Genomic DNA, 56,787 nt, shown 5'->3' with positions numbered 1-56,787 from the left:
GTCATAGGTGTAGATCCGGCCCACGCCGGCGTCGAGGTCGTACCCGGCGAACAGCGGCACCACGGCCATCCCCTGCATGGCCATCCCGAGGTTGGCCCGCACGATCGCGCCGAGCCGACGCGTCTTGCCCGGCAGCGACAACGGGACCGACTGCAGCTTCTCGTAGTGCTCCAGCTCCACCTGCAGCAGCCGGATCAGCTCCAGGCCCAGCCCCACGGTCCCGGCCATCGCCACCGCCGAGTGCTCGTCGGCCGGATAGACCTTCTCCAGGTCCTTTTGAGCGATCAGGTTCCCCGCGGTGGCCCGACGGTCGCCCGCCATCATCACACCGTCCCGGTAGCGCAGCGCGAGGATGGTGGTGCCGTGCGGCAGGTCGGGGGCGTCCTTGATCCGGTTGATCGGCAGCAGCTCGGGGGCCGACCTGGTGATCAGGTCGACGAATGAGGTGGTGTCGACGGCGAAGAACTCCGCGGGAAGACCCCGACCGCCGTCACCCGGACCGTGCATGCCGTCTCCTCCTCGTCGTCACGCCGTCGTCCCGATCTTCGCACGGCCGGTGGGCGGTCGCATCCGCACGCCCCGTCATCGGCGCATGGCGAACGCCGCTCCCAGGTACACCGGCGCGGCCAGGCAGAAGATCAGCCACGGCCCGGCCCACGGGGAGGTCGCCGCGTACCCGGCGAAGGCGGCGATCCCCACCAGCTCCGCTCCCAGCCCGGCCAGCGAGGTCACCGTGGCGCGGGTCCGGTCCGGCACCTGCTCTTGCAGGCGCGCCTGCGTCGTGGCGATCGCCCACCGGAACGCCGCGTACGCCGCCGCGATCGGGGCGAACCCCGCCGGGCTCCGCGCCGCCGCCCCGGTCGCCGCCACCTCGGCGGTGACGCGGACCGCCTCGGCCCGGCCCGCCAGCCGGGGGTAGCGGCCGGCGGCGCCCAGCCGGACCGTCTCCTCATGGACCAGGGCCTCCAGGGCGCCGGAGCGCATCGCCGTGCCCGCGCCCCACAGCACGAACCCGGCCGCGAACGCCGGGTACGACGGCGCGAACGTCCACATCGCGAACCCGCACGCCGCCACCGGCGGTGAGCAGACCACCAGGCGCCGGCGGGAGAACCGGTCGGCCCACAGCCCCGAGGGCACCTCGAGGAGGACCGTGGTGAGCGACCACAGGACGAACAGCGAGGAGATCTGGGCATCGCTCAGCCCGGCCCGCGCGAACAGCACGGCGTAGAGCGGATACAGCAGGATGAAGTCCTCGCACCACGCGTAGGCGTACAGCCGCGCGGCGAGTCGGGACTCCGGCGAGGGTCATTGTCGGCGTCGCATGTCCGTACTGTAACCCGCCGCGGCGGAGTGGGGCGATGGACATCGTCCATCAATTTCGTGCTTGGTTAACTTAATTTTTCGTTCTTGCCCTCCTGTGTGGTTATTCATCACGATTTGGCGTGATCCAGGGACGGCCAACCCGGGTCCGTCCCTCCCCGCGCAGGAGGCACAGTGAGGATGAGATCCGTCCGCTTCTCCGCTCTGATCGGCGCCGTCGGCATGGCGACCACCGCGCTGCTGGCCGCCCCGGCCGAGGCCGCGGCGGCGCCGTCCGACCCCGCCGCGCTGGCCGAGACCCTGGCCGACCGGCTGGGCTCCCGGTCCGCCGGCTCCTACCTGGACCGCGACGGCAAGCTGGTCGTCACGGTCGCCGACGACGGCGCCGCCCAGGTCGTCCGCCGGGCCGGCGCGGTGCCCCGCAAGGTCGCCCGCAGCGGCGCCGACCTGGAGAAGATCACCGCCGCGTTCGAGCGCTCCCTCGACGTGCCCGGGACCGCCTGGGCCGTGCACCCAGACAGCAACCAGGTCGTGCTGTCGGTCGACGAGTCGGTCACCGGGGCCAAGCTGGCCAAGGTCCGCGCCATGGCCGCCCGCTACGGCGACGCCGTCCGCCTCGAGTACGTGCCCGGGACGTTCCGCACCACCATCGCCGGCGGCCAGGCCATCTACGCCGGCGGCGGCCGATGCTCCCTGGGCTTCAACGTGCGCAGCGGCAGCACCTACTACTTCCTGACCGCCGGCCACTGCACCGCCGTCGGCTCGACCTGGTACGCCAACTCCAGCCTGACCACCGTGCTCGGCACCCGGGCCGGCAGCAGCTTCCCGGGCAACGACTACGGCATCGTCCGGTACACCAACGACGGCATCGCCAAGCCCGGCACCGTGTACCTGTACGGCGGCGGCGAGCGCGACATCACCGGCGCGGCCAACCCGGTCGTCGGCCAGAGCGTCCAGCGCAGCGGCAGCACCACCGGCCTGCGCAGCGGCCAGGTGACCGCGCTCAACCAGACCGTCCGTTACGCCGAGGGCACCGTGTCCGGCCTGATCCGCACCACCGTGTGCGCCGAGCCCGGCGACAGCGGCGGTCCGCTGTTCTCCGGCAACACCGCGCTCGGCCTGACCTCCGGCGGCAGCGGCAACTGCACCGTGGGCGGGACGACCTTCTTCCAGCCCGTGGTCGAGGCCCTGAACGCCTACGGCGTGAGCATCTACTGACGCTCTGCCGACACGTCCGCCGACGTCCGTCGGCGTCGACGACGCACCCGGCCGGCCGCGTCCCCGCCCGCGGCCGGCCGGTCCGCGTTGCGGCCGGTGACGGCCGGCCCCGCCGCGCCCGCGCCTCCGGCCGGCGACCCCGCGGCGACCCGGAGGCGGTGTGCGCCTCCGGAGGGATCCGATGGAAGACTGGAAGCGGCCCGCCGACGCTGGCCGACCTCGAGACCCCGTGGGAGGACAGGTGTGACAGCGACGCAGCCGAACCCCAGGCCGTCGTCCGAGGGCGGGCGCGTGCACGACCTGCGGCAGAGCGGCCCGACGGTGCTGCGGATGCTGCTCGGCGGCCGGCTGCGCCGGCTGCGCGAGGCCCGGGGCATCTCCCGGGAACAGGCCGGATACGCCATCCGCGCCTCCGGCTCCAAGATCAGCAGGATGGAGCTGGGACGGGTGGGCTTCAAGGAGCGCGACGTCGCCGACCTGCTCACCCTCTACGGCGTCGGCGACGAGGACGAGCGCGACGCCATGCTGGCCCTGGCCCGGGAGGCCAATCGGCCGGGCTGGTGGCAGGGCTTCACCGACATCCTGCCGTCCTGGTTCGAGGTCTACCTCGGGCTGGAGGAGGCCGCCGCCACGCTGCGCATCCACGAGACCCGGTTCGTGCCCGAACTGCTGCAGACCGAGGAGTACGCCAGGGCCGCCCAGACGCTCAGCCGCCCCGAGGCCTCGGCGGAGGAGATCGAGCGCCGGGTCAGCGTGCAGATGCGCCGCCAGCAGATCCTGGACCGGCCGGACGCCCCCCAGCTGTGGGCGGTGGTGGACGAGGCGGCGCTGCGCCGCCGGCCCGCCGGACCCGACGTGCAGCGCGCCCAGCTCGCCGCGCTGACCGAGGCGATCGGCCGGCGGAACGTCACCGTGCAGATCATCCCGGTGCGCCGCGGCGCGCTGGCCGCCGTCACCGGGTCGTTCACGCTGCTGCGGTTCGCCGAGCCCACCCTGCCCGACGTGGTCTACGTCGAGCAGCTGACCGGCGCGCTGTACGTGGACAAGCCCGCCGAGCTGGCGATCTACAAGCAGCGGCTGGACCGGTTGTGCGTGCAGGCGCTGCCGCCGGAGGCCACCGCGGACGTCCTCCGAGGCCTGCTGGCCGAGCTGGGCTGAGGCCTGAGGGCTCCGGCGCGGCCCGGGAGGAGGGAAGCGGGCCGTGGCGGCGGCCCCGCGGGGCCGCCGCCACGGGGGACGCCGGGTCAGGAGTCGGCCGAGGCGACCGGCAGATAGATCCGCCCGCCGGACCTGGTGAACTCCTCGGCCTTGGCCTTCATCCCCTCGGCCAGGGCCTCCTCCTCCGACAGCCCGCGCTCGGCGGCGAACTTCCGCACGTCCTGCGTGATCTTCATCGAGCAGAAGTGCGGCCCGCACATGGAGCAGAAGTGCGCCGTCTTGGCGGGGGCCGCCGGCAGCGTCTCATCGTGGAACGCCCGCGCGGTGTCGGGGTCCAGCGAGAGGTTGAACTGGTCCTCCCAGCGGAACTCGAACCGGGCGTCCGACAGCGCGTCGTCCCAGGCCTGCGCCCCGGGGTGGCCCTTGGCCAGGTCGGCGGCGTGGGCGGCGATCTTGTAGGCGATCACGCCGGCCTTGACGTCGTCCTTGTTCGGCAGCCCCAGATGCTCCTTGGGGGTGACGTAGCACAGCATCGCCGTGCCGTACCAGCCGATCATGGCCGCGCCGATGGCCGAGGTGATGTGGTCGTAGCCGGGCGCGATGTCGGTGGTCAGCGGGCCGAGGGTGTAGAACGGGGCGTCGTCGCACCACTGGCGCTGCAGCTCCACGTTCTCCTTGATCTTGTGCATCGGGACGTGGCCGGGCCCCTCGTTCATCACCTGGTTGTCGTACTCGGCCGCGATCCTGGTCAGCTCGCCCTGGGTGCGCAGCTCGGCGAGCTGGGCCTCGTCGTTGGCGTCATGGATCGATCCGGGCCGCAGCCCGTCGCCCAGCGACCAGGTGATGTCGTAGGCGGCGAAGATCTCGCACAGCTCCCGGAAGTGGGTGTAGAGGAAGTTCTCCTTGTGGTGCGCCAGGCACCAGGCCGCCATGATCGACCCGCCCCGGGAGACGATGCCGGTCTTGCGCCGGGTGGTCAGCGGAATGTACCGCAGCAGCACCGCGGCGTGCACCGTCATGTAGTCCACGCCCTGCTCGGCCTGCTCGATGACGGTGTCGCGGAAGACCTCCCAGGACAGGTCCGCCGGATTGCCGCCGACCTTCTCCAGCGCCTGATAGATCGGGACCGTTCCAACCGGCACGGGGGAGTTGCGCAGGATCCACTCCCGGGTGGTGTGGATGTCCCGCCCGGTGGACAGGTCCATGACCGTGTCCGCCCCCCAGCGGATCGCCCAGGTCATCTTCTCCACCTCCTCCTCGATGGAGGAGGCCACCGCCGAGTTGCCGATGTTGGCGTTCACCTTCACCAGGAAGTTCCGGCCGATGATCATCGGCTCCAGCTCCGGGTGGTTGACGTTGGCCGGCAGCACCGCCCGGCCCGCCGCCAGCTCCGAGCGCACGAACTCCGGGTCCACGCCCTCGCGCAACGCCACGAACTCCATCTCCGGAGTGATCTCGCCGCGCCGCGCGTACGCCCGTTGCGTCACCGCCCCGCCGGTGGAGCGCCGGGGCCGCCGAGGCGGGAACGCCCCCTGGTCCCGCAGCGGGTCGGTGGAGCGGCGGCCGTCGTCCTCGGGGCGCACCGGACGGCCGTCGTACTCGGCCGTGTCACCGCGCTCGGCGATCCACGTCGCCCGCAGCGGCGGCAGTCCGCGCCGCACGTCCACCTCGTGGTCGGGGTCGGTGTACGGGCCGGAGGTGTCGTACAGCACCACGGAGTCGCCGGTGCTGAGCAGCACCTCCTTCATCGGGACCCGCATGTCGGGGCGGGTGGGGCTGGTGAGGTACGTCTTGCGGGCAGCGGACACTGCGGATTCGGTCATGGCGGATCGACTACTCCCTACGCCGGCATTACCCGGTCAGGTTCCAGCGGTCTGCGGCCGTGTCAGCCGCACTCTCAGCCCGGTTCGCCAGGCTCCCGCGTCTTGCCGCCCCAGACGTTAACCCGCCTCCACCCCGTTGCGGCAAGCCCCGGTCATCAGGTAAAGGAGCGCCGCCGCGGTGGACCCGGCGACGATCTCGCCACGGGCGATCAGCTCGGGCACCGACTCCAGCGGCACCCAGGAGATCCGCTCGGCCTCCACGTCGGTCGGCTCTCCGGCGGGCTCGGCGCCCTCGGCGCGAAAAATGTGATGAATTCCATCCGTGAGTCCCGGAGAGGGGTGAATGTCGAGCAGATGATGGAGCGGTCCCGGCCGCCAGCCGGTCTCCTCCTCCAGCTCCCGGGCGGCGGTCGCGGCCGGGTCCTCACCCGGCTCCACCCGCCCTCCGGGGATCTCCCACCCCCAGCTGTCGGTGATGAATCGATGCCGCCAGATCAGCAGCGCACGGCCTCTCCCGTCCACGGCCACCACGCCGGCGGACGGCCGCACGCGCACCAGGTGATGGTCGAATCGGCGGCCGTCGGGAAGCTCGACGTCGGCCAGTCGAAGATCCAGCCACGGACTGGCGTAAATAGACCGTTCCCCGTGCAGCGTCCAGCGCATGGGGAGGGACGCTACCGGAGACCGGCCCGCTCCGGCGGGTAGGGTCGGGATCATCGGGACTGGAGGTGAGCTGGTGGAGGCGCCGGTCGAGCACGCCGCAGGGGCCGTGGACCGCGTGTGGACGGTGCCCAACGCGCTGAGCCTGGCCAGGCTGCTGGGCGTGCCGCTGTTCCTGTGGCTGGTGCTGGCCGGGCACGACTGGTGGGCACTGGGACTGCTGGCCGCCGCCGGCCTGTCGGACTGGCTGGACGGCAAACTGGCGCGGACGCTGGGGCAGATCAGCCGGCTGGGCGTGCTGCTGGACCCGGCCGCCGACCGCCTCTACATCCTGGCCACCCTGACCGGCCTGACCGTGCGGGAGATCATCCCGCTGTGGCTGACCCTGCTGCTGGTCGGTCGCGAAGCGGCCATCACCCCGATCGTCCCGGTGCTGCGCAGGCTCGGTTACAACGGCACGCTGCCGGTGCACATGGTGGGCAAGGCGGGCACCTTGTGCCTGCTGTACGCCTTCCCGCTGCTCCTGCTGGGCGACCACTCCGGCGCGGTGGCGACCGGAGCGAGGATCATCGGCTGGTCCTTCGCCATCTGGGGAACGGCGCTGTACTGGTGGGCGGCCGTCCTTTATTGGGTCCAGGTGCGGCAGCTGGTGCAGGCGGACCGCGCCGGCGCCCCGGGTCCCCCGCGCGGCGGCGGGTCGGGGCCGGACCCCGGACCTCAGGTCGGCTGAGCGAAGGGATCGCGACTCCATGAAGGCCGTAGTGATGGCGGGCGGAGAGGGAACCCGGCTGCGCCCGATGACCGCCAACCAACCCAAACCGCTGCTCCCGGTCATCAACCGGCCGATCATGGAACACGTGCTGCGGCTGCTCAAGCGGCACGGCCTCACCGAGACGGTGGTCACCGTGCAGTTCCTGGCCGCGCTGATCCGCAACTACTTCGGCGACGGCGAGGAGCTCGGCATGTCGCTGAGCTACGCCACCGAGGAGGTCCCCCTCGGCACCGCTGGCAGCGTCAAGAACGCCCAGGAGGCGCTGCGCGACGACCGGTTCCTGGTCATCTCCGGGGACGCGCTCACCGACATCGACCTGACCGACATGGTGCGCTTCCACGAGCGGAGCGGGGCGTTGGTCACCGTCGGCCTCAAGCGGGTGCCCAACCCGCTGGAGTTCGGGATCGTCATCGTCGACGAAGAGGGCCGCATCCAGCGGTTCCTGGAGAAGCCGACCTGGGGCCAGGTGTTCTCCGACACCGTCAACACCGGCATCTACGTCATGGAGCCCGAGGTCCTCGACCACGTCGCCGAGGGCATGCCGGTGGACTGGTCCGGCGACGTGTTCCCCAAGCTGCTCGCCGAGGGCGCCCCGCTGTACGGGTACGTCGCCGACTGCTACTGGGAGGACGTCGGCACCCACGACAGCTACCTCAAGGCCCAGGCCGACCTGCTGTCGGGCAAGGTCGACGTGGAGATCGACGGCTTCGAGGTCTCGCCTGGCGTGTGGATCGCCGAGGGCGCCGAGGTCGACCCCGAGGCGATCCTCAAAGGCCCCCTCTACATCGGGGACTACGCCAAGGTCGAGGCCGGGGTGGAGCTGCGCGAGTTCACCGTGCTCGGCAGCAACGTGGTGGTCAAGGAGGGCGCGTTCCTGCACCGCGCGGTGGTGCACGACAACGTGTTCGTCGGCCCGTCGGCCACGCTGCGCGGCTGCGTGATCGGCAAGAACACCGACGTGATGGCCGGCGCCCGGGTCGAGGAGGGCGCGGTCGTCGGCGACGAGTGCGTCATCGAGGCCGAGGCGTACGTCTCCAACGACGTCAAGGTCTACCCGTTCAAGACCATCGAGGCCGGCGCGGTGGTCAACACCAGCGTGATCTGGGAGTCGCGCGGCCAGCGCACCCTGTTCGGGCCGCGCGGGGTGTCCGGCCTGGTCAACGTGGAGATCACCCCCGAGCTGGCGGTCCGGCTGGCCAGCGCCTACGCCACCACCCTGCGCAAGGGCGCCACCGTCGTCACCGGCCGCGACGCCTCCCGCGCCGCCCGCACCCTCAAGCGCGCGATCATCAGCGCGCTCACCGCCAGCGCCATCAACGTCGCCGACCTGGAGGCGTGCACCCTGCCGGTGACCCGTTTCGAGACCGCCCGGGAGGACGCCGCCGGCGGCATCTACATCCGCACCACTCCCGGCGATCCGCAGGGCGTGGACATCCTCTTCCTGGACGCCGACGGCGCCGATCTGTCGCTGGCGGCGCAGCGCAAGCTGGAGCGGGTGTTCGGCCGCCAGGAGTTCCGCCGCGCCTTCCCCGGCGAGATCGCCCAGCTCAGCTACCCGGCCCGCACCCTGGAGACCTACACCCGCGACCTGCTCGACCGGGTCGACCGGCGCGGCGTCCGGGAGGCCGGGCTGAAGATCGTGCTGGACTGCGCCGGCGGCACCGCCTCGCTGGTGCTGCCCGGCCTGCTCGGCCTGATCGGGGTGGACGTGCTCACCATGAACAACCGGCTGGACGAGGCCAACCCCACCGAGACCCTCGCCGAGCGGATGCGGGACCTGCAGCGGTTGGGCGACCTGGTGTCCAGTTCACGGGCCGCGTTCGGCGTCCGGTTCGACCCGGTCGGCGAGCGGCTGTCGATGGTGAACGAGAACGGCGAGCTGATCGGCGACGACCGGGCGCTGCTGGTGTTCCTGGACCTGGTCGCCGCCGAGCGGCGCGGCGGCCGGGTGGCGCTGCCGGTCACCACCACCCGGGTCGCCGAGCGGGTCTGCCGCTTCCACGGCGTCCAGGTGGAGTGGATCTCCACCTCCCAGGACGCGCTGACCAAGGCGGCCGCCGCCCCGGATGTGATCTTCGCCGGGGACGGCCGGGGCGGGTTCGTGTTCCCCGAGTTCAGCAACACCGTCGACGGGATCGCCGGGTTCGTCCGGCTGGTCGGCCTGGTCGCCCGGACCCGGATGACCCTCTCCCAGATCGACGCGCGCATCCCCCAGGCGCACCTGCTGCGCCGCTCGGTGCCCACCCCGTGGGCGGCCAAGGGCGGGGTGATGCGCAGCGTCGTGGAGGCCGCCGGCCGCCGCACCATCGACACCACCGACGGGGTGCGGGTGGTGGAGGACGACGGCGGCTGGGTGCTGGTGCTGCCCGACCCGGCCGAGCCGGTCACCCACCTGTGGGCCGAGGCCGGCGACGACGACGCCGCCCAGGCCCTCCTGGAGGAGTGGGCCGCCGTGATCGAACGCGCCGGCTCCTGACCCTCTGCCGGGACCCGCCGGGGAACGGGGCTCGCAGGGAACCGGCGGCTCGCGGCCGGGCAACAACGGGTGTCCCGACCGAGAGCCGAAAGGCCATGACATGACCGAGACGAGCCGGACCTCGGAGGAGGCGGACGCCGACCTCATCGCCCGGTCCCGGCGTGAGCCCGAGGCGTTCGCCGAGCTCTTCCGGCGGCACGCCCCCGACATCACGCGCTACGTCACGCGCCGGCTCGGCGCGGACGCGGCCGAGGACGTGGTGGCCGAGACGTTCCTGACGGCGTTCCGGCAGCGCGCCCGCTACGACGTGGCACGCCCGGACGCGCGCCCGTGGCTGTACGGCATCGCCACCAACCTGATCGGCCGCCACGTCCGCACCGAGGTGCGACGGCTGCGCGCCCTGGAGCGCACCGGCGTCGACCCGGTGACCGCGCCGTTCACCGAGCGCAGCGACGAGCGGGTCAGTGCGGCGGCCGTGCGCCGCGCCCTGGCCGCCGCGCTGGCCGCCCTGCCCGCCGGGCACCGGGACGCGCTGCTGCTGGTCGCCTGGGGCGGCCTCAGCTACGAGGAGACCGCACAGGCCCTGGGGGTGCGCATCGGAACGGTGCGGTCCCGCATCAGCCGTGCCCGCAGCAGGATGCGCAGGGAACTCGGCGGCGCCGACCCCACCTCCCTCAGGCCGACCGTCAACGAGGAGCCCATCGGTGGATGAGATGACCCTTCTGGAGAACCTGCGTTCGGAGGTCCCGCCGCCGGAGTCGGCGGACCTCCGGCGGGTCGAGGAACGGCTGACGGCCGCCATCACCGGTTCCGCGGCCGCCGAACGCCCGCGCCGCCGGTCGTCGGTGCCGTTCCGCAGACCCGTCGTCCCGCTGGCCGCCGCCGGCACGGCCCTCGTGCTCCTCGGTGGCGCCCTCGCCGTCCGGGGAGAGGAGCCCGGCCCGAAGGGGCACGTCGTCCACGTGATGCCCAACCGCTCGGTGGAGGTGCTCGACCGTGCGGCCGAGGGCGTCTGGCGGCAGCGGGAGCTGCGCCCCGCCCCGGGCCAGTACCTGGTCTTCGAGACCGAGTCCATGGCCAGCGCCGAGGGCGCGGTGGGGGAGGACGGCGCCTACGGCCGGTACCTGCACCGGGGGCGCCGGAAGGTGTGGATGCCGGTGCAGGGCCGGTCGCTGGACGCCGTCGTCGTCGACACGGTGCTGCCGGCCAGGCGGTTCCCGGGCTACCCGCTGCCCGCCACGGCGCCCCGCACGACGCGCACCGGCCGGCCCGAGAGGCTGGTGGACTTCGATCAGCGCCCCGAGCACCTGCGCACCGACTACGCCTACCTGAGTCGGCTGCCGACCGACCCGCAGGGCATGTACCGGCACCTCTACACCGGCCTGGGCGAGGGCGAGGAGGCCCACCGGCAGGCGTGGTCGCGGGTGTGCGACCTGCTGTGCCAGGCCTACATGCCGGCCGCCCAGCGGGCCGCGCTGTTCCGGGCCGCCGGGGCCATCCCCGGCGTCACGGTGGTCCGGAACGCCGAGGACGGCATAGGCCGCAAGGGCGTCGCGGCCGCCCGCGTCGACCGCCTCACGGGCGAGCGCCGCGAGTACGTCTTCGACCCCGAGACCTACGACTTCCTCGGCGAGCGGAGCGTGGTGGTGGACGCCGCCGCGGCGGGGGCGCCGGTCGGCACCGTGGTGTCGTACTCGGTGGTGCTGAAGGCGGACGTCTCCGACAGCGCGCCGACCCCGCGGCCGCGGAGCTGACCCCGGTCCCGCGGCCGACGCGGGCGGCCGCGGGACCGGAGCGCCCTCCGCCGCGTTCCCCCTCGTCCCGGGCCGGCGGGCGATCGGCCCTCCTCGTCCTCCCTCGTCCTCGGCGGTCCCTCGCCCCGGTCTCCGCCGGCGCCTTCCGGACGGGACCGTGCGGCCCGGCGCCGTCGGCCTCCGCGGCCCGAGGCGCGACGATCACGGGATCCGGCCCGGGGCGGACCGCCCGTCCGGCGCGCCCGGCGCATGCCGTGCGGGCCGATGAGGGCGCCGGCCCGGCGCCGGGATCCCTTCGCCGCGGCCTCCCCCGGCGGGAAGTCCTCTCCCCGGGCCGTCCATGCCGTCGAGGAATGACGGTGCCCCAGCCGGGTAGCGCGGGGAACACCGGCCGTTCACCGATCACGGGGGGCACATGATGCGGACAACCGGTGAGACATCCGGCGAGGGAGCCCTCAGGCGGGCCTCGGTCGGCGACGCCGTCCGGCTGGGCGGCGCGCTGCTGGCGCCGTGGGACGGCGTCCGCGCGGCGCTGTGGGGGGACTGGCGCGCGGTGCGGCTGCGCCACCGCTATGGGCCGGGGCCGCTGCGGATCGCGCTGCCCGGCCGCCGTCCGGTGCTGGTGCTGACGCCGGATGACGCGCACCGCGTCCTGACCGCATCCGCCGAGTTCGCCCCGACGGACCTCACCGGCGAGGGCGGGATCCCCCGGCATCTGCTGCCCCACCGGGTGCCGGCGCCGCCGGGGGAGGACGCGGCGCGGCGCCGCGGTCTCGACGAGGAGGTGCTGGACGCCCATCAGCAGGTGCACCGGGCCGCCGGGCCGATGATGCTGCGGATCCAGCAGGAGGCGGCGCGGCTGCTGGAGACGGTCGCCGCCGACGGCGAGCTGACCTGGGGAGCCTACGCCGCCGCGTACCGGCGGCTGGCGCGCCGGCTGGTGCTCGGCGACGCGGCCCGCGACGACCGGATGCTCACCGACGCGTTCGGCGCGCTGCTGGCCGCGTCCGCGCCGGGCGCCCGGATCCGCGGCCGCGGGGCCGGCGCCGCGGCGGAGGAGGTCTTCCGAGGCCGGCTGCGGGCGCACATCGAGCGGGCCGAGCCCGAGAGCCTGGCCGGGCGGTTGACGCGCGAGTCGGCGGAGGGGGACGGGCATCGGCTGAGCCAGGTCGCCCGCTGGCTGTCGGGGTTCGGCGCGGCCGGGGTGACGGCGTACCGGACGCTGGTGCTGCTGGCCGCCCGTCCCGACCGGCTCGCCCGCGTCCGCGACGAGCTGTCGGGCCTGCACGCCGCCCATCCGCCGAGCCCGGTGTCGGTGCCGTATCTGCGGGCCTGTGCGCTGGAGGCGGCGCGGCTGTGGCCGGTCGTTCCGACGGTCTGGCGGCGGAGCGTCGCGGAGACCCGGTGGGGGGAGGCGACCCTGCCCGCCGGGTCGACCCTCTTGGTGGTGCTGCCGCTGTTCGGCCGGGACGGGGCGACGCTGCCGTACGCCGACCGGTTCGAGCCCGACGTCTGGCTGGACGGCCGGGCGGTGGAAGACGGCGTGGTCGCCCCGTTCGGGGCGGGCTCCGGACGGTGCCCGGGGGAGAGCCTGGCGCTGATGACGGTCACCTTGCTGCTGGCCGGTCTGCTGCGCGGGCACGAGCCGAGGCTGTCGCGGCGGCCGCGCGGCCTGGATCCCGGTCATCCGCTGCCCCGGATCCTCGATCACGGTGCGGTCCGGGTGGCCCTGGACCCGTTGCCGGCGCCGGTGGTCGGGCGCTGACCGGCCCCGTCGTCTGATCTACGATGTAAAGACGCCGGGTCCGATTTCGGCCAGGTTGTGCTCGCCGTAGGGGGAGCGTCCCGCGCGGCGGCATGGACCTGCGATCATTGACGAAGTAGCGTGGGGAGTCCCGGGTCCTTGTCTCGGTTGACCCTCCGGGCTCACCCGGCATAAGTTGCGGCAACCGTCATCGTGACGGGCGGAGTCGGGAAGAGCAGCGCGGGTCGTCGCGCTCGCGGAACGCGGGCGCGCCGGGGCACGCCGAAGGTAGGAGGCCGAGCCGATCAATGCCGAGCGTCTACTGCACGCAGTGCGGTCACGCCAATCCGGATGATGCCCGCTTCTGCTCCCAGTGCGGCACTCCGCTCACCCGGGGCGGACCGTCGCCCATGCCTCCGCGGGAGTCGCCTGGCGAGTCCACATCCACCATCTCGATCGCCGGGATCGAGGCCTACGAACCCGACGCCCAGCCGGCTGAGGACGCCGGCGTCGACCAGATCGCGGTCGAGCAGCTGCCGCCCGGCACCGCCCTGCTGGTGGTCAAGCGGGGTCCCAACGCCGGGAGCCGGTTCCTGCTGGACAAGGACCGCACCTCAGCCGGCCGCCACCCCGAGAGCGACATCTTCCTGGACGATGTCACCGTCTCGCGGCGGCACGCCGAGTTCGCCCGGCACGGCGGCACCTTCTCGGTCCGCGACGTGGGCAGCCTGAACGGCACCTACGTCAACCGCCGTCGCATCGATCAGGCCGGGCTGTCGGGCGGCGATGAGGTGCAGATCGGCAAGTTCCGGCTGGTGTTCCTCACCAACCCGCAGCACCAGGGCTGAGGGCGTCCGCGGCGAGGTGTGACAGGGGCATGAGCGAGCCGCGAACAGAGCCAGCGGCACGGCGGGCGGGGCCCACCGGCCCGCCGTGGACACGCTCCGGAGGAGGCCGGTGAGCGCACAGCCCGTCCGGCGAACGATGACGATCGGGGACGCCCTGGCGCTGCTGCGCCCCGAGTTCCCGGACGTCACCATCTCCAAGATCCGTTTCTTGGAGGCCGAGGGGCTGATCGAGCCGCAGCGCACCCCCTCCGGCTACCGCAAGTTCACCCCGGCCGACGTGGACCGGCTGCGCCTCATCCTGTCCGCGCAGCGCGACCACTACCTGCCGTTGCGGGTGATCAAGGAGTACCTGCGGGCCAGGGACCGGGGTGAGGCGGTCGATCCGCCGTGGGAGGCGGCACGCGCTCCGCGCCGGCTGGTCGCCGCCGACGGATCCGCCCCCGCATCGGGCGGGGAGGCCCCCGACGTCCGGCTGACCCGCCGTCAGCTGCTGGACGGGGCGGGCGCCGAGGAGGAGCTGCTGTCGGAGCTGGAGGACGCCGGGCTGGTCCGGCGGACCGGCCGGTACTACGGGGCCGAGGCGCTGACGGTGCTCCGCGCCGCCGTCGCGCTGGGACGGCACGGCGTGCAGGTCCGGCACCTGCGGGCGGTCAAGGCCGCCGCCGATCGGCAGGTGGGGCTGATCGAGCAGGTGGTGGCCCCGCTGTTGCGGCGGCGTGATCCGCGCGGGCACGAGGAGGCCGAGCACGCCGCCCGCGCCATCGCCGACCTGTTCATGCGCCTGCACGCGGCGCTGATCTCCGCCGGGCTGCGGGAGACCCTGGAGGGGTGAGCGGACGATCGGCCGATCCGGTGACGGATCACCGCGCCTGAGAGGGGATCGTCGCCGACCAGAGGGTGTACGTTGGCATAAGGGTCTATCGCGAGCCGATCGAAACAGCCGAGAAGCAGCCAGGGAGCCGCTGTGAAGCAGATGGAGGTCGTCGGCGTCCGGGTCGAAATGCCCTCCAATCAGCCGATCGTCCTGTTGAAGGAGACGGCCGGGGATCGGTATCTGCCCATCTGGATCGGCGCCGTGGAGGCCACCGCGATCGCCTTCGCCCAGCAGGGGGTGCTGCCGGCGCGGCCGCTGACCCACGATCTGTTCCGGGACGTTCTGGAGGCGTTCAGCGTCCAGCTGCGCACCGTCAACATCACCGCGTTGCGGGAGGGCATCTTCTTCGCCGATCTGGTGTTCTCCAACGGAGTCGAGGTCAGCGCCCGCCCATCGGACTCGATCGCCCTGGCGCTGCGCACGGGGGCGACCATCTTCGCCAGCGAGGACGTGCTGGAGGAGGCGGGGGTGGCGATCCCCGACGAGCAGGAGGATGAGGTGAAGAAGTTCCGCGAGTTCCTCAACACCATCTCGCCGGAGGACTTCGGCCGGGCCGGTTGACGGGCGGGCCGGTGCTCGGTCGACGACGCGTTGCACCCACCCCGCGGACCGGTTCGCCGATCGCCGTTGATTACGCTGAGGAACGGGGTAAGGGAAGCAGTGAGGGCGGTGGCGCGCAGTTTGCCCACGTGAAGCCGGTTCATCCGGGCATGCGACGCGCCGACGCCGAACGTTGACCACACCCTGACCGGCACCTACCGTGCTGGTGGAACACCCGTGGTGTAATTCGTCAAACCCCCTTGACGAAGCGGCACGGGCTGATAGAAGCCGGAGGTCCGCGTGGCGGTGAGCAGCGGCGAGGGCAAGGCTCACTCTGAGCACCCTGACAGGCAGGTCGCCTCACAGCGTGCCGGAGAGCAGGGACTGCTGTTCGACACCCAGGTGTCGCCCCCGCCTGAGAACGTCGGTTACCGCGGCCCCACGGCGTGCGCGGCGGCCGGGATCACCTACCGCCAGCTGGACTACTGGGCCCGCACCCGGCTGGTGGAGCCCAGCGTGCGAGCCGCGCACGGATCGGGCAGCCAGCGGCTGTACAGCTTTCGCGACATCCTGGTGCTCAAGGTCGTCAAGCGGCTGCTGGACACGGGGGTGTCCCTGCAGCAGATCCGCACCGCCGTGGCGCATCTGCGCGACCGCGGGGTCAAGGACCTGGCCCAGATCACCCTGATGAGCGACGGCGTGAGCGTCTACGAGTGCACCTCCGCCGACGAGGTGGTGGATCTGCTGGCCGGAGGGCAGGGCGTGTTCGGCATAGCCCTGGGCCGGGTCTGGCAGGAGGTCGAGGGCAGCCTGGCCGAGCTGCCCGCCGAGCGCGCGGTACGCGATGACGCCCCCCATCCTCATGACGAGCTGGCACGGCGACGGATCCGGCGCAGCGGCTGAGACGCCGCACGGGTGAAGGCCCCACGAGCGCCCGCGAGAGCGGGCGGCGCCCGTGACCGCACTCGGAGGAACCGTCGCCCCACCCGGGAACGATCATATGGTTCCGTCGGTTCCCCGACCGTTCCCGGAACTCAGATGATCTCCTTGCGCTGCAGGTAGGTGAACGCCGCCCAGCCCGGCAGCACCGGCAGCCAGAAGGTCAGCAGCCGGAACAGCAGCACCGCGGACGTGGCGGTCTCGGCGGGCAGTCCGGAGATCGTCAGTCCCACCGACAGGGCGCCCTCCACCGCCCCCAGCCCGCCGGGGGTGGGCGCCGCCGAGCCCAGCGCGTTGCCGGTCAGGAAGACCACCATGACCGCGGTCCACTCCAGCTCCCCGCCGAAGGCGCGGACGGAGGCGTCCAGGCACACCACGAACCCCACGGTCAGCAGCAGCGTCCCGCCGAGCCCGGTGGCCAGCTTGCGCGGCGACTGCACCACGTCCGCCAGGCGCGGCACCACCCCCGAGAACATCGACCGCAGCCGACGGACGACCATCCGCCGCACCACCGGGATCGCCGTGGCGACCCCGGCGACGATCGCCGCCGCCAGCAGCACGATGACGATCACGGGGGAGGGCGCCAGGTTCTCGGTGGCGTGCCCGGTGGAGCCGGTGATGAACCCGAACAGCACCAGCAGCAGCACATGCGCCGCCAGCCCCATCAGCTGCGAGGCGCTCACGCTGGCCACCGCCGGCCCCGGCCGCACGCCCGCCCGTTGCAGGTAGCGGGTGTTGAGCGCCACCCCGGTGACCGCGGCCGGCGCCACCAGCTTCACGAACGAGGCGGCCAGCTGCACCAGCAGGGTGCGTCCCAGCGGCAGCCGCTCGGGCACGAACCCCATCAGCATCCAGGCCGCCGCCAGATAGGTCGCCGCCGCCCCGGCCGCGGCGACCGCCACCCACCACCATTGGGCGCGCGCCACCAGGCCGCCGATGTCGACGTTGCTCAGCTGCGGGAAGACGATGTAGGCGGCGATGGTCAGCGCGACGATGCTGACGATGGTGCGGGGGCGGAAGCGCTCCAGGTTGGCCGGGGCGACCTCGATCTCCGGCTCCAGGCGCACGATCTGCTCGCGGATCCGGGTCAGCAGCTCCCGGTCCTGCCGCAGCGCCGCCCGGGTGTCCCGGTTGAGCGCCACCGGCTGCAGCAGCGGCACCGCCCCGGCCAGGGCGCGGGCGCCCAGCACGGCGGCGGCGGTGCGGACCGACCGCTCGGCCCCCACCCGCAGCGCCAGCGTGGTCAGCAGCTGCGCCAGGTCCAGCCGCAGCAGCAGATCGTTGGCGGCGGTCTCTCCGGCGCGCAGGTCGACGATCCAGGCCGCGCCGGCGTCGTCGCGCAGGATCGCCCCCTGCTCCAGCCGCCGATGCGCCAGCCGCGCCTCCTGCATCAGCCGGAACTGCCGCCAGATGTCGGTGAGGAACTCGTCGGTCAGCTCCGCGTCGTCCAGGACGTTCAGGGTCCGGCCGGGGACGTGCTCATAGGCCAGCAGCGCCGCCTCGGTGCCCACCTCGCAGGTGCCCAGCAGCCGCGGCGTGCGCGCTCCGGCGGCGTGCAGCGCGTACGCCATCAGCGACTCCTGCTCCAGCGACCGCCGCAGCGACCGGACCGCGCGGCGGGTGGAGCGGTCGCGCAGCCGCACCAGCCGCCACACCCGGTACAGCATCCCGGCGGTCTGCTGGTCGCGGTCCAGGACGGTGACCTCCAGCCGCCACTCGGCGTCGGGGTAGGCCGTCTCGCCGAGACGTCGGTCGTCCTCCACCGAGACGCCGTATCGGCGGACGTCGTCGCGGTCGGGCAGCCGCCGGGCGCGCACCGGCCGCAGCCCCAGTCGGCCCAGCGCGGCCAGCACCGCGTCACCGGGCGGCCGCGGATTGGGGGCGCCGACCGCGTACAGGGTGCCGTAGCCGATCGCGCGGCCCAGGAAGTAGGTGGCGGCCAGCGCCGCCACCGAGGCGTACTGGGCGGTCAGCCCGGTCAGCGCGGCCAGCCCGATCATCGCCCAGATCGCGGCCTGCCAGCGCGGCCGGCCGGTCGTGCCCACCGCGGTGACGAACGCGATCACCGGGGTGATGTCGGTGTGCAGCGGCGCGGTCTGCGAACCGCCCCAGATCAGCGAGTCCAGCACCCCGCCGGGCGCCGCCGGGGTCTCCCAGCCGTCCAGCAGCACGGTCAGCGCGAACGCGATCACCGCGGCCAGCAGGCCCACCGTCACCCGGAGCCCTTCGCGGCGCAGCAGCCGTTCGACGGCGAACGCCACCGGCACCGCCAGCACCCCGAAGCTGGACACCAGGGTGGCCAGCCCGAGCAGCAGGTGGGGGGCCCGCTCGGTGCCCTCCCGGATGTCGGTCTGCAGTCCCTGGGCGGTGCCCTGCGCGATGTTGACCAGAAGCACCACCCCGGCCAGCCCGGCCACCGAGCCGATGAACCGGATCGCGTCCCCGGGCCGGCGGATCCGCCGCGGCAGCGACGGCTCCTCCACCGTCGCCGAGACGGGCGTGGCCGGTTCCGGCCATCGTCTCCGGGCCCCCTGGTCTCCGGGGTCGCCGGGAGCGGCGCCGGTACGCCGCCGGTCCACCGCGTCGTCGTGAGTCGGCGTCACGTGACACCGCCGTCCGGACACTTCATCATGATCGGCGTCCCGGGGCCCAGGGCCGGGCGTGATGCGTCAAGGCCCTTCACCGGCTCCGTCTGCACCATCTCCCAGCCCCATCCCGCGGCCGGTGCGGCCTCAGGTCCCCGTCGTGTTGTCGGGGGCCATCGTAGCGGTCGGCAAAGAGTGTGCATCTCCGCACCGACCTGCGTTTTCCGTCTCGAGGCGGGACCGTTGTGATCGCTTGCCCGCGCGTTGAGTACAGTGGCGGGGACAGCCGTCACATCCCGTGCGGGAGAGATCCCGCGCCGCAGGGCGCGGGGCGCCGAAGGGGCAACCCTCCCCGGAACCTCTCAGGCAAAAGGACCGTGCGGGAGAGGCTTCTCTGGAAAGCAGGCGTGTTCCCGGTGCGAACGGGNCGGGAGAGGCTTCTCTGGAAAGCAGGCGTGTTCCCGGTGCGAACGGGGAACGGCGTCTCACCGAAGGTGCAAGCCCGCCGCCCGGCGGGTGAAGCTCTCAGGTGCAGATGACAGAGGGGGAGACGGCCGGCGGGTCCGCCCCGCGGGCCGGAAGAACCTGCGACAGCCGTGCCGCAGCCCAGGAGGCTCCCCAGCCATGACGACTCACACCACGTTCGCCGACCGGCACATCGGACCCTCGCCGGACGAGCACGCCCGGATGCTGGAGCGGATCGGCTACGGCGACATCGACGCACTGATCGCCGACGCCGTGCCCGCCGCGATCCGCACCGACCGGCCGCTGGACCTGCCCGCCGCGTTGGACGAGAGCGCCGCGCTGGCCCGGCTGCGCGAGATCGCCTCCCGCAACACGGTGCTCACCTCGATGATCGGCCTGGGGTACTACGGCACGATCACCCCCGGCGTGATCCTGCGCAACGTGCTGGAGAACCCCGGTTGGTACACCGCCTACACCCCCTACCAGCCGGAGATCTCCCAGGGGCGGCTGGAGGCCCTGCTGAACTTCCAGACCGTGGTGGCGGACCTGACCGGGCTGCCGGTCGCGAACGCCTCGATGCTGGACGAGGGCACCGCCGCCGCCGAGGCGATGGCGCTGGCGCACCGGGTGGCCAAGGCCGAGGAGCCGGGCGTGTTCCTCATCGACGCCGACGCGCTGCCGCAGACCATCGCGGTGGTGCGGACCCGCGCGGCGGCCCTCGGCATCACGGTCGAGGTCGCCGACCTGTCCGACGGCGTGCCCGAACGCGACGGCTGCTTCGGCGTGCTGCTGCAGTACCCGGGGACGAGCGGCGCGGTCCGCGACCTGGCCCCGGTGATCGCCCAGGCCAGGGAACGCGGCGCCCAGGTGGTGGTCGCCGCCGACCTGCTGGCGCTGACGCTGCTGCGCCCGCCGGGCGAGCTGGGCGCCGACATCGCGGTGGGCTCCGCGCAGCGGTTCGGCGTCCCCTACGGCTTCGGCGGCCCGCACGCCGGCTACATGGCCGTCCGGGAGGGGCTGCAGCGGCAGCTGCCGGGCCGGCTGGTCGGGGTGTCGGTGGACGCCGACGGGCGCCGGGCCTACCGGCTGGCGCTGCAGACCCGCGAACAGCACATCCGCCGGGAGAGGGCCACCAGCAACATCTGCACCGCGCAGGTGCTGCTGGCGGTGATGGCCGGGATGTACGCCGTCTACCACGGTCCGGAAGGGCTGCGGGCGATCGCCGAGCGGGTCCACGGGCGCGCCCGCGCGCTGGCCGAGGGGCTGCGGTCCGGCGGCGTGGAGGTGGTCCACGAGGTGTTCTTCGACACCGTGCTGGCCCGGGTGCCCGGCCGCGCCGCCGAGGTCGTCGAGGCGGCCCTGGAGCGGGGGATCAACCTGCGCCGGGTGGACGCCGACCACGTCGGGGTCTCCTGCGACGAGACCACCACCGCCGAGCACGTGGCCCGGGTGCTGGAGGCGTTCGGGGTCGAGGGGGCCGCCCCGTCCGCGCCCGCCGGGGACCTGCTGGAGGGGCTGCGCCGCGACGACGCCTACCTGACCCACCCGGTGTTCCACTCCCACCGGTCCGAGACCGCGATGCTGCGCTACCTGCGCCGGCTGCAGGACAAGGACCTGGCGCTGGACCGCACGATGATCCCGCTGGGCTCGTGCACGATGAAGCTCAACGCCACCACCGAGATGGAGCCGATCACCTGGCCGGAGTTCGCGAACATCCACCCGTTCGCACCGCTCGACCAGGCCCGCGGCTACCTGGAGCTGATCGAGGAGCTGGAGCGCTGGCTGGCCGAGATCACCGGCTACGCCAAGGTCTCGGTGCAGCCCAACGCCGGCTCCCAGGGCGAGCTGGCCGGGCTGCTGGCGATCCGCGGCTACCACGCCTCCCGCGGCGAGGGCCATCGCGACGTCTGCCTGATCCCCTCCTCGGCGCACGGCACCAACGCCGCCAGCGCCGCGATGGCCGGGATGCGGGTCGTGGTGGTCAAGTGCGACGCCGACGGCAACATCGACCTGGCGGACCTGCACGCCAAGATCGACCGGCACGGTCCGAACCTCGCCGCGATCATGGTCACCTACCCCTCCACCCACGGGGTGTTCGAGGAGACCCTCACCGAGGTGTGCAGGGCCGTGCACGACGCCGGCGGGCAGGTGTACGTGGACGGCGCCAACCTCAACGCCCTGGTCGGCCTGTCCCGGCTCGGCGAGATCGGCTCCGACGTGTCGCACCTGAACCTGCACAAGACGTTCTGCATCCCGCACGGCGGCGGAGGGCCCGGCGTCGGCCCGGTCGGCGTGGCCGAGCACCTGGTGCCGTTCCTGCCCAACCATCCGCTGCGCCCGGAGGCCGGGCCGCAGGAGACCGGCGTCGGCCCGATCTCGGCGGCCCCCTGGGGGTCGGCGGGGATCCTGCCGATCTCGTGGACCTACATCGCGATGATGGGCCCCGACGGGCTCCGCAGGGCCACCGAGGGCGCCGTCCTGGCCGCCAACTACGTGGCCCGCAGACTGGCCCCGCACTATCCGATCCTGTACACCGGGCGGAACGGGCTGGTCGCGCACGAGTGCATCGCCGACCTCCGCAAGATCACCAAGGAGACCGGGATCACCGCCGAGGACGTGGCCAAGCGGCTGATCGACTACGGCTTCCACGCACCCACCCTGTCGTTCCCGGTGGCCGGCACGCTGATGATCGAGCCCACCGAGAGCGAGGACCTGGCCGAGCTGGACCGGTTCTGCGACGCGATGATCCAGATCCGCCGGGAGATCGCCCGGGTCGCCGACGGCACCTACGACCGCGTCGACAACCCGCTCAAGAACGCCCCGCACACCGCCGAGCACCTGGCCGCCGACACCTGGAAGCACCCCTACGGCCGGGAGGAGGCCGCCTACCCGCTGCCGTCGTTGCGTCGGGACAAGTACTGGCCGCCGGTCCGGCGGATCGACCAGGCCTACGGCGACCGCAACCTGGTGTGCGCGTGCCCGCCTCCGGAGGCCTTCGAGGACTGAGATCATTGTCCGGTGGACCGCCGGGGTCCGTCCCGGCGTTCCACCGGGCCTTCCCGGGCCCGCCGGATAGGGTTTCAGGGAATCGTCGGCCCCTTCTGGAAGGCACCATGAGCACGACGCCGGACGAGGCGACCGCGGATCCGTCGGTGCTGTGCGAGCGGGCCCGCCGGCTCGCCGAGGGCGGTGAGCCGGAGGCCGCCGCCCGATTGTTCGATCAGGTCCTGCGGATGGGGGAGGGGCCGCACCGGGCGCGGGCCGCGCTCGGGCTGGCGGTGGTGCTCGACGACCTCGGCGATGCGGCGGGGGCCCGGGAGGCCGACCGGATCGCCATCGGCACCGGGGACCCCGAGTACGGGCCGCGCGCCGCCTACCATCTGGCGCTGCTGCACGAGCGGGCGGGGGAGCGCGAGGAGGCCGTGCGGGCCTGGCGGACGGTGGTGGACTTCGGCAATCCCGGCTACCTGCCGCCCGCGCTGCTGGCGCTGGCGCAACTCGCCGACGAGGAGGGCGACTTCGAGGGCGCCCGGGCCTGGTGGGAGCGGGTGATCGAGACCGGCGATCCGCAGTACGCCCCGGTCGCCGCGCACGATCTGGCGCAACGGCTGCTGGAACGCGGCGAGCCGGCCCGGGCGCAGCGGGCGCTGACCGCGGCGCTGCGGACGATCGACCGGGAGACCTCTCCCTACGCCTACGCCCGGCTGGCCACCGCGATCGGCATCGCCTACCTGGACCAGGCGATCGGGGCGTTCCGCGCCGTGCTGGAGGACGAGGAGGCCGCCGCCGATCCGGAGGTGGGGCCGCTGGCGACCGAACTGCTGGCGCGGACGCTGCCGTTGCGCGGCCGCACCGAGGAGGCCGGCGAGGTGTGGGCGCAGGGCCTGGCCCGGCCCGCCGTCGCCGGGCAGGTCCGGGCGCGGCTGCGCCGGGGGTTCGGGGAGAGCGACGAGGACGCCGAGATCCCCTGGTGGGAGCCCGTGGTGGAGTCGGCGGTGGCCGACGGGAGCCTGCCCGCCCTGACCGGCGAGGTGTTCGGCGCGCTCGACCACATCTACGCGCTGGTCGCGCTGCGCCGCCTGCAGGGGCCGGCCGGAGACCCCGCCGAGACGCGGCGGATGCTGGAGGAGGCCGTCCGCGTCCCCGAGGACTACCGGTGGGGCGGACTGCTGAGGGAGAGCTTCACCGACCGGGCCCGCCGCGCCCTCGACCTCGACGCGCCCGAGCGGTGACCGGCGGTCGGGCGCCCGATCCGCGGGCCGCTACCGTGGGCCCATGCGGATCACGACGGAGCACGGCCCCGCCGAGGTCACCGTGGACGAGCCGGCCGGCGACCCGGCGTTCTGGCTGGCGCTGACCCACGGGTCGAACGGGGGAGTGCAGGCCCCGGACCTGCTGGCGGTGCGCGATGCGGCGCTCGGGCTCGGCGGCGCGGTGGCGCGGGTCGTGCAGCCGTTCCGGCTGGCGGGCCGACGCGCCCCCGGCTCGGCGGCCAGGCAGGACCGGGCGTGGGTCGAGGTGCTGGACGCGCTGCGCGACCGGATCGGCGACCTGCCGCTCGTCCAGGGCGGCCGCAGCAACGGCGCGCGGGTGGCCTGCCGCACCGCGCGGTCCGTGGGCGCCGTGGGGGTGGTGGCGCTGGCCTTCCCGCTGCATCCGCCGCGTCGGCCCGAGGTCTCCCGCGCCGAGGAGCTGCGCGCGGCCGGGACGGAGGTGCTGGTGGTCAACGGGGATCGGGATCCGTTCGGGATCCCCGCCCCGACCGACGGCGTGCACGTGACGGTGCTGCCGGGCGAGCGCCACGACCTGAGCGGGGATCCGGCCGCGGTCGCCGCCGCGGTGGAGCCGTGGCTGCGCCGCTGGGCGCGGATCGACGCCCGGGTGCCGTGACCGGGACGGGGACGGAGGGGCCCGGGTGCGCCGGTCCCGGGCCGGTTCGGGACCGGGACCGGCGAAGGGCCGAGCCCTCGAAGCGACCGCTGAGGTGAGCCCCGTATCGAACCGATCCCCGCGCGGAGACCGCTCAGGCCGCGGACGTGGCCGACCTCGCGATCGGGCGCTGCGGGGCTATGGCCTCTCCGTCGGGCAGCAGCTCACCGGTGTCCTCGAAGACCACCACGCCGTTGCACAGCAGGCTCCATCCCTGCTCGGGATGGCGGACCAGGGTGCGGGCGGCGTCGCGGTCGGGAGCGTCGGGGGGCGGACAGGGCGGCTGGTGCGGGCACATCGGTGTGCCTCCGGGTTTCGACTACGTGCGGATGTTCGGAACTGTCTTCTTGGACGTTCACCAGTGTGCTGTGGTTCAGGTCACTGCGACATAGCCCGTTGGGACGATGTTGATCTGACTCCTTCCTACCGGTGGACTAGCCGGGACCGGTCCCTCTGGACCGGTCCCGGCACGACCGGCGGGGCCTCGGGCCGCCGGGTCCGGCGGCGCCGGGTGGGAGCGCCGGGGGACGGGGAGCGCGGTCAGGGCCGGCGCGCTCGCGACGACAGCCCGGTGAGGATCAGCTCCAGCCCGGCGGTGAAGCGGGCGTCCCAGTCCGTCGGGGGCTCGCCGGGGGAGGGACCGCGCAGCTCCAGCGCCGTCTGGCCGATCACATAGCCGAGCAGGGCGTGGGCGCCGTCGGCGGCCGCCCCTTCGGGCAGTCCCGCCCGCCGCAGGATCTCCCGCAGGGAGGCGGCGGTGTCGCTCAGGGCCGCCGGGTTGCGCCGGGTGACCACCAGCGGCAGCACCCCCGAATGCGCCGTCAGCCGGGCCCGGTAGGCGGTCGCCCACTCCCGCAGCGCCCTCCGCCAGTCCTCGCCGGCCGGAGGCCGGGCCGGGAACACGGCGACGTGGGAGACCAGCCCGTCCAGCAGCTCCTCCTTGCCGCGCGGCATGTGGTGGTAGATCGCCATCGCCTCGACCTGCAGGGCGTCGCCGAGCCGCCGCATGGTGAGCCGGCCGAGCCCTTGGCCGTCCACGATGTGCAGCGCCGCCTCGATGATGCGTTCGCGGGTGAGCGGAGGGCGGTTCTGAGCCGCCACGCTGGGCTGTCTGACCATGACTGCACCTTACTGCGTAAAGGCACGGGTCGGGGAAGATCTCGCCCGATGCGGCGCCCCCGCACCCGCGACGGCGGCCGGGCGCGTACCCTGGTCCTCCGGAAACGACCACAGCGAGAGGAAGGACCCCCGCCATGCCGCTGGGCCGCCGGACGACCAGGGACGTCATGGAGCGGTACGCCGCCGATCGGGAACTGGCCGGCACTTACCGCGACCGGCTGGCGGAGGCGGTGCGGGCCGAGGAGGAGTTCCGGCGGGTGCAGGCCAGGGACGCCGCCCGGCCGACCGAGGAGCTGCGGACGCTGGCGGTCGAGCTGGACCGGGCGCTGACCGAGGCGCTGCGGGCCGCCGAGGCCGCCGAACGGGTGGCGATGGGACCGAAGACCTACGTCCCGCGGGACGCCAAGGACCCGGCCAAGGCCCGCCGCGCCGCCGAGATCGCCCGGCGCAAGGCCAAGGCCCGTCCCGAGGTGCGACCGTGGAGCGATGAGGTGGACCGGCTGCGCACCGCCCGCGAGGCGCACCGCCTGAGCTTCCGCGTCGGACGCGGCGCGGCCGCCTGAGCCGGCGTCGACCGGCCCGGGGGACGGGTGCCGTCGGCGGCGCACGCGTCGGACGGCACCCGGGTCGGATTTTCGAGAACCTACGCGTTTCGAGATGCGCCGGCGCCGCCGTGGGCCGAACAATACGGTGGCGCACCGGCGAACATCGGGGGACGGGGAGATCCATTGGAGCGCACGCCGCCTGACAGGCATCGCCTGCTGGAGTCCTACCAGGACGGGGTCCGGGCGATCCGGAGGCTGGCCGCGCAGGTCGAGGACTGGTCGGTGCCGACCCCCTGCACCGAGTGGACGGCGCTGGACCTGGCCGGGCATCTGCGTTGCGTGGCCGAGAACCAGCTGGAGTACCTGCAGGACGGACCCGACAGCCGGCTGGCCAAGCTGTTCGCCCAGGACGCGCCGTCGGCCGTGCTGATCCGCCAGCAGGCCCGGCAGAACGCGGCCGAGCTGGCGGTGCTGCCGCCCGAGTCCGGCCCGGAGCGGATCATGTCGTTCACCGTGTCGGCCGGGGCGTACGCCGACCTGGTGCCGGACGCCTGGGACCGCACCCACCTGGTCTACCGGGGCACCAAGTACACCGTGGGCGACTACACGGGCGCGGCCTGCGTGGAGTGGCACCTGCACGCCTGGGACCTGGCCAAGGCCGTCGGCGTGGACTACCGGCCGCGCGACCCGGAGGTCCTGGTGCCCGCCTGGCATTGGGGAGTGCCGCACCTGCCGCTCGCCGGAGGCGACCCGTGGGAGTCGGTGCTGCGCTCGTCGGGACGCTCGCCGCACTGGCCGGACGTCGACGAGACACGGCGGCCGAGGCGTTTCGTGCGGGCCAGGTGAGCGGGCCGGCGCCGTTCACGCCCGTCGTCCCACCCGCCGTTTCACACTCGAGGGCCGCTCTTGTGCGGAGGATGTATCACCTCGGGCACATCGGCGGGCGTTCGATGTAATCAGCGCTCCCTAGCTTCCAGGTGTTCCTTCGACCATCTGGAGGCAGAGCGATGACGGTGCTGGCCAGGCCCGAGCGCGCCGACGACACGGGCGCCGGGTCCCTCTCCGCCAAGGGCGGCCGCTGGATCGACCACTGGGAGCCGGACGACGAGCGGTTCTGGGCGCGGACCGGCCGCCGGGTGGCCGCCCGCAACCTGGTCTGGTCGATCCTGACCGAACACCTGGGGTTCTGCGTCTGGCTGCTGTGGAGCATCGCCGTCCTCCACCTGGAGTCGGTGGGGATGCGGCTGTCGGTCGGTCAGGTCCTCTGGCTGACCACGCTGCCCAACCTGGTCGGCGCGGCGATGCGCATCCCCTACACCTTCGGGCCGGCCCGGTTCGGCGGCCGCAACTGGACCATCGTCAGCGCGCTGCTGCTCCTGGTCCCGTGCGGACTGTTCGTGTACGCGGTCGGCGACCCCGACATCCCGTACTGGGCGCTGCTGCTCATCGCGGCCACCACCGGCCTGGGCGGCGGCAACTTCGCCTCCTCGATGGCCAACATCACGCACTTCTACCCGACCGGCAAGCAGGGGCTGCCGCTGGGACTGAACGCCGCCGGCGGCAACCTGGGCACCAGCGTCACCCAGCTGGCGATGCCGCCGCTGATCACGGCGTTCGGGCTGGCCGCGGTCGGCTGGGTGTGGATGCCGCTGATCCTGGTGGCGGCCGCCGGCGCGTACCTGTTCATGAACAACCTGCGCAAGGTCGCCTCGCCCTACACCCTCCGCGAGATGGCCGCCATCAGCCGCGAGCCCCAGACGCTCATCATGAGCGTGCTCTACATCGGCACGTTCGGGTCGTTCATCGGCTACTCGTTCTCGTTCGGGGTGCTGATCAAGACGCAGTTCCCCCACATCGAGAGCGCCCACTACATCTGGCTGGGCGCGTTCGCCGGGTCGCTGGCCCGGCCGCTGGGCGGCTGGCTGGCCGACCGGTTCGGCGGCGCCCGGGTCACCGCGGTGGACTTCCTGCTGATGGCGCTGGGCATCGGCGCGGTGGCGCTGGCGGTGCGGGCCGGCAGCTGGCCGGTGTTCCTGGCGGCGTTCCTGTTCGTGTTCGTCACCACCGGCATCGGCAACGGCTCGACCTACAAGATGATCCCGGCGATCTTCAAGGTCACGGTGATGGAGGGGGTCGATCCGGCGGACGGGCCGGCCGCGGAGCGGGCGCTGGCCCTGGCGCGCCGCAAGGCCGCGGCGGTGATCGGCGTCACCTCGGCGGTGGGCGCGTTCGGCGGCGTGCTGATCCAGCAGGCGTTCCGGATCTCGCTGGAGCAGACCGGCGGGGTCGGCCCGGCGCTGGTGGGGCTGACCGTGTGCTACGTCCTGTGCATGGTCCTCACCTGGGCGGCCTACCTGCGGAAGGTGCGCATCGGGGAGAGGCGGATGAGCCTGGCGCAGGCCGGGGTCTGACGGGGCGGACGGGACGAAGTCCTGCGGAGACCGGCGAAGGACGGCGAAGGACGGCGAAGGCGGCGCCGGTGGACCGCCCACCGGCGCCGCCCCTCGTCTGCGGCGCCCTCGGACGCGGCCTCAGACGTGATCGGCGACCAGCTCGGCCCGCTGGGGATGCTCGGCGCGGGCGCAGTGGGCGCAGCAGTACCAGTGCCGGTCGACCTCCACGCCGTGGCCGAGGATCCGGCAGGAGCAGTGCTCGCAGATCGGGGCCATCTTGGTGATGGCGCATTCGAAGGAGTCGAACGTGTGCACCGCGCCCTGCGCGTGGATCTCGAAGGACAGCTCGTAGTCGTTGCCGCAGACCTCGCAGGTGGCCATGGTGATCTCCCCCCGATTCGCCGGCCGTACGCCGTGCCACCTACCCGGCGGAGACGCGCCTCTACCGCCTCGGCCGTTCCGGCGGCCAGTCCGGGCCGAAACCGGGCTCGTACCCGTCCTCCAGATAGACGGTGCGGCCCTCGGCGATGCCGCGCAGGCTGGGCTCCATGCGCCGGGCGATGTGCGGGGCGGCCAGGTCGGCGATCTTCTCCGGGGCGACCAGCGCGTGATCGGACAGCTCGTCGGGGGGAAGCCTGATGTCGCCGATCTGCTCGGCGGTGATGCCGCCGCCGAAGACGAACACGTTGACCGCGTCGACGCCCTCGCGGGGCGGCCCCCAGTCCACGCAGGCCAGTCCGTCGAGCCGGGGGACGAAGCCGAGCTCCTCCTCGCATTCGCGCATGCAGGCGGCCAACGGGGACTCCCCCTCCTCGATCACTCCGCCCGGCAGGAACCATCCTTCCTTGTAGGTGGGCTTGACCATCAGCACCCGGCCGAGATCGTCCAGCAGCAGGGCGGCGGCGGCGCCTCGGGTACGGGGCAAGGAGGCGTAATAGGAGGTGTCGGGCATGCAGATGAGGCTACGGCGTGCCCGCGGGCGCCCTTCGGGCCCGCCGTCGGCAATCTGACGCCGAGCGGGGACGGGCCGTCGATCCGTTCGAGCCGCGGGCTCGGGGCGCCGAATGCGATCGTGACCGGCGATGAGAACAGCGGAGACGCGATCATGGTCGGGTCGCGGCGGGGCGGGCCGAGTCGACCGGGCGAGGGCCGGCCGGCATCGCGGACAAGTCGCTGACCTCGACGAACGCGGCTCGGTGAAACGCTTTTAACATCCGGGACACGACCGGGACCCGGAGGTGAAACGCCCCCTGCACACGATCAGGGACCATGACGGCGAGTGAACGGACCCGCGCGCCGGACACGGCCGCGGCGGACGGAGCCCCCACCCACTGCCCCTACTGCGCGCTGCAGTGCGGCATGACGGTGGGCGGCGTCCCGGTGCGGGTGACGCCGCGTCAGGACGTTCCGGCCAACCGCGGCGGGCTGTGCCACAAGGGCTGGACGGCGGCCGAGCTGCTGACCGCGGCCGACCGGCTGACCACGCCGCTGATGCGCGCCCGCCGGGACGCGCCGCTGGAGCCGTGCACCTGGGACGAGGCGCTGGACCGGATCGTCGCCGAGGTGACCCGCCTCCAGGGGCGGCACGGCCGGGACGCGGTCGGGGTGTTCGGCGGCGGCGGGCTCACCAACGAGAAGGCCTACCAGCTCGGCAAGTTCGCCCGGATCGCGCTGCGCACCGCGCAGATCGACTACAACGGGCGGTTCTGCATGTCCTCGGCCGCCGCCGCGGTGAACCGGGCGTTCGGGATGGACCGCGGGCTGCCGATGCCGATCACCGATCTGGCGCGGGCGGACGCGATCATGGTGGCGGGCGGGAACGTCGCCGAGACCATGCCGCCGTTCATGCGCCATCTGGCCGAGATGCGCGAGCGCGGCGGGGCGCTGATCGTCATCGATCCGCGCCGCACCGTCACCGCCCGGCGGGCCGACCTGCATCTGCAGCCGACCCCCGGCACCGACCTGGCGCTGGCCAACGGGATGCTGCACCTGGCGATCCAGGAAGGGCTGGTCGACGAGGACTACATCCGCGCGCGCACCGACGGGTTCGAGCAGGTCCGGATGTCGGTGAACGCCTACTGGCCGGACCGGGTCGAGCGGATCACCGGGGTGCCGGCGCCGCAGATGCGCGAGGCGGTGCGGCTGCTGGCGCGGGGACGCAGATCGCTGATCCTGACCGCCCGGGGGGCCGAGCAGCACGCCCGCGGCACCGACACCGTCACCGCGTTCATCAACCTGGCGCTGGCGCTGGGACTGCCCGGCCGGGAGGGGTCCGGGTACGGCTGCCTGACCGGGCAGGGCAACGGCCAGGGCGGCCGCGAACACGGCCAGAAGGCCGACCAGCTCCCCGGCTACCGCCGGATCGACGACCCGGCGGCGCGCGCCCACGTCGCCGCCGTCTGGGGGGTCGACCCCGACGTCATCCCCGGCCCGGGCCGGTCGGCGTACGAGCTGCTGGAGGCGCTGGGCACCGAGGACGGCCCCAAGGCGCTGCTGCTGTTCGGCTCCAACCCGGTGGTGTCGGCCCCGCGGTCCGCCCGGGTCGAGGAGCGCCTCGGGGCGCTGGAGTTCCTGGCGGTGGCGGACTTCGTGCCGTCGGAGACCGCGCTGCGGGCCGACGTGGTGCTGCCCACGACGCAGTGGGCCGAGGAGTCGGGGACGGTGACCAACCTGGAGGGCCGGGTGCTGCGCCGCCGGCGGGCGGTCGATCCGCCGCCCGGGGTCAGGTCCGACCTGGAGATCATCGCCGAGCTGGCCGGGCGGCTGGGTGCCCCCGGCGCCTGGAGCGACGATCCGGCCGAGGTGTTCGAGGAACTGCGGGCCGCCAGCGCCGGCGGCCCGGCCGACTACTCGGGCATCACCTACGAGCGCATCGAGGCCGAAGGCGGCGTCTTCTGGCCGTGCCCCTCCCCGGACCACCCGGGCACGCCCCGGCCCTTCCTGGACCGCTTCGCCACCCCGGACGGGCGGGCGCGGTTCGTCCCGGTCGAGCACGGCGGCGCGGCCGAGGGGACCGATGAGGACTATCCGGTCCATCTGACGACGGGCCGGGTGCTGGCGCAGTACCAGAGCGGTGCGCAGACCCGTCGGGTGGCGCCGCTGGTGGAGGCCGCGCCCGAGCCGTTCGTGGAGCTGCATCCCGACCTGGCCGAGCGGCACGGCGTGACCGACGGCGCCATGGTGCGGGTGAGCAGCCGCCGCGGCGCCGCCGTCGTGCGGGCGCGGTTGGTGGAGTCCATCCGGCACGACACCGTGTTCATCCCCTTCCACTGGGCGGGGGAGGGACGCGCCAACCTGCTGACCAATCCCGCGCTCGACCCGGTGTCCAGGATGCCCGAGTTCAAGGTGTGCGCCGTGCGGATCGAGCCCATCGAGCAGAGCGGAGCCGATCAGTGACATCGCTGAGCGACCGGATCGTCGTCGTCGGCAACGGCATGGCGGGGTCACGGTTCGTGACCGAGCTGCGCGCCCGCGACCGCGAGGTGCCGCTGACCGTGTTCGGCGCCGAACCGCAGCAGCCCTACAACCGGGTGCTGTTGTCGAGCGTGCTGGCCGGAGCGGTCGGGCCGGAGCAGATCGGCCTGGTGGACCCCGCCTGGTACGAGCGCAACGACGTGGACGCCCGGCTGGGCGTGGAGGTCGTCGGGATCGACCGTGAGCGGCGGGTGGTGCACGCCGCCGACGGGAGCGCGACCGAGTACGGCACCCTGGTCCTCGCCACCGGCAGCGTCGCGTTCGTGCCGCCGATCCCGGGCGCCGAGGAGGGGCTGCCGTCCGGGGCGTCGGCGTTCCGGACCCTGGAGGACTGCCGCCGCATCGTCGAGCTGGCCGACCGGGCCGAGCGTGCGGTGGTGGTCGGCGGCGGGCTGCTGGGCATCGAGGCCGCCCGCGGGCTGGCCGGCCGCGGCCTGGAGGCGACGGTGCTGCACCTGGCCGGGCACCTGATGGAACGGCAGCTCGACCCCGACGCCGGCCGGGTGCTGGCGCGGACGCTGGCCGGGCTGGGCGTCCGCACCCGGGTGGGGGCGGCGGTGACCGCGCTGCGCACCGAGACCGGCCCGGACGGGGAGCGGCGGGCGGTGGGGGTGGAGCTGGCCGACGGGGAGTTCCTGCCCGGCGACCTGGTGATCATGGCCTGCGGGGTGCGGCCGGACGTGCGGCTGGCGCGGGAGGCCGGGCTGGAGGTCGATCGCGGCATCGTGGTGGACGAGACGCTGCGGTCGGTCACCGACCCCGCCGTCCGGGCGATCGGGGAGTGCTCGCAATACGGCGACACGGTGTACGGGCTGGTGGCGCCGGCCTGGGAGCAGGCCGTGGTCCTGGCCGACCTGCTGGGCGGCGCCGACGCCGCCGCCAGGTTCACCGGGGCGCGGCAGATCACCCGGCTCAAGGCGACCGGCGTGGAGCTGGCGGCGATGGGGGAGACCCACCACGGCGACGACGACCCCGAGGTGGAGGTGGTGCGGTTCGCCGATCCCGCCCGCGGCACCTACAAGAAGGTCGTCATCAGGGACGGCCGGCTGATCGGGGCGATCCTGCTGGGGGAGACCGGCACCGCCGGGGCCCTCGCCCAGCTGTACGACCGGAACGCCCCGCTGCCGTCGGACCGGCTCAGCCTGCTGTTCCCCGGCGTCAACGGCGCCACGGTGAGCGACTCGCCGGTGCGGATGCCGGACGCGGCGACGGTGTGCAACTGCAGCAACGTCTCCAAGGGACAGATCCGCGCCTGCTGGGAGCGCGGCGCCCGGACCGTCGAGGACATCGTCCGCGCCACCCGGGCGAGCACCGGGTGCGGAGGCTGCCGGGACACCGTGGAGGGCCTCGTGGCGTGGCTGAGGGAACAAGAGCCCGAACCCGAGCCCGCGCCCGCCGGCTGACCCGCCCGCGCCCCGACGTCGCCGGCCGCGACCGGACGATCACGACCGCACACCGAACGACCGCGCAGACGGGACCCGCCGTTCTCGGCGGGTCCCGTCTGCGCGTCAGGTCACGAGATGACCACGAAAACGTCTCAAGGTGAGCGGCTTTTAACACGCCGGTGACAGAGGGGACCCAGCCGCGAAACGCCTCCTGCTGAGGATCGCCCCATGAACGTCGGAGGGGAAGCCCGCAAAAGGCTGGTCGTGGTCGGTCACGGCCCGGCCGGACATCGCCTGGTCGAAGCGCTGCGCGAGCGGGACGTCACAGGCGCCTGGCGGATCACCGTCGTCGGAGAGGAGCCGCGCCCCGCCTACGACAGGGTGGCGCTGACCTCCCACCTCACCGAGGGCGCCGATCTGGCCCTCCCCGCGCACGGACCCGAGGTCACCGTCCACACCGGTGATCCGGCGGTCGAGATCGACCGGACGGCCCGCACGGTCACCACCGCCTCGGGGCGCCGGGTCGGCTACGACGCACTGGTGCTGGCCACCGGCTCATCACCGTTCGTGCCCCCCGTCCCGGGCCGGGACCTGCCCGGGGTGTTCGTCTACCGCACCATCGACGACCTGGACGCGCTGCGCGAGCACTGCGCCGCCCGGCCGGGCGCCGGCGGCGTGGTGATCGGCGGCGGTCTGCTGGGCCTGGAGGCCGCCCGAGCACTGCAGGGCCTGGGCGTCGACGCCCACGTGGTCGAGGTGGCCCCCTGGCTGATGCCGCGCCAGCTCGACGAGGGCGGCGGGGCGATGCTGCGCCGCCACATCGAGGCCCTGGGACTGAGGGTGCGCACCGGGACGCCCGTGGCGGCCCTGGAGGCCGGCGAGGACGGCGCGGTCGCCCGGGTGAGGCTCGGCGACGGCTCGGCCCTGGAGGCCCGGGTGGTGGTGTTCTCCGCGGGCATCAGGCCCCGCGACGAGCTGGCCCGCCGCTGCGGACTGCCGGTCGGCGAGCGCGGCGGCGTCGTGGTCGACGCCGCCTGCCGCACCGCGGACCCGGCGGTGTTCGCGATCGGCGAGTGCGCCCTGATCGGCGGCCGGGTCTACGGGCTGGTCGGGCCGTGCCTGTCGATGGCCGAGGCGGTCGCCGACCAGCTGCTGGCCGAGGCGGGCGGGAGCAGCGGGAACGCCCGCTTCGAAGGCGCCGACACCTCCACCAAGCTGAAGCTGATGGGCGTGGACGTGGCCAGCTTCGGCGACCCGTTCGCCGACCGGGAGGAGGGGACGCTCAGCGTCACCTACACCGACCCGGTCGACGGCGTCTACACCAAGCTCGTCGTCAGCGACGACGCCCGCACCCTGCTGGGCGGCGTGCTGGTCGGCGACGCCTCCGCCTACCCGACGCTGCGCGCCTGCGTGGGCTCCGCGCTGCCGGACAGCCCCGGGCAGACGCTGTTCGGCGGTGTCGGACCGGCCGGCGGCGACCTGCCGGACGCGACCGTGATCTGCAATTGCAACAACGTCACCGCCGAGACCATCCGCCGCTCGATCCGCGACGAGGGCCTCACCGACGTGGGCGGGGTCAAATCCTGCACCCGGGCCGGCGCCTCCTGCGGCAGCTGCGTCCCCCTGGTCAAGAGGCTGCTGGACGCCGAGCTGGTCGCGGCCGGCATCGAGGTCGACAAGGCGCTCTGCGAGCACTTCGACCACAGCCGCGCCGAGCTGTTCGACATCGTGCGGGTCCGCCGGATCACCACCTTCACCCAGCTGATCTCCGAGCACGGGCGGGGCCGCGGCTGCGACATCTGCAAGCCGGCGGTCGCCTCGATCTTGGCCAGCCTCGGCAATGGGCACATCCTGGACGGGGAGCAGGCCGCGCTGCAGGACACCAACGACCACTTCCTGGCCAACCTGCAGAAGAACGGCACCTACTCGGTGGTGCCGCGGATCCCCGGCGGGGAGATCACCCCCGAGAAACTGATCGTGATCGGCGAGGTGGCCCGCGACTTCGGCCTCTACACCAAGATCACCGGCGGGCAGCGGATCGACCTGTTCGGGGCCCGGGTCGAGCAGCTGCCGCAGATCTGGAAGCGGCTGGTGGACGCCGGGTTCGAGTCCGGTCACGCCTACGGCAAGGCGCTGCGCACGGTGAAGTCCTGCGTCGGCTCCACCTGGTGCCGCTACGGCGTGCAGGACTCGGTCGCCCTGGCGATCCGGCTGGAGCTGCGCTACCGCGGCCTGCGCGCCCCGCACAAGCTCAAGGCGGCGGTGTCCGGCTGTGCCCGCGAATGCGCCGAGGCGCAGAGCAAGGACTTCGGGATCATCGCCACCGAGAAGGGCTGGAACCTGTACGTGGCCGGCAACGGCGGCATGCGGCCCCGGCACGCGGACCTGTTCGCCTCCGACCTGGACGAGGAGACCCTGGTCCGCTACATCGACCGCTTCCTGATGTTCTACATCCGTACCGCCGACCGGCTGCAGCGCACCGCGAGCTGGCTGGAGGGCCTGGACGGCGGCATCGACTACCTGCGCGAAGTGATCATCGAGGATCGGCTGGGGATCTGCGCCGAGCTGGACGCGGCGATGGAGCGCCATGTGGCGTCCTACTCCGACGAGTGGCGCGACACCCTGGAGGACCCCGACAAGCTGCGGCGCTTCGTCTCCTTCGTCAACGCCCCCGACGTGCCCGATCCCAGCATCGTCTTCGAGACCGAACGCGACCAGATCAAGCCGGTACTGAGGACCGGACCCCAACGGGAGGTGCTGAGCCGATGACCGCAGACGTGCAGACGCGACCGTCGACCGCTGTCGGGCAGCGGTCGACGATCCGCTGGCACGACGTGTGCGCCTACTCCGACCTGCTGCCCGAACGGGGCGTCGCGGCGCTGATCGAGGACGTCCAGGTGGCGATCTTCCGGACGTTCGACGGCGAACTGTATGCATTGTCCAATTTCGATCCCTTCAGCGGCGCCTATGTGATCTCCCGCGGCATCCTGGGCACCCGCGGCGACGTCCCGACCGTGGCGTCCCCGATGTACAAGCAGGTGTTCGACCTGCGCACCGGGCGGTGCCTGGACGACCCCCGGGTCGCCCTGCCCACGTTCCGGATCCGCCGGACGCCGCAGGATCGGGTGGAGGTGGCGTCGGCGTGAACGCTGCCACCGATCGGAAGGCGGACCGCGGTGGCCATGAGCACTGACGGCGGGCCGCTGGCGGGGTTCGCCATCGGAGTGACCGCGGCCCGCCGGCACGAGGAGCTGGCGGCGCTGCTGGAACGACGCGGGGCGCGGGTGGTGCACGCCCCCGCCATCCGGCTGGTGCCGCTGGCCGACGACGAGGAGCTGATGCACGCCACCACGGCCTGCATCGACGGGCGACTGGACTATGTGGTGGTCACCACCGGCATCGGCTTTCGCGCCTGGCTGGAGACCGCGGACGGCTGGGGCCTGCGCGACGAGCTGATCGAACGTCTGCGCCGGGTGCCGATCCTGGCCCGCGGTCCCAAGGCGCGCGGCGCGATCCGCTCCGCCGGGCTGACCGAGCAGTGGTCGCCGGAGTCCGAGAGCTGCGAGGAGGTGCTGCAGCACCTGCTGGCCCGGGATCTGGTCGGCGCCCGGATCGCGGTGCAGCTGTACGGGCAGCCGCAACCGGACTTCGCCGAGGCGCTGCGCGCGGCCGGCGCCGAGGTGATCGAGGTTCCGGTGTACCGCTGGTCGCGCATCGAGGACCCCTCGCCGCTGCGCCGGCTGGTGGGGCAGGTGGTGGCCGGCACGATCGACGCGATCGCCTTCACCAGCGCCCCGGCGGTCACCGCGACGCTGGCGGTGGCCGCCGAGGACGGTCTGGAGGAGGCGCTGCTGCAGGCGCTGCGCACCCACGCGGTCGCCGCCTGCGTGGGACCGGTGACGGCCGAGCCGCTGACCAGCCGCGGGGTGCCGACCGTGCAGCCCGAACGCGCCCGGATCGGCGCGCTGGTCCGCGCGATCGTCTCCGACCTGCCGCGGCGCCGCTCCCGGCTGGTCAACGTGCGCGGCCACGCGCTGGAGCTGCGCGGCCACGCGGTGGTGCTGGACGGGCAGCTCCGCCCGATCGCCCCGGCCCCGATGGCGATCCTGCGGGCGCTGGCCCGCCGCCCCGGCCATGTGGTCTCCCGGGCCGAGCTGTGCACGGTGCTGCCCAGCCGGATGGTGGGCAACGGCAACGGCGCGGCGCTCGCCCGTGACGGCCGGCCGCAGGCCGACGAGCACGCGGTGGAGATGGCGGTGGCGCGGCTGCGGCGCGGCCTGGGCCGGCCCGGGATCGTGGAGACCGTGGTCAAACGCGGCTACCGGCTGGCGTGCGATCCGGTGCGGGTGGAGGCGCCGCGATGAGCGTCCCCGCACTGGTCGCGGTGGCGCACGGCACCCGCGACCCGGCTGGCCCCGCCACCGTGCGGGCGCTGCTGGACCGGGTCCGCGCGTTGCGGCCCCGGCTGCCGGTCGCCGAGGCGTACGCCGAGCTCGCCGAGCCCGCCCTGGAGGAGGCGGTCCGCGCCGCCCGCGGGCCGGTGGTGGTGGTGCCGCTGCTGCTGGCCCGCGGCTACCACGCGCTGGTCGACCTCCCCGGAAGGGCGGAGCGAGCCCGCCCGGACGCGGTGATGGCGCGCCCGCTGGGACCGCACCGCATGCTCGCCGCCACGCTGGCGGCGCGGCTGGAGGAGGCGGCGCCGACCGGAGGGGACGCGGTGGTGCTGGGCGCCGCGGGTTCGTCCGACCCGGCGGGCGTGCACGATGTGCGGACGGCGGCCCGTCTGCTGGCGCGGCGGCTGCGCAGGCCGGTGCCCTGCGGCTTCGTGGCCGCGGGCGGTCCGGCTCTGGGCGATGTGGTGGCCGAGCGGCGCGCTCGGGGCGCCGCTCGGGTGGTGGTGGCCTCCTACCTGCTGGCGCCGGGGTTCTTTCATGACCGGATGGCGGCCTCGGGCGCCGACCGGGTGTCCGCGCCGCTCGGCGCCCACGAGGCCGTGGCGCGTCTGGTGCTGCACCGCTACGACGAGGCGCGTGTGCGCCTCCTCGGCGCCGTCCCCGTCGCCTGAGCCGCTCGTACGGGGCCGGGGCCGGCCGGCGGCTCGGGCCCCGGGGCCGCGGAGAGGGCATCGCCGGCGCGATGCCGGGAGGCGGTTCAGGAGGCCGCATCGGGGCGGTGGGGGCCGGGCGGACGACAAGGGGCGTCGGGATCGGCGAAGCGGGGGTCGTGGTGGGCGAGGACCCGCATGATCATGTCGGTGAACTGGCGCAGTTCCTCCTCCGACAGCGGGGCGAACAGCCGCCGGTTGAAGCGCAGCCCGGCCTCGCGGCGGCGGCTCAGGAACAGCCGTCCGTCCTCGGTGACGTCCAGGGCGTAGCGGCGGCGGTCGGCGGGGTCGCGGCGGCGCCGGACGTATCCGTGCCCTTCCAGCATGTCGACGAGGCCGACCACGTCGGCGGGGTCCATGCGCAGGCGCTCGCTGACCTGCCGCTGCGACATCGGACCTTCGGCGGCCACGCACGCCAGCACGAGCACGGCCGGGACGGGCAGGCAGTCGGCGGGGTCCCCGGTCGGCGGGGCGTTGGCCGATTCGCGGGCCGACTCGCGGCGGATCAGCTTCATCAGCTCGGCGACCAGATAGGTGGGAACGCGCAGCAGGGGTTCGGGCGGCGTGTGCGCGGTGCAGGCGTGGTCTCGCCGCTCCGCTGGTCCTGGACGCGCCACGGCGGGCTCCTCCGGCATGTCCGACAATTCTCTTGACGGAAAAGATTGGACGTTCCTATGGTTGGGCAGTCCAATCGAAGGAGTCAAGGGAGGCCCGCATGCCGAGCGGAGAACCTGCCGTCGAGGTCGACGGCTTGGTCAAGCGGTTCGGTGACGTCGAGGCCGTGCGGGGGATCGAGTTCGCCGTCCAGCCCGGAGAGATCTTCGGGTTCCTCGGCCCGAACGGCGCCGGCAAGTCCACCACCATCAGCATGCTGTGCACCCTGCTGCGCCCCACCGCGGGCACGGCGCGGGTCGCCGGGCACGACGTGGTGTCCGAGCGCGACCGGGTGCGCCGCAACATCGGCCTGGTGTTCCAGGACCCGACCCTGGACGGGTATCTGAGCGGCGAGCAGAACCTGCGCTTCCACGCCGAGCTGTACGGGATGCCGCGCTCGGCGACGCGCGAGCGGATGCGGCAGGTGCTGGAGATGGTCGGGCTGTGGGACCGGCGCGGCGACCTGGTGCAGACGTACTCGGGCGGCATGAAACGCCGCCTGGAGATCGCCCGCGGGCTGCTGCACTCGCCGCGGGTGCTGTTCCTCGACGAGCCGACGGTCGGGCTGGATCCGCAGACCCGCTCGTCGATCTGGGACTACATCCGCCGGTTGCGCGACGCCGAGCAGATCACGATCTTCCTGACGACCCACTACATGGACGAGGCGGAGCACTGCGACCGCATCGCGATCATGGATGCGGGTCGGATCGTGGCGCTGGACACGCCCGAGGCGCTCAAGGCGGGCGTGGGCAAGGACCGGGTGCAGATCCGCACCGACGACGACGAGGCGGCGATCGCGGCGTTGAAGGAGCGGTTCGATGTGGAGGCGGCGGTCGCCGAGGGCGCGGTGACGTTCGCGGTGGCGTCGGGCGAGGCGTTCGTGCCGCGGCTGTTCGCCGAGCTGGGCGTGCCGATCCGGTCGGTGAGCGTGTCACGGCCGTCGCTGGACGATGTGTTCATGTCGTTCACGGGCAAGACGATCCGCGACGCCGAGGCGTCCGGGGCCGACTGGATGCGCATGGTCGCGCGGGGGAGGAGGTGACGATGGGCGTCGCGGTGGCGCCTCAGGCGGTGCGGGTGCCCGAGCGCAGCGTCCGGCACGACCTGCGGGCGGTGAAGATCGTCCTGCACCGGGAGCTCATCTGGTTCTGGCGGGACCGGATGCGGTTGGTGGCCAATCTGCTGCAGCCGCTGCTGTGGCTGCTGGTCATGGGCACGGGCCTGTCCACTCTGATGACGTCCGGGCCGGGCCCGGCGGGCGAGGTGGACCTGAAGACGTTCATCTTCCCGGGCGTGTGCGCCACGTCGGTGATGTTCACGGCGCTGTTCTCGGCCGGGTCGATCGTGTGGGACCGCGAGTTCGGGTTCCTGCGGGAGATGCTGGTCGCACCGGTCAGCCGGACCGCCATCGTGGTCGGCAAGTGCCTGGGCGGCGCCGTGGTCGCCACCGTGCAGAGCGTGCTGGTCCTGGCGCTGGCCGGGTTGGTGGGGGTGCCCTACGACCCGGTCCTGCTGGCCGAGCTGCTGGGGCTGATGTTCCTGACGGCGTTCTCGCTGGCGGCGTTCGGGATGCTGCTGGCGGCGCGGATCGCCAGCATGCAGTCCTTCTTCGGGATCATGCAGGTGGGCATCATGCCGATGATGTTCCTGTCGGGCGCGCTGTACCCGCTGAACGACCTGCCGGCGTGGCTGAGCGTGCTGACCCGGTTCAATCCGCTGACCTATGCGGTGGATCCGCTGCGCCACACGGTGTTCTCCCATCTGGAGGTCTCGCCCGAGCTGCGGCGGGCGTTCGATCCCGGGGTGACCTGGAACGGGTGGCTGGTGCCGGTGTGGCTGGAGGTCGTGCTGGTCGTGCTGACCGGCCTGGTCCTGATGGCCGGGGCGATCGCCCAGTTCCGCCGGGGCGACTGAGCGGCGCGCCGGGGCGGGCCGATGCGAGGCGGGGCCGCCGGATCACCGATCCGGCGGCCCCGCCGTGCCGTGGAAGGGCCCGGCCGGGCCCGGCGGCTCAGACCGCGAAGTCCAGCAGCGGCGTCGCGTTGCTGGGGTGCCGCAGCTTCGACAGCGACTCCTTCTCCAGCTGGCGGATCCGCTCGCGGGTCAGCCCCAGGTGCTTGCCGATCTCGTCGAGGGTGTGCGGGGTGCCGTCGTACAGCCCGAACCGCATCGACATGATCATCTCCTCCCGCGGGGAGAGGATGGACAGCGTGCGGCGCAGCTGGTCGGCCATCAGCTGCCGGTCGACCATCTCCGACGCCTCGGGGCTGTCGATGTCCTCGATCAGGTCGCCGATCCGGGTCTCCCCGTCCTCGCCGATGGTGGAGTCCAGGCTGATCGGCTGCCGGCTGGTGCGCAGCAGCTCGCGCACCTGCTCCGGGCTCTTGTCCAGTTCGGCGGCCAGCTCCTCGGGGGTGGGCTCGCGGCCCAGCCGCTGGTGCATGTCCCGCTCGACGCGGCTCAGCTTGCTGAGCATCTCCAGCACGTGCACCGGCAGCCGGATGGTGCGGGCCGAGTCGGCGAACCCGCGCTGGATGGCCTGCCGGATCCACCACATGGCGTAGGTGGAGAACTTGAAGCCCTTGGTGTAGTCGAACTTCTCCACCGCGCGGATCAGGCCCAGGTTGCCCTCCTGCACCACGTCCAGCAGCGACAGGCCGCGGTCGGAGTACTTCTTGGCGACCGACACCACCAGCCGCAGGTTGGCCTCCAGCATGTGGGCCTTGGCGCGGCGGCCGTCCTCGGCCACCCATTCCAGCTCCTCGCGCTCCTGGGGCGACAGGTCGGGCTCGTTCTCCAGCTTGTACTCGGCGTACAGCCCGGCCTCGATCCGCTTGGCCAGCTCGACCTCCTGCTCGGCGGTCAGCAGCTGACGGCGGCCGATCGACTTCAGGTAGGTGTGCACCGAGTCGCCCATGGCGCTGGAGACGTCGTCCAGGTCGGCGTCGGCGGCCTCGTCCTTCTCGGTCTCGACGGCCTCGATCTGGAACGCCTCGTCCTCCTCGGGCGTCGGCGCGTCCGGCACCGCCGTGGGGCCGGTCTCGGCGGCCTTGCGGGTGCGCCCGGCGGCGCCGGCGCTCTCGGCGCCCTCGGAGGCGGTGCCGGCCGTCCCGGCGCGGCGGCGTCGGGCGGGGGTGGAGAGCTCGTCCTCGGTGGCCAGGTCCACGCCGGCCTCGGTGATCTTCCGCAGCAGCGAACGGCCCTGCCTCGGGCTGATCCCGGCGTTCTCGAAGGCCTTGCGGACCTCGCTGAGAGAGAGGTGGCCCTGGGCCCGGCCGCGCTCCAGGAGGTCCTCGAGCAGCCCGGACGGCGTCTCCCGGCGCGGGGTGGGCACGGCGGCGGTGCGCGGCATGGGGACACCCCCCTCCCTTCGTTGCGACGTGGGTGATCGACGCATACCTCACCTGCGGGCGGATGCGTTCATGAGCGGTGGATTGTGCGGCTGTGCGCACTAGTCGGAACGCCCTCGACCGCCGAAGTTGTTCCCGACCGGGCGAATCGGCCGCCCTGAACGGACCTTACTTTGTCAAGGCAGTGGGTCGGGAGAAGAAGCCCACCAGCCCTCAGCCGACCGACGGAAAAGGGCGGCCACGAGAATAGGGACGCCCTCTTTCCCGAGATGCGGAGCGCTCGTCCCGGGCCGGCGAACGGACCGGTGAACACGGACCGAGGAGGGGTCGGTCGGAACGGCGCCCGGCGGCGACGCTGAGGCTCTCGCGGCCGGCCGGGCGGCGGGGAGGGCGCCGCGGCGAGGAGACCGTGCGGCGTCCCGGCGGATCGCCGCGGCGGTCAGCGGGGCAGGCGGAGGGCCCGGCGGTCGGGCTTGCCGGAGGGCAGCAGCGGAATCGCCTCCCGCACGTCCAGCTCGCGGGGGGCGGCGTAGACCGGCAACCGCGCGCGCACCAGGTCGCGCAGCTCCTCGAGGGTGGGCGGGGCGCCCTCGGGCACGATCACGGCGGTGACCCGCTCGCCCCAGTGGGGGTCCGGGCGGCCCACCACGACCACCTCCCTGACCCGGGGATGCCCTGCGATGACGTCCGCGACCTCGGTGGCCAGGACCTTCTCGCCGCCGGTGTTGATGACGTCGTCCACCCGCCCCAGCACCCGCAGCCGGCCGCCTTCGAACGCGCCGAGGTCCTGGGTGCGGAACCAGTCCCCGTCCCTCGCCTCGGCGGTGGCGTCGGGCCGCCGCCGGTATCCGGAGAACAGCATCGGGCCCGCCAGGCGGATCCGCCCGTCTTCACCGATCTTCACGCGCACCCCGTCGAGGGGGACGCCGTCGTAGACGCAGCCGCCGCTGGTCTCGCTCATCCCGTAGGTGGCGACGATCCGCCCGCCTCGCGCCCGTGCCCGCCGCACCAGGTCGGGCGCGGCGGCCGCGCCGCCCAGCAGGATCGTCCCGAACCGGGACAGGTCCGTTCCCGCATCCAGCAGGCGGTGAAGCTGCGTGGGCACCACCGACAGGTGCCGGGCGTCGGCCTCGCCCACCGCGGCGGGGGAGAAACGCGGCACGATCACCGGGTCGGTTCCGGCGATCAGGGAGCGCACCAGCACCTGCAGCCCGGCGATGTGGTGGGTGGGCAGGCAGCACACCCACCGGTCCCCCTCCGCGGCGGCGATCCGCTCCAGCGTGGCCGACGCCGAGTGCCGCAGCGCGGCGGCCGTCAGCTCCACGAACTTGGGGGCTCCCGTGGAACCGGAGGTGGCGATCAGCACCGCGACGTCCGGTGCGACCGGCTCGCCTCCCTCGTGCGGCCGGATCCCCTCCGGGGTCTCGACGGCCTGCGGGGCGAGGGCGTCCAGCATGGTCCGCAGGGCCGGGGCGGGCAGGCCGGGGTCCAGCGGGCAGATCGCCGGCCCGGTGCCGTCCAGCGCCTCGGCCAGGGCCTGCAGCAGCCGGGGCCCGGGCGGCAGGAGAAGAGCGTGCAACGGGCGTTCCATGGCGCGGCCCAGCCTAGAGGACCCCGGAGGGTCCGGTGCCGCCCCGCCGGCATGCCCGGTGCGGCGGCGCGGCCTCGTCGCCCCTCCGCCGCACCGACCCGCCCGATCGCCCCGCCCGGACGCCCGAGTACGGTCCCACCAGTCGACGAGGGTTGAATGGACCCGGCCGGCGAGCGGCGCCGGCCAAGGGAAGGGACACATGGTTTCGGAGCTGTTCGATCCGGCGGCGTGGAAGGAAGTCGAGGGGTTCGACTTCACCGACATCACCTACCACCGCGCCGTCGACCAGGGCACCGTGCGGATCGCGTTCAACCGGCCGGAGGTGCGGAACGCGTTCCGGCCGCACACCGTGGACGAGCTGTACCGGGCGCTGGACCACGCCCGGCAGACCCCCGACGTGGGGTGCGTGCTGCTGACCGGCAACGGCCCCTCCCCGCGCGACGGAGGCTGGGCGTTCTGCTCCGGGGGCGACCAGCGGATCCGCGGGCGGGACGGCTACAAGTACGCCGAGGGGGAGACCGCCGACACGATCGATCCGGCCCGGGCGGGGCGGCTGCACATCCTGGAGGTGCAGCGGCTGATCCGGTTCATGCCCAAGGTCGTGATCTGCGTGGTGCCCGGCTGGGCCGCCGGCGGCGGGCACAGCCTGCACGTGGTGTGCGATCTGACCCTCGCCAGCCGGGAGCACGCCCGGTTCAAGCAGACCGACGCGGACGTGGCCAGCTTCGACGGCGGGTTCGGGTCGGCGTACCTGGCCCGGCAGGTGGGGCAGAAGTTCGCCCGGGAGATCTTCTTCCTCGGCGAGACCTACGACGCCGAGACCGCGCACCGGATGGGCATGGTGAACGCGGTGGTGCCGCACGCGGAGCTGGAGCGCACGGCGCTGGAGTGGGCTCGTAAGATCAACGGCAAGAGCCCGACCGCGCAGCGGATGCTGAAGTTCGCCTTCAACCTGATCGACGACGGTCTGGTCGGCCAGCAGGTGTTCGCCGGCGAGGCCACCCGGCTGGCCTACATGACCGATGAGGCGGCCGAGGGCCGGGACTCGTTCCTGGAGAAGCGCGACCCCGACTGGTCACGATTCCCCTGGTACTACTAAAGGCCGGTACGGTTCGGTACGTCCCGGTAAGAGGCAATACTGCACAGGAGCGGGGGTCAGCGGGTGCGGGTCTACTCCATCCCGATGCGGACGCGGTTTCGCGGCATCACGCGCCGGGAGGGCGTGCTCATCTGCGGTCCCGCAGGGTGGGGAGAGTTCTCCCCGTTCGCCGAGTACGGTCCCCGCGAGTGCGCCCGTTGGCTGGCGGCGGCCCGGGAGGCAGCCTACGACGGCTGGCCCGAGCCGGTGCGCGAGGCGATCCCGGTGAACGCGACGATCCCCGCGGTCGGTCCGGAGCGGGCCGCCGAGCTGGCCCGCGCCTCCGGGTGCCGCACCGCCAAGGTCAAGGTCGCCGAACGGGGGCAGACCGACGCCGACGACATCGCCCGGGTCGAGGCCGTCCGTGACGCGCTCGGCCCGGGCGGGCGGATCCGCGTCGACGTCAACGGGGCCTGGGAGGTCGACCATGCGGCCCGGATGATCCGGACGTTGGACCGGTTCGACCTGGAGTACGTCGAGCAGCCGTGCGCGACGCTGGAGGAGCTGGCCCGGGTGCGGCGGCTGGTGGACGTGCCGATCGCCGCCGATGAGTCGATCCGCCGCGCCGAGGATCCGCTGAAGGTCCGGGCCGGCGGGGCCGCCGACATCGTCGTGCTGAAGGTCCAGCCGCTGGGCGGGGTGCGGGCCGCGTTGCGGGTGGCCGAGCAGGCGGGTCTGCCGGTGGTGGTGTCCAGCGCGGTGGAGACCTCGGTGGGGTTGGCGGCCGGGCTGGCGCTGGCGGCCGCGTTGCCGGAGCTGCCGTACGCGTGCGGGCTGGCCACGATGTCGCTGCTGGAGGGGGATGTGACCGCCGAGCCGCTGGTGCCGGTGGACGGTGTGATCCCGGTGCGCCGCCCCGAGCCGGACCCGGCGGAGCTGGAGCGGCACGAGGCCGACGCGGCGACGGCCGCCGCCTGGCGGCGCCGGGTGGCCGACGCTCAGGCCCTGATGGACGCGCCGCCGGTGATCGGGGTGATCCGATGAACCCGGCGACCGCCCTGGCCACGGTGCTGGTCGATGAGCTGCTGCGGTGCGGGATGACCGATGCGGTGCTGGCCCCGGGGTCCCGTTCGGCGCCGTTGGCGTTGGCGCTGGAGGCGGTGGCCAGGACCGGGCGGCTGCGGCTGCATGTGCGGATCGATGAGCGGTCGGCGTCGTTCCTGGCGTTGGGGCTGGCCAAGCGGTCGGGCCGGCCGGTGGCGGTGGTGTGCACCTCCGGCACGGCGGCGGCCAACTTCCATCCGGCGGTGATCGAGGCGCACGAGGCGCGGGTGCCGCTGATCGTGCTGACCGCCGACCGGCCGCCGGAGCTGCGCGACACCGGCGCCAACCAGACCATCGACCAGATGCGGCTGTACGGCACCGCGGTCCGGTGGAGCTGTGAGATCGGGGTGCCCGAGGAGCGGCCCGGGATGGTGGCCTACTGGCGGTCGCTGGTCAGCCGGGCCTGGGGGCTGGCGCTGGCCCCCTCGCCGGGGCCGGTGCACCTGAACGCCGCGTTCCGCGAGCCGTTGATCCCCGACGGCGACGAGACCTGGTGCGAGCCGCTGGACGGCGACGCCACCGGCGCGTGGACCCGGGTGCGGGCCTCCACGCCCGGATCGGTGCTGCACGTGCCGCCGGCCCGGCGCGGCGTGCTGGTGGTGGGAGACGGCGCGGTCAACGTCAAGCGGTATGTGGCGGCGGCGTCGATGGCGGGCTGGCCGGTGCTGGCCGAACCGAACGGCAACGCCCGGTACGGCGACCACGCCCTGTCCTCGCACCACTTCCTGCTGGGGATGCCGGAGTTCGTGGAGCGGCACCGCCCGGAGGTGGTGGTCACGCTCGGCAAGCCGGGGTTGTCGCGGCCGTTGCTGTCGCTGTTGCGGCGCGCCGAGGAGCACATCGTGGTCTCCTCGGACCTGAGCCGTTGGCCGGATCCGGTCCGGTCGGCCACTCAGGTCGCCCAGGAGGTGGAGATCCCGGTGATGTCCGGGGACGACGGCTGGCTGCGGTCGTGGCGGACCGCGGATCTGGCCGCCACCCGCGCCGTCGACGCAGTGCTGGACGCCAGCGACGAGGTGACCGAGCCGCGGCTGGCGCGGGATCTGGCGGCGTCGATCCCCAGCGGGTCGCTGCTGTTCTGCGCGGCCAGCATGCCGATCCGGGACCTGGATCAGACGATGCGGCCGCGGCGCGGCGTCCGGATCCTGACCAACCGGGGCGCCAGCGGCATCGACGGGCTGGTGTCCACGGCGATGGGGGCGGCGTTGGCGCACGGGGGCCGCTCGTATGCGCTGCTGGGGGATCTGTCGTTCCTGCACGACCAGAACGGCCTGATCCTCGGGCCGCACGAGCCGCGTCCGGATCTGGCAATCGTGGTGATCAACAACCGCGGCGGCGGGATCTTCTCGCTGCTGCCGCAGGCGGCGCTGGAGGAGCCGTTCGAGCGGGTCTTCGGGACTCCGCACGAGGTGGACCTGGCGTATGTGGCGGCGGCGCACCGGATCCCCTACACGCTGCTGGAGTCGGCGGGGGATCTGCCGAAGGCGATCTCCGGGCAGGGCCTGCGGATCGTGGAGGCGCGCACCGACCGGGAGGCCAACGCCGAGCTGCACGCCCGGATGCGGCAGGCGGCCCAGGACGCGGTCCGCGCCGTGTTGGCCTCTCGGTGATCGCCGGTCCTCGGTCGTTCCTCTCCGGGATCGCTTAGCGATCTACAATGTAAAGGGCTGTGCATAAGAGCGCACTCCCACAACACCGCTCCACGACACGCACCCGAACAACGACCGACGAGGCGACGAGGGACCGGATCGGCCGTGCAAGGCGCCTTCGGTTCGCGATCTCATCGAGACGGCCTGATCTCTGCGGACGCGCCCTCAGGGCCCGGCGGGGCGATTCCCTGCGGCCTGTTCGGCGTTCCGGCCGGGGCCGGCCGGGCCGACGCCGTGGAATTCCCGCACGGGGGCCGTGTGCGCCGGATCCGCCGCGTCGCCGTCATCACCGGTCGAGGGGCGGCCTGGAGTTCTGTGAGGCGCGGATCGGGAGGACGGCGCATGTGGTCTGCTGCTCGGTCTCGGGTCTCCGCACGGTTCCGTGCGGTGTGCTTCCGCCTCCGGCCGCGGTGTCGTTCGGCGGATCGGGGAGGTCGCCGAGCGGCACCGCGAGACCGGCCGCGTCCCGGTCACGGCTTCGGCGGGGCCGGTGGTCAGTCGAGGAAGCGGGCCCGCAGCGCCCGCGTGTCGTCCTCGTCCCAGCCGTGCTCGGTCAGCCAGCCGAGCACTCCGCCGTGCTGTTCGTCCACGGCGGCCAGGAACTTCTCCATGATCGCCGGGTCCGGCAGGTGGGTGTCGGCCGGTCGGGAGTCCAGGTCGGCGGAGTAGGTGTCGCTGGCTCGCAGCCGGGCCAGGATCGCCTCCAGCCGTTCGCCGGTCTGCACGTAGTCGGCGATGATCTCCTCGCGGCGCACTCCGACGGTCTCCAGCGCGAGCGCGCACACCACGCCGGTGCGGTCCTTGCCCGCCGCGCAGTGCACCAGCGCCGCACCGCGGGTGCGGGACATCACTCGCAGCGCCGTCACCACCGAGTCCGCGCGTTCTTCGAGGTAGCTCAGGTAGAGGCGGAGGGAACGGTCGTGCTCGTCACCGTCACGGGACCGGAGCTGCCAGGGGAGCGCCTTGTCCACGTCCACCGTCGGCGAGCCGGCGGCCGCGCCGGTGTTCTCGCCGTCTTCGGAGAACAGCGACAGATGGTGGATGGTCACCGCCAGCACCCGGTTCAGCGGTCCTGGGCCTTCCAGCTGCACCTCGGGTCCGCTGCGCAGGTCGATGACGTCGGTGAGCCCGTAGTCGCCGAGCAGCGTCCGCACGTCGCTGTGGGTGAGTGCTTGCAGGTTGTCCGAGCGCAGGACTCGGCCGAACCGAGTCGTCCGCCCGTCGATCGTGGTCAGTCCGCCGAGGTCACGGACATTGACCGCGCCTTCCAGCTCGATCCACCGGGAGTAGGTGCTCATCACCCGAAACCTTATAAGCCTCATCTATCGCAATTTCTGGCGGGGTGCGGAAAACCTTCCGTTCCGGGCAGGGAGTCGAGGATTACCGGTCAGGGCGCGGGGAGGGGGCGGCGTGTCCTTTTCGGGGGTGACGGGGATGACCGTGCGATGTTCTTCGCTGCTCGAATGCGGTGGCCACGCCGTCGAGCACGGAATTTGTGACTCTGCTCACAGCGAATACGACTTGTGGAAAACCCCCTCGGACAACCCCACGGTCACCCGGGAACGCGTCGAAACGCACGGCGCCGAGCGCGGCGCCGGCTTCGGGACGGGTCCGCCGTCCCGGCGCGAGGGCGGTCGCCGCCTCTCATTCGATGCGCGGCGGGGTCCGCCGACGCCGCGGGGCGTCCGGTGACGCCCTGCCGGATGCTTTCGGCCCTCCTCGGCGGTTCGTCGTTGTGCGCGAGAGGGCCCGGCCGGCCCTCGAACGGCCGGCTCTTGTGTCCCGTCTCGACGGCGGCGGTGTCTGATCTACAACGTCAAGGCACGTGATGGGTGGTCACAGACCAACGACACGAGCGCACTCGGCGGAACGAAGAGCCGCCTCGATGACCTCGAGACCGGCGACGGCGTCGGCCATGGTGACCGGCGGGGCTGCCTCTCCGCGCACGGCTCGTGCCGTGGCCGCGTAAAAGTCCTGGTAGGCGCCTTGTGCTGTGGGGACGGCGCGGGTTCGTCCGGGGGTGCCGAGGCGGCCGTGGCGGGACGGCGGGGTCGTTCCCCAGTCTTCGTCGAGGGGGGTTCGGCCGGCGCGGAGCGCTTCTTCCTGGCCGTCCATGCCGTGGACGACGTAGGAGGCGCGGTCGCCCAGGGCGCGGAAGCGGGGGCCGAGGTCGGCGGCGGTGGCGCTCATCCACAGGTGGGTGCGGGTGCCGCCGGGGTGATGCAGGGCGACGAACGCGTCGTCGTGGGCGAGGGCGTCGGGGCGGCGGACGTCGAGTTCGGCGTAGACGCGGGTGGGGCGGCCGAACAGGACGATGGCCTGGTCGATGAGGTGGGTTCCCAGGTCGTAGAGGATGCCGCCGGCGTCGGCGGGGTCGGCGCTTTCCTTCCAGCCGGGTTTGACGGTGGGGCGCCAGCGTTCGAAGCGGGATTCGAGGCGTTGGACGTGGCCGAGGGCGCCGTCGGCGATGAGGCGGCGGAGGGTGCGGAAGTCGCCGTCCCAGCGTCGGTTGTGGTAGGGGATGGCGGCCAGGCCGCGGCGGGCGGCGAGGTCGGCGATGTCGCGGGCCTGGGCGGCGGTGACGGCGACGGGTTTGTCGATGACGACGTGCAGGCCGGCGTCGAGGGCGGCGCGGGCGAGGGGGGCGTGGTGGCGGTTGGGGGTGGTGATGACGGCGATGTCGTAGGCGTCGGCGTCGTCCCAGAGCCGCTGGGGGGTGGGGATGATCCGGGCGTCGGGGTGGCGGGTGCGGGCGGCTTGTTGCCGTTGGGGGTCGCCGGTGACGATGGCGGCGAGGGTGAGGTCGGGGACGGCTCGGATGAGGGGGGCGTGGAAGATCGCTCCGCCGGTGCCGTAGCCGATGAGTGCGACGCGCAGTGCCATGTCCTCGATCATCGCCGGTGGGGCGGCCGGTGAGGGGGTCGGGTGGTCAGCCTTGGAAGGCCTCTTGCATGGGGCGGAATTTGGCCTGGGCTTCGGCGAGTTCGGCGGCGGGGTCGGAGTCGGCGACGATGCCGCAGCCGGCGAAGAGGCGGGCGCGAGTGGGGTCGGCGGGGTCGAGTTCGGCGCAGCGCAGTGCGATGCCCCATTCGCCGTCGCCGGTGGCGTCGATCCAGCCGACGGGGCCGGCGTAGCGTCCGCGGTCCATGACCTCGAGTTCGCGGATGAGGTCGAGGGCGGGGCCGGTGGGGGTGCCGCAGACGGCCGGGGTGGGGTGGAGGGCGGCGAGGACGTCGAGGACGGAGCGTTCTTTGTCGAGGGTTCCGTGGACGGGGGTGGCGAGGTGGATGACGTTGGGGAGGGTGAGGATCTGGGGGCGGTGGGGGACGTGGAGGTCGGCGCAGAGGGGGGTGAGGGCGTCGCGGACCATGTCGGCGGCGTAGGCGTGTTCGCGACGGTCTTTGGGGGAGTTCAGGAGGCGCTGGGCGCGGGCGTGGTCGTCGGCGGGGGTGGCGCCGCGGGGGAGGGTGCCGGCGAGGACGAGGGAGTCGATGCGGTCGCCGGTGCGGCGGATGAGGAGTTCGGGGGTGGCGCCGATGAGGCCGTCGACGGCGAAGGTGAAGCAGGCGGGGTAGCGGGCGGCCAGGCGGTCGAGGAGGGGGCGGGGGTCGATGGGACCGGCGGCGTGGACGGTGAGGTCGCGGGCGAGGACGGTTTTGCCGAGGCGGCCGTGGCGGATGCGTTGGACGGCGGTGGCGACGGCGTTCTGCCAGGCGGGGGCGCTGAGGGTGCCGTCGCTCCAGCGCAGGCCGGTGGGGGGTGTGAGGGGGTGGGCGAGGGTGAGGGGGTCGTCGGCGGGTTCGCCGATGGTGGTGAGCCAGGCTTGGCCGTTGCGGCGGCCGAGGATGTGGCGGGGGACGATGAGGACCGAGCCGGGGGCGGCGGGGTCGAAGGTGAAGCTGCCGAAGGCGACGGGGCCGGTGCCGGGGAGGTCGAGGGGATCGTCGATGTGGGCGGTGGTGAAGAGGTCGTCGAGCCAGGCGCGGGCTCGGGTGAAGCGGTCGGGGCCGCCGGGGATGGTGATGCGGGCGGCTTGTCCCCAGGCGACGATGCCTTCGCCGTGGTGGATCCAGGCGAGGGCGTCGGGGGTGGGGAGGCGGGTGGGCAGGGTGCCGGGGTCGGGGACCGGGGTGGTGCGGACGGTCAGTGGTGCGGGGGAGTCCACTGCGGGTTTCACGGGGTCCACTGTACGGGAGAGTTGAACCCGTTCAAAAGTTGTGGGGTGTGGTGTGGGCCACGGGGTGGCGGGCCAGGTAGATGACGTCGGGCGGGCCGTGGCGGGTGGGGACGGTGCGGGTGGTGACGTGGGCGAAGCGGTCCTGGAGGCGCCGGTGGAAGGCGGGTGAGGGGGCGGCGCTCCAGACGGCGAGGGTGCCGTGGGGGGTGAGGCGGGCGGCGGCGAGGGAGAGGCCGGGGGTGCGGTAGAGGCGGGCGTTGTCGTCGGTGACGGTCCAGTCGGGTCCGTTGTCGGTGTCGATGCAGATGACGTCGTAGGTGTCGGTGGTGGTGCGCAGCCAGGTGTGCAGGTCGGCCTGGTGGACGCGGACGCGGGGGTCGTCGAGGGCGCCGTGGTTGTGGCGGCGCAGGTGGGTGCGGTTCCAGGTGATGACGGCGGGTTCGCGTTCGATGACGGTGATGGTGCCCGCGGCGGGGTGGCGGGCGGCGGCGTGGAGGGTGAAGCCGACGCCGAGGCCGCCGATGAGGACGGCGGCGGGCGGGGTGTGGTGGTCGAGGGCGGCGGTGACGAGGAGGCGTTCGGAGGCGCCGTCGCGGGTGTCCATGAGGAAGACGCCGTTGCTGATGATCTCGTGGTGGGGGCCGGTGCGGCGGAGGACGAGCTCTCCGGCGGTGCCGTGGACCCGGTCGACGGTGATCGTTTCGTGTGCGGCGTCCATGGGGGGTCAGGGTAGCGGGCGGGGCGCGGGCGTCCGCGGTGTTCGCGCGCCGCGTCAGCCGCCGAACGCCTGTTCGAGTTTGGCAAAATTTCGGCTCACACGTCACGCTCGTCGCAATGATCGGAACGATCTGTACATGGCACTGTTGCCTTTCCGTAAGAATCGTGGGCTATGGCATGGCTAACGGGGAATCAAGCAGGCGCAAAGGCGATCGTCGCGCTGGCGGCCGCCGGGCTGTTGGCCGGCTGCACCTCGGCCGCCGGTGGGGACGACCGCCGCGTGGATGCGCCCGTGGCGCGGGGGGACGCCGAGTGCCCGGGCGTGAAGGCGCCCGGCGACTCGCGGCATCGGCAGCTGCGGGGCATGTGGATCGCGACGGTGTCGGGCATCGACTGGCCGCGTGACCCGGCGCACTCGGCCGAGCGGAAGAAGGCCGACTACCGGGCGATGCTCGATCGGGCCAGGGCGCTGGGGATGAACGCGGTGTTCGTGCAGATCCGTCCGACCGCCGACGCCTTCTACGACTCCCCGTACGAGCCGTGGTCGCAGTGGATCACCGGCACGCAGGGCAAGGACCCCGGGTTCGATGTGCTGAAGTTCTTCGTGGAGGAGGCGCACGCCCGGGATCTGGAGTTCCACGCCTGGTTCAACCCCTATCGGGTGGCGCGCGGCACCGACCGGTCCAAGCTGCATCCGGACAATCCGGCTCGGAAGAACCCCTCGTGGGTGCGCGCCTACGGCGACGGCCTGTGGTACGACCCGGGGATCCCGCAGGTGCGGGAGCTGACCACCAAGGTCGTGCTGGACGTGGTGAACAAGTACGACATCGACGCCGTCCACTTCGACGATTACTTCTATCCCTATCCGGTGGGGGGCAAGGACTTCCCCGACGCCGACACCTACAGGAAGTACGGCGGGGGGCTGCGCAAGGACGAGTGGCGGCGCCGCAACGTCGACGCCTTGGTGCGGGAGCTGCACAAGAAGATCCATGAGGCCAAGCCGCACGTGCAGTTCGGGATCAGCCCGTTCGGGGTGTGGCGCAACCGCACCAGCGACCCGAACGGGTCGGCGACGCGGGCGCTGCAGAGCTATGACGACATCTACGCCGACACCCGCAAGTGGGTGAAGGAGGGGTGGGTCGACTACATCGCCCCGCAGCTGTACTGGGAGATCGGCAATCCGGCCGCCGACTATCGGACGCTGGCGCGCTGGTGGGCCGATCAGGTCGAGGGCACCGATGTGCAGCTGACGATCGGGCAGGCCTCCTATCGCGGCGGGGGGCCGGGGGCGTGGCGCGATCCGGCGGAGCTGTCGCGGCATCTGTCGGTCAACGCCGGGCTGCCCCGGATCCGGGGGGATGTGTACTTCAGCGCCAAGGATCTGCTCGGGGACAAGGGCGGGCAGACGTCCCGGCTGCGCAAGGACCATTACCGGACCGCGGCGATCCCTCCGGCCGTCGAGGGCGGCAAGGCCCCCCGGCCGGCCGGGTCGGTCAGGGCCGTCGCCACCGGCGAGGGGGTGAGGGTGTCGTGGCATCTGTCGCCGAGCAGGCGGGCCGTCTCCTATGCGGTGTACCGGGTGGAGGGCGCGGGGAGGCCGTGCGCTCCGGTCGATCCGACGCGGCTGCTGACGACCGTGCGGGGCGCGTCGATCGTCGACCGCACCGCCAAGCCCGGCGTCACCTACACCTACTACGTGACGGCATTGGACCGGCTGCACCATGAGAGCGGTCCGGCGCGGGGCGCGACGGTGACCGCCGCCGAAGGACGATGATCTCCGGTGGCCCGTCCACGGCTAATGATCTTGATGGTGGGGGAGATATCACAGCACCTGCGCACCCCCCGGAGGTTCTGGCATGGCGCTGTCGATGGAGGAGCAGCGGATCCTCGCCCAGATCGAGTCGCATCTGGCACATGACGACCCGAAGCTGGCCGCGCGGTTGGCGGCGTTGCCTCGGCTGCGGCGTCGGCGGCGGATACGCACGGTCGCGGTGGCGGTGTCGGTGCCGGTGCTGGTCGCGGTGTTGATCGCGGTGGTGGCCTAGGGTCGCCCCGCGTGAGCGCGCCTCGGCACGGTGACGCCCCGGCGGGAAGCGCTTCCCGCCGGGGCGTCGACGTTGTGGGCCGGTGTGGTGGTCGCCTCGCGGCGAATGGCACAACGTGGCTCCTGCCCGGCCGTGCGGCCGCGGTATTCCACGAAGGCAAAGGGTGCGGCCCGGGGGACACATGCCACACCGGCTCGTCCTACCTTAACGGCATCGGGCCGGTGCCCGGTCCGTCGACCTGCCGTGTCGGCGGGGCTCACCGGCGGGTGAGAGCGGGGTGGTCGCCGGGTTCGTTCGTTTTATCGGGTGTGCACCGTCGATGCGCCGGGGGCGTCCGATCGGGTGGGCGGGCCGGACCGGCGGCGCGTAGCGGACGGTGCAGACATGGTCACCTTCCGTGAATGGAACGTTGATCTTCCCTGGCGGCCAGATCTGTCCGTCGTGCCTCATCGGCGGGTCCGTGCCGGGAACACAGCGGGGTGGAGCCGTGTCCGGCGGCGCCGAGGCGAGGATGAGGAGCAGGGAGTGACGATCAGGCGGCTCGGGGCCGACGGGCGGTCCCCGCACGGCGGGCGCGCCGGAGGATCGACCCTCGGGCGGACGGCGAGGGAGGCCGGCGCGGCGGCGATCCGGGAGGCGTCGTGGGAGCTGGGCGGTGAGGTCACCGCGGCGGCGCGGGCGCGGGCGCTGGTGCGGCGCACTCTGCCGCGGTGGCGGGTGAGCGACCCGGCCGACGTCGAGGGCGCGGTGCTGCTGGTGGACGAGCTGGTCACCAACGCGATCCTGCACGGCACGGGGGAGGTGCGGCTGCGGCTGCGGCTGGAGGGGCGGCGGCTGGTCGGCGAGGTCGCCGACGGCAGCCCGCGCCTGCCGCGTCCCCGGTCCCCGGGGGAGCGCTCCGACTGGGCGGAGAGCGGCCGCGGGTTGATGCTGGTGGCGGCGTTGGCCGAGGAGCATGGCGTCCGGGTGAACGGGCACGGCAAGGTGGTGTGGTTCGGGCTGCCGCTGCGGTCGGGGCCGGTGCGGCCCGCCGCGGCCTCCCTGCCCGCCCGCCGCTGACCGGCGGCGTACGGGCTTTTGCGGCCCGCGGGCGCGGCGGAGGGGTCTGGGGGAGGCGCGGGCCGGCCGCACCGGGCCCACGCCTCCGCGTCCACCGGGCGGTCCCGCGGTCTCAGGGGCCGGACAGCTCGGCGGCCAGTCCCTCGAAGTCGGCGGCGGTCAGCTCCAGCGCCCCGGCGCTGCCGATCGCCTGGGTGGCGACGGCGCGGCCGAGGTTGCGGTTGCAGGCGTGATCGAGGTAGGCCTCGATCAGCCGGGCGTTGACCAGTCGGCCGCGGCCGCGCAGGGCGGGCAGGTCCTGATCGACGATCCGCCAGGCGTCGGGGGTGAGCACCAGGCGGCGTTCGTCGGCCAGCAGCGCCAGCAGCGCCCGCCGCAGCGTCGGGTCGCTCAGGTCCGGCATCCGCACCGTCCGCAGGTCGGTGACGACCTCCGGGGCGGCCGCCGCCAGGTCCTCGCGGCGGCCGGGGGCGCAGGTGGCCAGCAGGGCGGCGTCGTTGCTGCCTTCGGCGCGGGCCCGGTACAGGGCGGTGGCGTAGGCGGGGCCGGCCGCATCGTCCAGGAGCAGGTCGTCCAGGCCCTCCAGCAGCAGGGTGTGCCCGGCGTGCTCGGCGAGGGCGGCGCGCAGCCCGTCGGGGCCGCGGTCGCGGAGCTCGTCGGCGTGCAGGCTGTGCAGCCGGCCGCTGGAGGCCTCGACCTCGGCGAGCGCCTTGGCGACCATGCGTCCCAGCCGCCGCTGCCCGGTGGAGGGTTCGCCGACCAGCAGCAGCGCCGGCATGGAGGCGCTGGAGACCTCTTGGCCGCGCAGCCGCTGCGCCCACTTGCCGCGGCGGCGGACCTCCGACAGCAGCCGTTCGATGTTCTCCTCGCCGCACAGGAAGCGGATGCCGTAGGCCTCGGCGATCCGTGCGCCCTCGATGACCGCCGGTTGCGGGGCGGGCGGGGCCTGGGCGGCCGGGAGGGAGGGAGGCTGTTCCACCACCGTCGCCTCCGCCGGCTGCGCCGGGCCGGCGGCGGGTTCGGCCGGCGGTGCCGGCGGGCCGTCGGGGAACGCCGGTGGAGCGGCCTCGCCCGGACCCGCCCCCCATGGGTCGGGGCGGGCGTCGCCGCCGGGCGGGGGCGGCGGGGGGATGTGGGGGAAGCGTTCTGGGGCCGGTTCGGCGGGCGTGCCGCCCGGGGCGTGGGCGTCCGGTCCGCTCGGGGCCGGTCCTGGCGGCGGCTGCCCGAAGGCTCCCGGG

General features: G+C 73.4%; 47 protein-coding genes, 1 pseudogene and 3 riboswitches (1 of these 51 only partly in view). Of the genes and pseudogenes, 31 read left to right on the top strand and 17 right to left on the bottom strand.

What is annotated here, in order from left to right; translation table 11 throughout:
- Together prcB and EIO00_RS13635 are read right to left on the bottom strand one after the other, a co-directional pair.
- A protein-coding gene (prcB, locus tag EIO00_RS13640; protein ID WP_140178876.1) for a proteasome subunit beta crosses the window boundary here: on the bottom strand, positions 1–507 show its 5' portion. Its footprint begins 327 nt before the window's first position; only the first 507 of its 834 coding nucleotides appear in the window; the start codon lies at positions 505–507; its stop codon lies beyond the left edge, outside the window.
- A 75-nt stretch (positions 508–582) separates the two neighbouring features.
- Positions 583–1,239, bottom strand: a complete 657-nt coding sequence (locus EIO00_RS13635; protein WP_277752878.1) for an MFS transporter — start codon at positions 1,237–1,239, stop codon at positions 583–585.
- Positions 1,240–1,500: 261 nt separating this feature from the next.
- On the opposite strand from EIO00_RS13635, the gene EIO00_RS13630 reads away from it, so the two are divergent.
- The gene (locus EIO00_RS13630; protein ID WP_140178873.1) at positions 1,501–2,538 is read left to right on the top strand and encodes a S1 family peptidase; all 1,038 of its coding nucleotides are present in this window, start codon (positions 1,501–1,503) and stop codon (positions 2,536–2,538) included.
- A gap of 243 nt (positions 2,539–2,781) precedes the next feature.
- Positions 2,782–3,696, top strand: a complete 915-nt coding sequence (locus EIO00_RS13625) for a helix-turn-helix domain-containing protein (RefSeq protein WP_338325927.1) — start codon at positions 2,782–2,784, stop codon at positions 3,694–3,696.
- An 86-nt stretch (positions 3,697–3,782) separates the two neighbouring features.
- Here EIO00_RS13625 and thiC read toward each other — a convergent pair whose 3' ends face one another.
- Positions 3,783–5,519 (bottom strand): phosphomethylpyrimidine synthase ThiC, encoded by a 1,737-nt coding sequence (thiC, locus tag EIO00_RS13620; RefSeq protein ID WP_140178871.1) that lies wholly within the window; start codon positions 5,517–5,519, stop codon positions 3,783–3,785.
- Positions 5,517–5,628, bottom strand: a riboswitch (TPP riboswitch). Its footprint overlaps the gene before it by 3 nt.
- Before the next feature lie 8 nt (positions 5,629–5,636).
- A complete protein-coding gene (locus EIO00_RS13615; RefSeq protein WP_140178869.1) occupies positions 5,637–6,182 on the bottom strand; it encodes an NUDIX hydrolase in 546 nt (181 codons plus the stop codon).
- Here EIO00_RS13615 and clsA point away from each other — a divergent pair.
- The 9 genes from clsA to EIO00_RS13570 all read left to right on the top strand — a co-directional run bounded on the left by clsA (position 6,181) and on the right by EIO00_RS13570 (position 16,090).
- Positions 6,181–6,909, top strand: coding sequence for a cardiolipin synthase ClsA (gene clsA / locus EIO00_RS13610; RefSeq protein ID WP_241661328.1), 729 nt, complete (start codon positions 6,181–6,183; stop codon positions 6,907–6,909). The two genes, EIO00_RS13615 and clsA, sit on opposite strands and share 2 nt — an antisense overlap.
- Before the next feature lie 19 nt (positions 6,910–6,928).
- The gene (locus EIO00_RS13605) at positions 6,929–9,427 is read left to right on the top strand and encodes a mannose-1-phosphate guanyltransferase (RefSeq protein ID WP_140178867.1); all 2,499 of its coding nucleotides are present in this window, start codon (positions 6,929–6,931) and stop codon (positions 9,425–9,427) included.
- A gap of 100 nt (positions 9,428–9,527) precedes the next feature.
- Positions 9,528–10,139 carry an RNA polymerase sigma factor gene (locus EIO00_RS13600; protein ID WP_140178865.1) on the top strand — a complete coding sequence of 204 codons (612 nt, stop codon included), beginning with the start codon at positions 9,528–9,530 and terminating at the stop codon, positions 10,137–10,139.
- A 1-nt stretch (position 10,140) separates the two neighbouring features.
- Positions 10,141–11,181 (top strand): CU044_5270 family protein, encoded by a 1,041-nt coding sequence (locus EIO00_RS13595; RefSeq protein WP_140178999.1) that lies wholly within the window; start codon positions 10,141–10,143, stop codon positions 11,179–11,181.
- Positions 11,182–11,596: 415 nt separating this feature from the next.
- Entirely contained in the window at positions 11,597–12,946 is a 1,350-nt protein-coding gene (locus EIO00_RS13590) for a cytochrome P450 (RefSeq protein WP_140178864.1), read from the top strand.
- Between the two features lie 287 nt (positions 12,947–13,233).
- On the top strand, positions 13,234–13,773 hold the full coding sequence (locus EIO00_RS13585; RefSeq protein ID WP_140178862.1) for an FHA domain-containing protein: 540 nt from the start codon (positions 13,234–13,236) through the stop codon (positions 13,771–13,773).
- 109 nt (positions 13,774–13,882) lie between these two features.
- The gene (gene ftsR / locus EIO00_RS13580; RefSeq protein WP_206664131.1) at positions 13,883–14,605 is read left to right on the top strand and encodes a transcriptional regulator FtsR; all 723 of its coding nucleotides are present in this window, start codon (positions 13,883–13,885) and stop codon (positions 14,603–14,605) included.
- A gap of 132 nt (positions 14,606–14,737) precedes the next feature.
- The gene (locus EIO00_RS13575; protein ID WP_140178860.1) at positions 14,738–15,208 is read left to right on the top strand and encodes a bifunctional nuclease family protein; all 471 of its coding nucleotides are present in this window, start codon (positions 14,738–14,740) and stop codon (positions 15,206–15,208) included.
- 279 nt (positions 15,209–15,487) lie between these two features.
- Entirely contained in the window at positions 15,488–16,090 is a 603-nt protein-coding gene (locus tag EIO00_RS13570; protein ID WP_140178858.1) for a MerR family transcriptional regulator, read from the top strand.
- Between the two features lie 131 nt (positions 16,091–16,221).
- Here EIO00_RS13570 and EIO00_RS13565 read toward each other — a convergent pair whose 3' ends face one another.
- Positions 16,222–18,729, bottom strand: a complete 2,508-nt coding sequence (locus tag EIO00_RS13565) for a flippase-like domain-containing protein (protein WP_338325926.1) — start codon at positions 18,727–18,729, stop codon at positions 16,222–16,224.
- 273 nt (positions 18,730–19,002) lie between these two features.
- A riboswitch (glycine riboswitch) is annotated at positions 19,003–19,099 on the top strand.
- 44 nt (positions 19,100–19,143) lie between these two features.
- Positions 19,144–19,263: riboswitch (glycine riboswitch) on the top strand.
- A 72-nt stretch (positions 19,264–19,335) separates the two neighbouring features.
- Between EIO00_RS13565 and gcvP the strand changes: the two genes are divergently transcribed.
- From gcvP to EIO00_RS13550, 3 genes are all read left to right on the top strand, one after another.
- Positions 19,336–22,182 (top strand): aminomethyl-transferring glycine dehydrogenase, encoded by a 2,847-nt coding sequence (gene gcvP / locus EIO00_RS13560; RefSeq protein WP_140178854.1) that lies wholly within the window; start codon positions 19,336–19,338, stop codon positions 22,180–22,182.
- Positions 22,183–22,289: 107 nt separating this feature from the next.
- A complete protein-coding gene (locus EIO00_RS13555) occupies positions 22,290–23,408 on the top strand; it encodes a tetratricopeptide repeat protein (protein WP_140178852.1) in 1,119 nt (372 codons plus the stop codon).
- 43 nt (positions 23,409–23,451) lie between these two features.
- On the top strand, positions 23,452–24,066 hold the full coding sequence (locus EIO00_RS13550) for an alpha/beta hydrolase family protein (RefSeq protein WP_140178850.1): 615 nt from the start codon (positions 23,452–23,454) through the stop codon (positions 24,064–24,066).
- A gap of 133 nt (positions 24,067–24,199) precedes the next feature.
- Here the strand turns inward: EIO00_RS13550 and EIO00_RS13545 are convergent, their stop codons facing one another.
- A complete protein-coding gene (locus EIO00_RS13545) occupies positions 24,200–24,403 on the bottom strand; it encodes a DUF5999 family protein (RefSeq protein WP_140178848.1) in 204 nt (67 codons plus the stop codon).
- A 242-nt stretch (positions 24,404–24,645) separates the two neighbouring features.
- A complete protein-coding gene (locus tag EIO00_RS13540) occupies positions 24,646–25,224 on the bottom strand; it encodes a TetR/AcrR family transcriptional regulator (protein ID WP_140178846.1) in 579 nt (192 codons plus the stop codon).
- A gap of 134 nt (positions 25,225–25,358) precedes the next feature.
- On the opposite strand from EIO00_RS13540, the gene EIO00_RS13535 reads away from it, so the two are divergent.
- The 3 genes from EIO00_RS13535 (at position 25,359) to EIO00_RS13525 (ending at position 28,180) form a co-directional block, all read left to right on the top strand.
- Complete coding sequence (locus tag EIO00_RS13535) at positions 25,359–25,787, top strand: plectin (RefSeq protein ID WP_140178844.1); 429 nt, start codon at positions 25,359–25,361, stop codon at positions 25,785–25,787.
- A 165-nt stretch (positions 25,788–25,952) separates the two neighbouring features.
- Positions 25,953–26,615: a maleylpyruvate isomerase N-terminal domain-containing protein gene (locus tag EIO00_RS13530; protein WP_140178842.1), complete on the top strand. Its 663-nt coding sequence runs from the start codon at positions 25,953–25,955 to the stop codon at positions 26,613–26,615.
- A 161-nt stretch (positions 26,616–26,776) separates the two neighbouring features.
- The gene (locus EIO00_RS13525) at positions 26,777–28,180 is read left to right on the top strand and encodes an MFS transporter (RefSeq protein ID WP_140178840.1); all 1,404 of its coding nucleotides are present in this window, start codon (positions 26,777–26,779) and stop codon (positions 28,178–28,180) included.
- A gap of 120 nt (positions 28,181–28,300) precedes the next feature.
- On the opposite strand, the gene EIO00_RS13520 is transcribed toward EIO00_RS13525, so the two are convergent.
- Together EIO00_RS13520 and EIO00_RS13515 are read right to left on the bottom strand one after the other, a co-directional pair.
- On the bottom strand, positions 28,301–28,543 hold the full coding sequence (locus tag EIO00_RS13520) for a hypothetical protein (protein ID WP_140178838.1): 243 nt from the start codon (positions 28,541–28,543) through the stop codon (positions 28,301–28,303).
- A 61-nt stretch (positions 28,544–28,604) separates the two neighbouring features.
- Positions 28,605–29,114, bottom strand: a complete 510-nt coding sequence (locus EIO00_RS13515) for an NUDIX domain-containing protein (RefSeq protein ID WP_140178836.1) — start codon at positions 29,112–29,114, stop codon at positions 28,605–28,607.
- A gap of 317 nt (positions 29,115–29,431) precedes the next feature.
- Here EIO00_RS13515 and EIO00_RS13510 point away from each other — a divergent pair, with 317 nt between their 5' ends.
- The 6 genes from EIO00_RS13510 to EIO00_RS13485 all read left to right on the top strand — a co-directional run bounded on the left by EIO00_RS13510 (position 29,432) and on the right by EIO00_RS13485 (position 38,086).
- Positions 29,432–31,558 carry a molybdopterin oxidoreductase family protein gene (locus EIO00_RS13510; protein WP_140178834.1) on the top strand — a complete coding sequence of 709 codons (2,127 nt, stop codon included), beginning with the start codon at positions 29,432–29,434 and terminating at the stop codon, positions 31,556–31,558.
- The gene (locus tag EIO00_RS13505) at positions 31,555–33,039 is read left to right on the top strand and encodes an FAD-dependent oxidoreductase (RefSeq protein WP_241661327.1); all 1,485 of its coding nucleotides are present in this window, start codon (positions 31,555–31,557) and stop codon (positions 33,037–33,039) included. Before EIO00_RS13510 ends, EIO00_RS13505 begins: the two co-directional genes overlap by 4 nt.
- Before the next feature lie 210 nt (positions 33,040–33,249).
- On the top strand, positions 33,250–35,790 hold the full coding sequence (gene nirB / locus EIO00_RS13500) for a nitrite reductase large subunit NirB (RefSeq protein ID WP_140178832.1): 2,541 nt from the start codon (positions 33,250–33,252) through the stop codon (positions 35,788–35,790).
- Positions 35,787–36,167, top strand: coding sequence for a nitrite reductase small subunit NirD (gene nirD, locus EIO00_RS13495; protein WP_140178830.1), 381 nt, complete (start codon positions 35,787–35,789; stop codon positions 36,165–36,167). Before nirB ends, nirD begins: the two co-directional genes overlap by 4 nt.
- Positions 36,168–36,203: 36 nt before the next feature.
- Entirely contained in the window at positions 36,204–37,385 is a 1,182-nt protein-coding gene (locus EIO00_RS13490) for a uroporphyrinogen-III synthase (RefSeq protein WP_140178828.1), read from the top strand.
- Complete coding sequence (locus EIO00_RS13485; RefSeq protein ID WP_175596217.1) at positions 37,382–38,086, top strand: sirohydrochlorin chelatase; 705 nt, start codon at positions 37,382–37,384, stop codon at positions 38,084–38,086. The genes EIO00_RS13490 and EIO00_RS13485 overlap by 4 nt, the downstream gene beginning before the upstream one ends.
- 86 nt (positions 38,087–38,172) lie before the next feature.
- On the opposite strand, the gene EIO00_RS13480 is transcribed toward EIO00_RS13485, so the two are convergent.
- Positions 38,173–38,742, bottom strand: coding sequence for a MarR family winged helix-turn-helix transcriptional regulator (locus EIO00_RS13480; protein ID WP_161602718.1), 570 nt, complete (start codon positions 38,740–38,742; stop codon positions 38,173–38,175).
- Between the two features lie 98 nt (positions 38,743–38,840).
- Between EIO00_RS13480 and EIO00_RS13475 the strand changes: the two genes are divergently transcribed.
- Together EIO00_RS13475 and EIO00_RS13470 are read left to right on the top strand one after the other, a co-directional pair.
- The gene (locus tag EIO00_RS13475) at positions 38,841–39,821 is read left to right on the top strand and encodes an ATP-binding cassette domain-containing protein (protein WP_140178824.1); all 981 of its coding nucleotides are present in this window, start codon (positions 38,841–38,843) and stop codon (positions 39,819–39,821) included.
- Positions 39,822–39,823: 2 nt separating this feature from the next.
- Complete coding sequence (locus tag EIO00_RS13470) at positions 39,824–40,693, top strand: ABC transporter permease (RefSeq protein ID WP_140178822.1); 870 nt, start codon at positions 39,824–39,826, stop codon at positions 40,691–40,693.
- Between the two features lie 97 nt (positions 40,694–40,790).
- Here EIO00_RS13470 and EIO00_RS13465 read toward each other — a convergent pair whose 3' ends face one another.
- Both EIO00_RS13465 and EIO00_RS13460 read right to left on the bottom strand, forming a co-directional pair.
- Positions 40,791–42,131 carry an RNA polymerase sigma factor gene (locus EIO00_RS13465; protein WP_140178820.1) on the bottom strand — a complete coding sequence of 447 codons (1,341 nt, stop codon included), beginning with the start codon at positions 42,129–42,131 and terminating at the stop codon, positions 40,791–40,793.
- 437 nt (positions 42,132–42,568) lie between these two features.
- The gene (locus EIO00_RS13460) at positions 42,569–43,720 is read right to left on the bottom strand and encodes an AMP-binding protein (protein WP_140178818.1); all 1,152 of its coding nucleotides are present in this window, start codon (positions 43,718–43,720) and stop codon (positions 42,569–42,571) included.
- Between the two features lie 199 nt (positions 43,721–43,919).
- On the opposite strand from EIO00_RS13460, the gene EIO00_RS13455 reads away from it, so the two are divergent.
- The 3 genes from EIO00_RS13455 (at position 43,920) to menD (ending at position 47,512) form a co-directional block, all read left to right on the top strand.
- Entirely contained in the window at positions 43,920–44,819 is a 900-nt protein-coding gene (locus EIO00_RS13455) for a 1,4-dihydroxy-2-naphthoyl-CoA synthase (protein ID WP_140178816.1), read from the top strand.
- A gap of 63 nt (positions 44,820–44,882) precedes the next feature.
- Complete coding sequence (locus EIO00_RS13450) at positions 44,883–45,842, top strand: o-succinylbenzoate synthase (RefSeq protein WP_140178815.1); 960 nt, start codon at positions 44,883–44,885, stop codon at positions 45,840–45,842.
- Positions 45,839–47,512, top strand: a complete 1,674-nt coding sequence (menD, locus tag EIO00_RS13445; protein ID WP_140178813.1) for a 2-succinyl-5-enolpyruvyl-6-hydroxy-3-cyclohexene-1-carboxylic-acid synthase — start codon at positions 45,839–45,841, stop codon at positions 47,510–47,512. Before EIO00_RS13450 ends, menD begins: the two co-directional genes overlap by 4 nt.
- A gap of 533 nt (positions 47,513–48,045) precedes the next feature.
- On the opposite strand, the gene EIO00_RS13440 is transcribed toward menD, so the two are convergent.
- From EIO00_RS13440 to EIO00_RS13425, 4 genes are all read right to left on the bottom strand, one after another.
- A complete protein-coding gene (locus EIO00_RS13440) occupies positions 48,046–48,849 on the bottom strand; it encodes a tyrosine-protein phosphatase (RefSeq protein WP_140178811.1) in 804 nt (267 codons plus the stop codon).
- 538 nt (positions 48,850–49,387) lie between these two features.
- A complete protein-coding gene (locus EIO00_RS13435; protein ID WP_140178809.1) occupies positions 49,388–50,434 on the bottom strand; it encodes a Gfo/Idh/MocA family oxidoreductase in 1,047 nt (348 codons plus the stop codon).
- Positions 50,435–50,480: 46 nt separating this feature from the next.
- Positions 50,481–51,728: an isochorismate synthase gene (locus EIO00_RS13430; protein WP_140178808.1), complete on the bottom strand. Its 1,248-nt coding sequence runs from the start codon at positions 51,726–51,728 to the stop codon at positions 50,481–50,483.
- 31 nt (positions 51,729–51,759) lie between these two features.
- On the bottom strand, positions 51,760–52,446 hold the full coding sequence (locus EIO00_RS13425) for a spermine/spermidine synthase domain-containing protein (RefSeq protein ID WP_140178806.1): 687 nt from the start codon (positions 52,444–52,446) through the stop codon (positions 51,760–51,762).
- Between the two features lie 291 nt (positions 52,447–52,737).
- Here EIO00_RS13425 and EIO00_RS13420 point away from each other — a divergent pair, with 291 nt between their 5' ends.
- From EIO00_RS13420 to EIO00_RS13410, 3 genes are all read left to right on the top strand, one after another.
- Complete coding sequence (locus EIO00_RS13420; protein ID WP_241661325.1) at positions 52,738–54,219, top strand: glycoside hydrolase family 10-like protein; 1,482 nt, start codon at positions 52,738–52,740, stop codon at positions 54,217–54,219.
- An 82-nt stretch (positions 54,220–54,301) separates the two neighbouring features.
- Positions 54,302–54,490, top strand: coding sequence for a DUF3040 domain-containing protein (locus EIO00_RS13415; protein ID WP_140178802.1), 189 nt, complete (start codon positions 54,302–54,304; stop codon positions 54,488–54,490).
- Positions 54,491–55,015: 525 nt separating this feature from the next.
- Entirely contained in the window at positions 55,016–55,549 is a 534-nt protein-coding gene (locus EIO00_RS13410) for an ATP-binding protein (RefSeq protein WP_206664130.1), read from the top strand.
- Between the two features lie 112 nt (positions 55,550–55,661).
- On the opposite strand, the pseudogene EIO00_RS13405 reads toward EIO00_RS13410, so the two are convergent.
- Positions 55,662–56,787 (bottom strand): annotated as a pseudogene (locus EIO00_RS13405) (hypothetical protein); the annotation flags it as partial.

The organism is Thermomonospora catenispora, assembly GCF_006363815.1.
Classification (GTDB): Bacteria; Actinomycetota; Actinomycetes; order Streptosporangiales; family Streptosporangiaceae; genus Thermomonospora; species Thermomonospora catenispora.
Note: the sequence above shows the minus strand (reverse complement) of the source record. Positions and strands in the feature narration are given on the sequence as shown.

Coding starts and splice junctions, on each gene's coding strand:
- EIO00_RS13630 (WP_140178873.1), top strand. CDS start 1,501: ATGAGATCCGTCCGCTTCTCCGCTCTGATCGGCGCCGTCGGCATGGCG.
- thiC (WP_140178871.1), bottom strand. CDS start 5,519: ATGACCGAATCCGCAGTGTCCGCTGCCCGCAAGACGTACCTCACCAGC.
- clsA (WP_241661328.1), top strand. CDS start 6,181: ATGGGGAGGGACGCTACCGGAGACCGGCCCGCTCCGGCGGGTAGGGTC.
- EIO00_RS13615 (WP_140178869.1), bottom strand. CDS start 6,182: ATGCGCTGGACGCTGCACGGGGAACGGTCTATTTACGCCAGTCCGTGG.
- EIO00_RS13605 (WP_140178867.1), top strand. CDS start 6,929: ATGAAGGCCGTAGTGATGGCGGGCGGAGAGGGAACCCGGCTGCGCCCG.
- EIO00_RS13600 (WP_140178865.1), top strand. CDS start 9,528: ATGACCGAGACGAGCCGGACCTCGGAGGAGGCGGACGCCGACCTCATC.
- EIO00_RS13595 (WP_140178999.1), top strand. CDS start 10,141: ATGACCCTTCTGGAGAACCTGCGTTCGGAGGTCCCGCCGCCGGAGTCG.
- EIO00_RS13590 (WP_140178864.1), top strand. CDS start 11,597: ATGATGCGGACAACCGGTGAGACATCCGGCGAGGGAGCCCTCAGGCGG.
- EIO00_RS13585 (WP_140178862.1), top strand. CDS start 13,234: ATGCCGAGCGTCTACTGCACGCAGTGCGGTCACGCCAATCCGGATGAT.
- gcvP (WP_140178854.1), top strand. CDS start 19,336: ATGACGACTCACACCACGTTCGCCGACCGGCACATCGGACCCTCGCCG.
- EIO00_RS13555 (WP_140178852.1), top strand. CDS start 22,290: ATGAGCACGACGCCGGACGAGGCGACCGCGGATCCGTCGGTGCTGTGC.
- EIO00_RS13550 (WP_140178850.1), top strand. CDS start 23,452: ATGCGGATCACGACGGAGCACGGCCCCGCCGAGGTCACCGTGGACGAG.
- EIO00_RS13545 (WP_140178848.1), bottom strand. CDS start 24,403: ATGTGCCCGCACCAGCCGCCCTGTCCGCCCCCCGACGCTCCCGACCGC.
- EIO00_RS13540 (WP_140178846.1), bottom strand. CDS start 25,224: ATGGTCAGACAGCCCAGCGTGGCGGCTCAGAACCGCCCTCCGCTCACC.
- EIO00_RS13535 (WP_140178844.1), top strand. CDS start 25,359: ATGCCGCTGGGCCGCCGGACGACCAGGGACGTCATGGAGCGGTACGCC.
- EIO00_RS13525 (WP_140178840.1), top strand. CDS start 26,777: ATGACGGTGCTGGCCAGGCCCGAGCGCGCCGACGACACGGGCGCCGGG.
- EIO00_RS13520 (WP_140178838.1), bottom strand. CDS start 28,543: ATGGCCACCTGCGAGGTCTGCGGCAACGACTACGAGCTGTCCTTCGAG.
- EIO00_RS13515 (WP_140178836.1), bottom strand. CDS start 29,114: ATGCCCGACACCTCCTATTACGCCTCCTTGCCCCGTACCCGAGGCGCC.
- EIO00_RS13510 (WP_140178834.1), top strand. CDS start 29,432: ATGACGGCGAGTGAACGGACCCGCGCGCCGGACACGGCCGCGGCGGAC.
- nirB (WP_140178832.1), top strand. CDS start 33,250: ATGAACGTCGGAGGGGAAGCCCGCAAAAGGCTGGTCGTGGTCGGTCAC.
- nirD (WP_140178830.1), top strand. CDS start 35,787: ATGACCGCAGACGTGCAGACGCGACCGTCGACCGCTGTCGGGCAGCGG.
- EIO00_RS13490 (WP_140178828.1), top strand. CDS start 36,204: ATGAGCACTGACGGCGGGCCGCTGGCGGGGTTCGCCATCGGAGTGACC.
- EIO00_RS13485 (WP_175596217.1), top strand. CDS start 37,382: ATGAGCGTCCCCGCACTGGTCGCGGTGGCGCACGGCACCCGCGACCCG.
- EIO00_RS13475 (WP_140178824.1), top strand. CDS start 38,841: ATGCCGAGCGGAGAACCTGCCGTCGAGGTCGACGGCTTGGTCAAGCGG.
- EIO00_RS13470 (WP_140178822.1), top strand. CDS start 39,824: ATGGGCGTCGCGGTGGCGCCTCAGGCGGTGCGGGTGCCCGAGCGCAGC.
- EIO00_RS13465 (WP_140178820.1), bottom strand. CDS start 42,131: ATGCCGCGCACCGCCGCCGTGCCCACCCCGCGCCGGGAGACGCCGTCC.
- EIO00_RS13460 (WP_140178818.1), bottom strand. CDS start 43,720: ATGGAACGCCCGTTGCACGCTCTTCTCCTGCCGCCCGGGCCCCGGCTG.
- EIO00_RS13455 (WP_140178816.1), top strand. CDS start 43,920: ATGGTTTCGGAGCTGTTCGATCCGGCGGCGTGGAAGGAAGTCGAGGGG.
- menD (WP_140178813.1), top strand. CDS start 45,839: ATGAACCCGGCGACCGCCCTGGCCACGGTGCTGGTCGATGAGCTGCTG.
- EIO00_RS13440 (WP_140178811.1), bottom strand. CDS start 48,849: ATGAGCACCTACTCCCGGTGGATCGAGCTGGAAGGCGCGGTCAATGTC.
- EIO00_RS13435 (WP_140178809.1), bottom strand. CDS start 50,434: ATGGCACTGCGCGTCGCACTCATCGGCTACGGCACCGGCGGAGCGATC.
- EIO00_RS13425 (WP_140178806.1), bottom strand. CDS start 52,446: ATGGACGCCGCACACGAAACGATCACCGTCGACCGGGTCCACGGCACC.
- EIO00_RS13415 (WP_140178802.1), top strand. CDS start 54,302: ATGGCGCTGTCGATGGAGGAGCAGCGGATCCTCGCCCAGATCGAGTCG.